A 57,671-nucleotide genomic window follows, 5' to 3' on the forward strand; every position below is an offset into this window, starting at 1 on the left:
CCAGGCAGTTGGCGTTCTTGATGTTGCCGGTGATCTTGCGCAGCGCCTGCGACATCAGACGCGCCTGCAGACCCACGTGCATGTCACCCATTTCGCCTTCGATCTCTGCCTTGGGCACCAGCGCAGCAACGGAGTCGACCACGATCACGTCAATGGCGTTGGAGCGCACCAGCATGTCGGTGATTTCCAGCGCCTGCTCACCGGTGTCCGGCTGCGAAACCAGCAGGTCGTCGACGTTGACGCCCAGCTTGCCGGCGTATTCCGGATCCAGTGCGTGCTCGGCGTCGACAAAGGCGCAGGTAGCACCCATTTTCTGGGCCTGAGCGATGACCGACAGCGTCAGTGTGGTTTTACCGGAAGACTCAGGACCGTAGATTTCCACGATCCGGCCTTTCGGAAGACCACCAATACCGAGTGCGATATCCAGACCCAGCGAACCGGTGGAGATGGCAGGGATCGCCTGGCGATCATGATCGCCCATGCGCATCACGGCGCCTTTACCGAACTGACGCTCGATCTGACCCAAGGCCGCAGCCAAGGCTTTCTTCTTGTTGTCGTCCATTGAAGTCCTCACGTAATCAAATTCAATTAGGGCCTTGATGGCCACAACACCTGTATAAGTAGACAGTATTATTCCACAGCAGTGAGCGCGCGCCTACCCCTGTTTTGGCATTTCTCCGCGCGCAAGCTGTATCAGCCCGTGCAGCGCGGCTTCGACCGTCTGTCGACGGACCTGATCACGGTCGCCATCGAAGTGGCAACGCCGGGCGATCAGCGCATCATCCTTGCCCCAGCACAGCCACACGGTACCGACCGGTTTGTCCGGCGAACCGCCGCCGGGCCCTGCGACACCACTGACCGCTACGGCGAATCGTGCACCACTTTCACGCTGTGCGCCTCGCACCATGGCTTCGACAACCGCCTGGCTGACTGCCCCGACCTGTTCGAACAACACCTCGGGCACCCCTAACTGGCGGGTCTTCTGGGCATTCGAATAGGTCACGTAGCCCGCTTCGAACCACGCCGAGCTGCCGGCAATGCGCGTGATCGCTTCAGCGATTCCGCCCCCCGTACAGGATTCGGCAGTGGTCACTTGCGCGTTCATTGCGCCCAGAAGCTTGCCAAGCATATCGGCAAGCCCGGTTATCTCATTCACGGTGTAATCGTTCATGCTGGAAAGCCTGTAAAGGTGAATCCTGAGGCGGCGCACCTGCCGCGCAACGGGGCTGAGCATGCTGCTTTACTTGTCATTTTTCCTGCGCCCGGGCTTTTTGACCGTTTCCACCGTGGTTTCTCTCGGCCTTTTTCTGGCTTCTTCCAAAGGGATGAAGCGCCCGCTGACAGAATCTCTTGCTCGTTTGTTCTTCATATAAAAGTCCTTTTTTATAAGTTACCGCCCGGTGATCGAGCGGCAGCGATGAAAGTCTATACGGCAAATCGGGATGCATGGCTGTCTGGAAACGCCCGGTCACCAATACGCAGGAAGCCACGCTGTCACTGCACCACCCGGTCGAGCGTGATAACCTTGCCGCCATCGCACATACCCGGCAGACGCCCCTTGCTTCAGACAAGGGCCACCCGTCGCGTCTCAAGGTTGCCTCACTCCTCTCAAGAACTTGCCTAAGCCACTGATGAATAAAGCAATTTCCGACCTCTCCGCACACACTCCGATGATGCAGCAGTACTGGAAACTCAAAAACCAGCACCTGGATCAACTGATGTTTTATCGCATGGGCGATTTCTACGAGATCTTCTACGAAGACGCGAAGAAAGCCGCCAAGCTGCTGGACATAACCCTGACCGCACGCGGCCAGTCGGCAGGTCAGAGCATTCCCATGTGCGGGATTCCCTACCACGCAGCCGAGGGTTATCTGGCCAAGCTGGTGAAACTGGGCGAATCGGTGGTGATCTGCGAGCAGATCGGCGACCCCGCCACCAGCAAGGGGCCGGTGGATCGCCAGGTGGTGCGGATCATCACGCCAGGGACCATCAGCGATGAGGCCCTGCTCGACGAGCGCCGCGATAACCTGATCGCCGCCGTGCTGGGTGACGAACGCCTGTTCGGCCTGGCAGTACTGGACATCACCAGCGGCAACTTCAGCGTGCTGGAGATCAAGGGCTGGGAGAACCTGCTGGCCGAGCTCGAGCGCATCAACCCGGTCGAGTTGCTGATTCCGGATGACTGGCCACAAGGTCTGCCTGCCGAGAAGCGCCGCGGTTCTCGACGTCGCGCGCCCTGGGATTTCGAGCGCGACTCAGCCCATAAAAGTCTGTGTCAGCAGTTTGCAACCCAGGACCTGAAGGGGTTCGGTTGCGAAAACCTGACACTGGCCATCGGTGCTGCCGGCTGCCTGCTCAGCTATGCCAAGGAAACCCAGCGCACCGCCCTGCCTCATTTACGCAGCCTGCGTCACGAACGTCTCGACGATACCGTGATCCTCGATGCAGCCAGTCGCCGTAACCTGGAACTGGACACCAACCTGTCCGGAGGCCGTGACAACACCCTGCAATCGGTCATGGACCGCTGCCAGACCGCGATGGGGACACGCCTGTTGACCCGTTGGCTGAACCGGCCGTTGCGCGACCTGACCATCCTTCAGGCACGCCAGACGTCGATCACCTGCTTTCTGGAACGCTATCGCTTCGAAAACCTGCAGCCACAGCTCAAGGAAATCGGTGACATAGAGCGGATTCTGGCGCGTATCGGCCTGCGTAACGCGCGGCCACGTGACCTCGCCCGCCTGCGCGACGCACTGAGCGCCCTGCCCGAACTGCAACAGGCGATGACCGATCTGGACGCGCCGCACCTGCAGCAACTTGCGCAGACGGCCAGCACCTATCCCGAGCTGGCCGACCTGCTGCAGCGCGCGATCATCGACAATCCGCCTGCCGTCATCCGCGACGGCGGCGTTTTGAAGACTGGCTACGACGCTGAACTGGATGATCTGCAGTCGCTGAGCGAAAACGCCGGTCAGTTCCTGATCGACCTGGAAGCCCGCGAAAAAGCCCGCACCGGTCTTGGCAACCTGAAAGTCGGCTACAACCGCGTGCATGGCTATTTTATCGAGCTGCCAAGCAAGCAGGCCGAGCAGGCGCCGGCAGATTACATACGCCGCCAGACCCTGAAGGGTGCCGAACGCTTTATCACGCCCGAGCTCAAGGAGTTCGAAGACAAGGCGTTGTCGGCCAAGAGCCGCGCGCTGGCTCGGGAAAAGATGCTCTACGAAACACTGCTCGAAGACCTGATCGGCCATCTTGCGCCGCTTCAGGATACCGCTGCGGCGCTGGCCGAACTGGACGTGCTGAGCAACCTTGCGGAGCGCGCGCTGAACCTGGACCTCAATTGCCCACGCTTTGTCGCCGAACCGTGCATGCGCATCGAGCAGGGTCGCCATCCGGTCGTTGAACAGGTCCTGAGTACGCCTTTCGTTGCCAACGACCTGGCGCTGGACGACAGCACGCGCATGCTGGTCATCACCGGCCCGAACATGGGCGGTAAATCGACCTATATGCGTCAGACGGCGCTGATCGTGCTGCTGGCCCATATCGGCAGCTTCGTTCCCGCTGCCAGCTGCGAACTGTCGCTGGTCGACCGGATCTTCACCCGCATCGGCTCCAGCGACGACCTGGCGGGCGGACGCTCGACGTTCATGGTCGAAATGAGCGAAACGGCAAACATCCTGCACAACGCCACCGATAAAAGTCTGGTATTGATGGACGAAGTCGGACGCGGCACCAGTACCTTCGACGGCCTGTCGCTGGCCTGGGCGGCAGCTGAATGCCTCGCGCAACTGCGTGCCTACACACTGTTCGCCACGCACTATTTCGAACTGACGGTGTTGCCGGAAAGCGAACCGCTGGTGACCAATGTGCACCTCAACGCCACCGAGCATAATGAGCGCATCGTGTTCCTGCACCGCGTACTGCCAGGGCCTGCGAGCCAGAGCTACGGACTGGCCGTGGCGCAACTGGCCGGTGTGCCGGGCAAGGTCATCAGCCGCGCCAAGGAGCACTTGCAGCGTCTGGAAACCACCAGCCTGCCGCACGAGCAGCCGCGCGCCAAACCCGGCAAGCCGGCCGTCCCGCAGCAGAGCGATATGTTCGCAAGTCTGCCGCACCCGGTGCTCGACGAGCTGTCGAAGGTCAAGGTCGACGATATGACCCCGCGACAGGCACTGGATTTGCTATACACATTGCAAACTCGCCTGTGACGTGAAGCATTACATACTGTTAGAATCCCGCGCGGTTTGGGACGCTCTCGGCTTTTAGCCTGGTCGAGGCGTTTTTCGAGCCGCGTGAAAATGCAGCGAACCGCCGGTAGGTAGCAGGGACAGGTAGTAGACGACGCAGTCTTACTGCCTCAAGGCCACCCACCAAAAGCACGTGTTTTCATAGGGCCGGGAAACCTCCCGAACCTGGCACCCCTGTCTGGAAGGGCTCTGCCGCAGCCGCCTGAGGAGAAAATTAGAAATGACCTTCGTCGTCACCGACAACTGCATCAAGTGCAAGTACACCGACTGCGTAGAAGTCTGTCCGGTGGACTGCTTTTACGAAGGCCCGAATTTCCTGGTGATCCACCCGGACGAGTGCATCGACTGCGCGCTCTGCGAGCCAGAGTGCCCTGCCGTAGCCATCTATTCGGAAGACGAGATCCCTGCCGGCATGGAAAACTTCATCGAGCTGAATGCCGAGCTTGCCGAAGTCTGGCCCAACATCACCGAAAAGAAAGATGCGATGCCGGATGCGGCAGAGTGGGATGGCAAAACAGGCAAGATCGCTGATCTGGAACGCTAGATTCCATACAGACAAAAGGCCCTCAAGAGGGCCTTTTTTGTTGAAGACGATTTTCTGCAAACAAAAAAAGGGGCGGTATGACCCGCCCACATTTTTCCTTGATCCCTGTATTCCCTTGTCATCGTCCTGATGAATCGCATCCCGCGATATCCCTGACCGTCATCCTTGATGGCCTGTGCCTGTCCGTCGGCACAGCTTCGATATTAGAGATTTAACCCTGGAGAGCAACACCCGAAACGCTCCAGAATATTTCCTGAACAGTCAGCTTTCAAAATTTAAAACTCTTCTAAAACAACACCTTGCGATGAAAAAACCGACGAATTGGCAACAAGCCTCACTCCGCTTACCTGAATGACTTACAGCAAGCGTACGCAATGACTTACAGGCTTTGAAACCTCTGAGTACAAGCACCCCGTTATCGACCAGGCAGAACAGCGTCGGCTGACAGGACGCGCAGCAACATTGAAATTATGGAAGACATATAAAAAGGCCGATATACACACACTGTGTCATATCGGCCCTGGATGGATGCTGCGGAAGGGAATTACTGGAAGAGAGACTCGCTGGACAGACCGTTTTTCTCAAGGATCTCACGCAGGCGCTTGAGTCCTTCGACCTGAATCTGCCTTACACGCTCACGCGTCAGACCGATCTCAAGCCCTACATCTTCAAGCGTGCTGCTTTCATGCCCGCGCAAGCCAAAGCGGCGAATCACCACCTCGCGCTGCTTCTCGGTCAGTTCAGACAGCCATTGATCGATGCTTTGTGAGAGATCGTCGTCCTGCAGCAGCTCGCAGGGGTCTGTCGGACGGTCGTCGGTCAAGGTATCAAGCAGCGTCTTGTCCGAATCCGGCCCCAGCGAAACGTCCACCGAGGAGACACGCTCGTTCAGGCCCAGCATGCGCTTGACCTCGCCTACCGGTTTTTCCAGCAGGTTGGCAATCTCTTCAGGAGAGGGTTCGTGATCCAGCTTCTGAGTCAGCTCTCTGGCCGCACGCAGATAAACGTTCAGCTCCTTGACCACATGAATCGGCAGCCGGATGGTCCGCGTCTGATTCATGATCGCGCGTTCGATGGTTTGACGAATCCACCAGGTAGCGTAGGTCGAAAAACGAAAGCCGCGCTCCGGGTCGAACTTCTCGACCGCCCGGATCAACCCCAGGTTGCCCTCCTCGATCAGATCAAGCAATGACAGCCCACGATTGACATAGCGTCTGGCAATTTTCACTACCAACCGCAGATTGCTTTCAATCATGCGTTTGCGCCCGGCCGGGTCTCCACTTTGCGACAGGCGCGCAAAATGCACTTCTTCTTCCGGGGACAATAGAGGAGAAAAACCGATCTCATTGAGGTACAGCTGGGTAGCATCGAGCGCCCGCGTGTAGTCAATGTACTTGTGTTGTTTGAGCGATGTTGAATGCTTGACCTTGGTACGTCCCGAGACAGCGGCTGGCTGCTTCTCGTTTGACGCTTCCTTCAGGACAATGCCGGCTTCCATAAGGAGCACTTCATCATCGATGTCAAACTCCGGCGCTTCGTTGCCAAGAGCCATTGTTTTAGTCCTTTGGTGAGTTCGACCTCAAGCTCCAGCATCGCCTGGTTCCATGGCAACGCTTGAGCCTGTTCCTATTACGCCAGGAACAGGCTGACAACTATCAACGACGTGGCAAGAATCCTAACGGATCTACAGGTTTCCCTTGGCGGCGAATCTCAAAATGCAGTTTCACCCGGTCAGTTCCTGTTGACCCCATTTCGGCAATCGTCTGCCCTGCCTTGACCTGTTGTCCTTCCCGTACCAAAAGCCTGCGGTTATGACCGTAGGCACTGACGTAGGTATCGCTGTGTTTGATGATGATCAATTCGCCGTAGCCCCGTAATCCACTTCCGGCGTAAACAACTGAACCATCAGACGCTGCCAAAACAGGCTGTCCCAAATCACCAGCGATATCAATTCCTTTATTCAAACTGCCGTTTGAGGAAAATTTTCCTATCAAAATGCCACTCGAAGGCCAGGTCCAACCCGTCGGAGACTTGCCAGCCGGGCCTGTCCCGGTGGTCGCCGACGGAGGTATAACCACGGGTACAACCGCAACGGGTTTGGACATCACCGTGGTTTTGACGGATCCGGAGCTGCTGGTCGTGGTCGATGTGGACGTCACTGGACGCCCGCCGCCCGACGTTGAAACCACGCTCGGCGTTGAAGAGGAGCGTCCGTCAAAGCGAATTGTCTGACCAGGCTTGATGGTAAACGGCTCGGGAATCTGGTTGCGGGCAGCCAGCGCCTTCCAGTCCCAGCCGTAACGAAATGCAATGGAAAAAAGTGTGTCGCCGCGCCTGACCACGTATTGCCCAGTGGTCACCGTCGGGCGCTGGGCCACGGCATTGCCGTTGCGATCAACGACGCGAACGCCGCCTGAAGGCGAGCTGGAGCAGCCGACCAAAAGGACACTGAGAGCAATGCCAATCACCAGACGCTGATAACTTCTTGAAGACCTGAGCTGCTGAATGACTGTGAGACTCACCCGCCACTCCCTTTACTGGTGACTGAATTCAAAAAAGATGCCTATTGTGCCGTAATAGCGACGGGCAGCCAGTGATATCCGCTGAAAAACGCTGTTAAGTATCAATCAGCTGCGTGGGAATGATGCCATCAGGCCATTTAACATTCCGGGCCGCGCGCTGTAGACCGATGACTGACGCCAGAATTCATTGTTACCGCAGACAATCTTCAAGCGATGGGTCCGTTGAGCAGTGGCACGAAGCGCACAGCCCCCAGCACGTGCCGGGAAAAACCGTGTTCTTCACGGATGATCAGCATCAACTGCTGAACTTCCCCCGAGCCCACGGGGATGACCAATCGGCCTCCCGGTGCCAGTTGATCGAGCAATGCCTGCGGTACATCGGTGGCCACCGCCGTGACGATGATGCCGTTATACGGCGCCAGGGCTGGCCAGCCCTCCCAGCCGTCACCCCAGCGGAACACCACGTTGCGCAGGTTGAGTTCGACCAGACGCTCCTTGGCGCGATCCTGAAGCACCTTGATGCGCTCGACGGAAAACACTCGCTCCACCAACTGCGCCAGCACAGCAGTCTGATAGCCGGACCCGGTACCGATCTCCATGACCTTGTCCAGCGGCCCGGCTGCCAACAGCAGCTCACTCATCCGCGCGACCATGTAAGGCTGGGAAATGGTCTGGTTGTGGCCGATGGGCAATGCGGTGTCTTCATAGGCGCGATGCGCCAGCGCTTCATCGACAAACAGATGCCGGGGCGTCTTGCGAATGACGTCCAGTACCCGCTGGTTGGAAATGCCCTCTTCGCAGAGGCGTTGAATCAGACGCTCGCGGGTACGCTGCGACGTCATTCCGATCCCTCGACGCAATAGATCATCCTGCTCGCGTGACATCAACGAAGTCCCTCCAGCCAGGTGTTCAGGCTGCTGAATCCGTCCTGATAGGTTCTATCCAGCTGCAACGGCGTGATCGATACGTAGCCTTGTACGACCGCATGAAAGTCGGTCCCGGTACCGCCGTCCTCGACGTCGCCGGCAGCAGCGATCCAGTAGCCGGCGCGGCCACGCGGGTCGACGACTCTGATCGGTGCTGCAGCGCGGGCACGATGCCCCAATCGGGTCAATTGAATGCCGCGGATATGCTCGAGCGGCAGGTTGGGAATATTCACGTTCAATACCGTGCGGGGTGGCAGGTCGAGTTGCTCATGGGCCTCGACCAGCAAGCGCGCGTAATGCGCCGCCGTCGCCAGATTATCCGGCTGACGTGACAGAAACGAAAAGGCAAACGACGGGCGCTGCAGAAAACGCCCTTCAAGGGCTGCAGCAACCGTTCCGGAATACAGTACATCGTCGCCCAGATTGGCCCCCAGGTTGATGCCTGAAACCACCATGTCCGGTTGACGCTCCAGTAGCCCGTGAATGCCCAGATGCACGCAGTCGGTGGGCGTACCGTTGACACTGATGAAGCCATTTTCCAGGGTGTGCGGATGCAGGGGCCGGTCGAGTGTCAGAGAACTGCTGGCACCACTTTTGTCCTGATCAGGCGCAATCACCACGCAGTCGGCGTAGTTCGCCAACGCCGCATGGAGCGCGACAAGACCGGGCGCATTCACCCCGTCATCATTTGATATCAGAATACGCATGAGCTGTCCGTCTGCCCAACCGGCACCAGATCGATGAGTTCGCGGACCAAAACGGTCGCGAAACATCCGGGCGGAAGGACGAATTCCAGTTGCAGAATGTCAGACTCGGGATAATGCCACGTCAGCCGCCCAATGGGCAGTCGCAGGATGCGCCGTTCGTGCTCCATGCCCGCTCTGACCAGCCAGTCACGCAACACGGATTCGTCATCGGCAACGGTATTTTCCAGCGCTGCCGTCGCACCGCCAGCTGGCGAAGGGCCTTCACCCCATTGAGGTCCGGTGGGGTGCAGATCGAGGATCGCCAGACGAGGATCGCTGCATTCATCCACCCCGGCCGGGAAAAAGCTGCGGCTGTCGGTGAACGCCAGCAAATCACCGACCTGAGCCTTCTGCCAGCTGCCATCGGCAACCCGAGCGGCCAACACTCGGTTAAACAGGTAACTGCGCGCCGTGGACAACAGTCGCGAACGCACCGCGCGTTGCTCAGGCAGCGCCTTGCGGGCGGCGTAATCGCGTGCCTCGCCAAGATTTCCGCCCTGATAGCCGAAACGCTGCGTGCCGAAATAATTGGGAATACCCTGCCGTACAATGGTTTCAAGACGCTGATTCAAGGCGTCCTTGTCTGCATCCAGCTGGGTCAGACGCAACGTGAAGCCATTGGCCGCGTGGGCGCCGCGTTGCAGTTTGCGTTTGTGGCGGCCACTTTTGAGAATCTGCAGCGTGTCGTCCTGCGCAGCGGACAGATCAGGATCGGCCTTGCCAGGCAACTGAATGCTGAACCACTGGCGGGTCAGTGCCTGGCGATCCTTTAGCCCGGCGTAGCTGACTGTGCGCAGCTGGACGCCCGCAGCCCTGGCCAGTCGGCGGGCCGCCTCTTCCGTGTTCAGACCGCGCTTCTCGACCCATAGCCACAAGTGCTCGCCATCCCCGGAAAGCGGAATGTCCAGCACTTCGTCGACCTGAAAGTCTTCGGCAGTCGCCTTGAGGACTGCACGCCCCAGTGCCTCGCCGTAAGCTCGCGGGCCCAGCAGTTCACGTTCATTCATGCGCGCAGCAACAACGCAACGGCATGCACCGCGATGCCTTCTTCACGCCCGGTAAAGCCAAGCTTTTCAGTCGTCGTGGCCTTGACGTTGACCTGATCCGGCTCAACCTGAAGGTCTGCAGCGATCAATGCACGCATGGCATCAATGTGCGGCGCCATTTTCGGTGCCTGAGCGACGATGGTGGCGTCGACATTACCGACCTTCCAGCCTTTGCCATGAATCAACGTAAGGACATGACGCAGCAGTACGCGGCTGTCGGCGCCTTTGAACTGCGGATCCGTGTCGGGAAAGTGCTTGCCGATATCGCCCAGCGCTGCGGCACCCAGAAGCGCATCGCTCAAGGCATGCAGCAGGACATCGCCATCGGAATGGGCCAGCAGGCCGAACCCGTGTGCAATCCGCACGCCGCCCAAGGTAATGAAGTCGCCTTCAGCGAAACGGTGCACATCAAAGCCATGGCCAATACGCATAAAAAAACGCCCTGAAAAAAGTCAGGGCGTGATTCTACCTGCTTTGGCGCGCGTTAGCTGTTCAAGGCTGCAGCGTGATGCCTGAGATGGTCTTCGATGAAGCTGGCGATGAAGAAATAGCTGTGGTCGTAACCTGGCTGCATGCGCAGGGTCAGCGGATAGTCCGCAGCCTTGGCCGCCTGAACCAGCACCTCGGGCTTGAGCTGGTTGACCAGAAAATCATCACGATCGCCCTGATCGACCAGGGTCGGCAGCTTTTCGGACGCCTGCGCAATCAGCACGCTGGCATCCCACTCGCGCCAGCGAGAACGGTCTTCGCCCAGATAACGGGAGAATGCCTTTTGCCCCCAGGGGCAATCGATCGGATTACTGATCGGCGAGAACGCTGATACCGAACGATAGCGACCAGGATTACGCAATGCGCAGACCAGCGCGCCGTGACCGCCCATCGAGTGCCCGCTGATGCTGCGCACCTGTGACGCCGGGAAATGCCCCTCGATCAGCGTCGGCAGTTCCTTGACCACGTAATCATGCATTTGGTAATGCCGCGCGTAAGGCTGCTCGGTGGCGTTGAGGTAGAAGCCCGCGCCTTGACCGAAGTCCCAGGCGCCGTCAGGGTCATCTGCCACGTCAGCACCGCGCGGGCTGGTATCAGGCGCCACGATGATGATGCCCAGCTCGGCCGCCAGTCGATGGGCGGCGGCTTTCTGCATGAAATTTTCATCCGTGCAGGTCAGGCCGGACAGCCAGTACAACACCGGCAGCTTGCCGCCCTGCTCCGCCTGTGGCGGCAGATAGACGGCAAACACCATGTCACAACCGAGCACCTGAGAATGGTGCTTGTAGCGCTTGTGCCAGCCGCCGAAGCTCTTTTGGCAGGAAATATTTTCCAAAGGCATGTGATGTCCTCCAGCTGCAAGCTATAAGCCGCAAGCTACAAGCAGGTAAGAGACCTTCGTGCTTGCCGCTTGGAGCTGACAGCTTGCCGCTGCTCCTTAAAAATGAATGACCGTGCGGATGCTTTTGCCTTCATGCATCAGGTCGAACGCCTTGTTGATGTCTTCCAGGCACATGGTGTGGGTGATGAACGTATCCAGCGGGATTTCACCGGTCTGCGCCATGTCCACATAGCTCGGCAATTCGGTACGGCCACGCACGCCGCCAAACGCCGAACCGCGCCAGACGCGCCCGGTCACCAGCTGGAATGGACGGGTAGCGATTTCCTGACCGGCACCGGCCACGCCGATGATGACCGACTCGCCCCAGCCCTTGTGGCAGGATTCCAGCGCTGCACGCATCAGTTGCACATTACCGATGCACTCAAACGAGAAGTCGACGCCGCCATCGGTCATGTCGACGATGACTTCCTGGATCGGACGGTCGAAATCCTTCGGATTGACGCAATCAGTCGCGCCCAGCTGTTTGGCGATCTCGAACTTGGCCGGATTGATGTCGATGGCGATGATGCGAGCCGCCTTGGCTTTGGCCGCACCGATCAATGCCGAGAGGCCAATACCGCCCAGACCGAAAATGGCCACGGTATCGCCAGGCTTGACCTTGGCGGTGTTGAGCACCGCACCGATACCGGTGGTGACACCGCAACCCAGCAGGCAGACTTTTTCCAGCGGTGCCTGCTTGTCGATTTTGGCCACCGAGATTTCCGGCAGTACGGTGTATTCGGAGAAGGTCGAGGTGCCCATGTAGTGGAAAATCGGCTCGCCCTTGTAGGAAAAGCGCGTGGTGCCATCCGGCATCAGGCCTTTACCCTGAGTGGCACGAATCGCCTGACACAGGTTGGTCTTGCCCGAACGACAGAACTTGCACTGACGGCATTCCGGGGTGTACAGCGGAATCACGTGGTCACCGACCACTACCGAGGTCACGCCCTCACCCACCGCCTCTACAATCGCACCACCTTCGTGGCCGAGGATCGATGGAAAGATCCCTTCAGGGTCAGCCCCGGACAGTGTGTAGGCATCGGTGTGGCAAACGCCGGAGGCCACTACTCTGAGCAGCACTTCTCCCGCCTTGGGCATGGCGACATCGACTTCAACGATCTCCAATGGCTTTTTGGCTTCAAAAGCGACAGCAGCGCGCGACTTGATCATCAATCTTCTCCGACGGGTAAAAACAAGGATTGCAGTGTAGTACAGTGCCAATTGACGAGTAATGCGGCTAAAAGCAAAACATTAATGCTGTACAGGGATAATCGATGTACACCAATCGTTGGGAAGGTCTGGATGAGTTCGTTGCGGTCGCGGAATGCGGGCAGTTCACGGCGGCGGCTCTGCGGCTCGGGGTCTCCTCGTCGCACGTCAGCCGTCAGATCGTGCGCCTTGAAGAACGCCTGCAGACCCGTCTGCTCTACCGCAGTACGCGCAAGGTCGCGCTCACCGAAGCCGGTCAGACCTTTCTGCATCACTGCCAGCGCCTGCAGGACGGCCGCGAGGAAGCTCTGCGCGCGGTGGGCGATCTGGCCAGCGAACCCAAGGGGTTGTTGCGCATGACCTGCGCCGTGGCCTATGGCGAGCGCTTCATCACGCCGCTGGTCACGCGTTTCATGGACCTGTACCCGCACCTGCGGGTCGATATCGAGCTGAGCAACGACACGCTGGACCTGGTTCATGAAGGCATGGACCTGGCGATTCGTCTGGGTCGGCTGCAGGACTCGCGTCTGGTCGCAACCCGCCTCGCGCCACGGCAGATGTACCTGTGTGCTTCGCCGTCCTACATCGAGCGTTACGGCAGACCGCACAGCCTTTCGGAACTCAATCGCCATAATTGCCTGATCGGAGGCAACGATACCTGGCAGCTCCAGCAGAACGGACGTGAGTTTTCCCAGCGCGTGCAAGGCAACTGGCGCTGTAACAGCGGCCAGGCCGTGCTGGATGCCGCGTTGCACGGCGTCGGTTTGTGTCAGTTGCCGGATTACTACGTGCAGAAACATCTCAACGACGGCACGCTGGTTTCATTGCTGGAGGCGCATCAACCGCCCAACACGGCCGTGTGGGGGCTCTATCCGCAGCAAAGGCACCTGTCACCCAAGGTGCGCAAGCTGGTGGATTATCTTAAGGAAGGATTGGCGATGCGCGATGAGTATCGCCAGTAGCGGACGTGTTTAGCGGCCGAACTCGCTACGGCGTTGACGTAGCCATTCCAGGTCCTCGGGGCGAGTGACCTTGATGTTATCGGAGCGCCCCTCGATCAGGCGGGGCGATTGACCCGCCCACTCAATGGCCGATGCCTCATCGGTGATGCTGACGTTAGAGACCAGGCTGTCCGCCAGGGCGCGATGCAGGGCCCCAAGACGAAACATCTGCGGCGTGAAGGCTTGCCAGATGAGGCTGCGATCCACTGTTTCCAACACACGACCGCTGCTGTCGGCACGCTTGAGCGTGTCGCGGGCCGGCACGGCCAGCAGGCCGCCAACAGGATCATCGGCCAGTTCGCCAAGCAGATTATCCAGATCACTGCGCGCCAGGTTCGGACGCGCAGCGTCATGAACCAGCACCCAGTCATTGTCACTGGCGCCCTGCGCATGCAGGTGCAGCAGCGCATTGAGCACCGAGCCTGAGCGCTCGCTGCCGCCGTCCACGCGCTGAATGCGGGTGTCATGCGCGCAGGGCAATGCAGCCCAGTAAGGGTCGTCCACAGCCAGACTGATCACCAGCCCCTTGAGCCGGGGGTGATCGAGAAAGCAAAGCAGGCTGTGTTCCAGAATTGTCAGGCCGCCCAGTGGCAGGTACTGCTTGGGACGGTCGGCTGCCATGCGGGCGCCAATACCCGCTGCAGGTATCACTGCCCAGAAGGCAGGAAGAAAGTCTTTCATCGCACCAACTTGATTATTGCGCGAGCTGGTAAAGGGTTTCGCCGTCCTTGACCATGCCCAATTCATGTCGGGCACGCTCTTCGACGGTTTCCAGACCTTTTTTCAATTCCATGACCTCGGCATCAAGCACGCGGTTGCGCTCCAGCAGCACCTGATTTTCAGCGTGCTGGTCGGCAATCTGCTGAGTCAGGCTGGCCACTTGCGCGAGGCTTCCGTTACCGACCCAAAGGCGGTACTGCAAGCCAGCCAGCAACAGGAGCAGGACGAGGAACAACCAGTTAGGACTGCGCATTGAAATATCAGGTACCCAGTAAAAAAGACAGCAGAGCCAACGTGAACAACAAACGACTGAGGGCATTGAGCCTGACATAAGCCAGGCTCAATCACTCCAGATTACCGCGGAGCGTCAGCATCGGAGCTGCACAGGCGAGTCAGGGAACCCGAATCCGTGCAGCACTCTGCGTCTTTTTACCATCTATGGCTCAGCCGCGAAACTCGGCACGACCACGATACACAGCCTTGGAGCCCAATTGTTCCTCGATGCGCAGCAATTGGTTGTACTTGGACACGCGATCGGAGCGGCACAGCGAACCGGTTTTAATCTGACCGGCAGAGGTGCCCACAGCGAGGTCGGCAATGGTCGAATCTTCGGTCTCGCCGGAACGGTGAGAGATGATCGCCGTGTAACCGGCAGCCTTGGCCATCTGAATGGCTTCCAGGGTTTCGGTCAGCGTACCGATCTGGTTGAACTTGATCAGGATCGAGTTGGCGATCTTCTTGTCGATGCCTTCCTTGAGGATCTTGGTGTTGGTCACGAACAGGTCGTCACCTACCAGCTGGGTTTTCTCGCCGATCTTGTCGGTGAGGATTTTCCAGCCATCCCAGTCGGACTCGTCCAGACCGTCTTCGATGGAAATGATCGGGTGCTTGCGAGTCAGCTCGGCAAGGTATTCGGCGAACTCGGCAGAGCTGTATTCGCCCTCTTCGCTCAGTTTGTACTTGCCGTTCTTGTAGAACTCGCTCGCTGCGCAGTCCAGCGCCAGGGTCACGTCGGTGCCCAGCGTATAACCCGCATTGGAAACAGCCTCGGCGATAGCGTCGAGCGCTTCCTTGTTGGATGCCAGGTTAGGCGCGAAGCCACCTTCGTCACCCACTGCGGTGTTCAGGCCACGCGCCTTGAGGACCGCTTTGAGGTGATGGAAAATCTCGGTGCCCCAGCGCAGGCCTTCAGCGAAGGACTTGGCGCCGACAGGCTGGATCATGAATTCCTGGATGTCGATGTTGTTATCGGCATGCTCGCCACCGTTGATGATGTTCATCATCGGCACCGGCATGGAGTACACGCCCGGTGTGCCATTGAGGTTGGCGATGTGCGCGTACAGCGGCAGGTCCTGATCCTGTGCCGCCGCCTTGGCAGCTGCCAGGGAGACCGCGAGGATGGCATTTGCGCCCAGGCTTGCCTTGTTTTCGGTGCCGTCCAGCTCGATCATCGCGTGATCCAGCGCCTTCTGGTCGACCGGGTCCTTGCCCAGAAGCAGGTCACGGATCGGACCATTGATATTGGCAACAGCCTTCAGAACGCCCTTGCCCATGTAACGGCTCTTGTCGCCATCACGCAGCTCCAGCGCTTCGCGCGAGCCGGTTGAAGCGCCAGACGGCGCGCAGGCGCTACCGATGATGCCGTTATCGAGGAGCACATCTGCTTCAACGGTTGGGTTGCCACGGGAGTCAAGAACTTCACGACCTTTGATGTCAACGATTTTTGCCATTGTTGTAAACACTCCAGGATTGACGAAAACGACGCAGCGGGAAAACGATGTTCACAGTCAGGCGCAAAAACCGGCAGCCCTGAATGCGACAACCCCGTCACGAATGACGGGGGAACGGCACTTTACCGGAGAACCCTGCTCAAGCGGTCTCTACGATCGGAAAACTCTTTACAAGTTCATCCAGGGACTTGAGCTGGGCCAGGAACGGCTCGAGCTTGTCCAGACGCAGGGCACATGGCCCGTCGCATTTGGCGTTGTCAGGATCCGGATGGGCTTCAAGGAACAGACCGGCCAGATTCTGACTGATACCGGCCTTGGCCAGATCCAGTACCTGGGCGCGACGGCCGCCGGCAGAATCGGAACGTCCGCCCGGCATCTGCAGGGCGTGGGTCACGTCGAACAGGATCGGGTATTCGAACTGCTTCATGATGCCGAAGCCAAGCATGTCCACGACCAGATTGTTGTAACCGAAGCTGGAGCCACGCTCACAGAGAATCAACTGATCGTTACCGGCCTCTTCGCACTTGGTCAGGATGTGTTTCATTTCCTGGGGTGCAAGGAACTGGGCTTTCTTGATGTTGATGACTGCGCCGGTTTTCGCCATCGCGACGACCAGATCGGTCTGCCGCGACAGGAAAGCCGGCAGCTGAATGATGTCGCAGACTTCAGCCACCACGGCGGCCTGATGAGGCTCGTGAACATCGGTGATCAGTGGCACGTTGAAGGTGCGCTTGATCTCTTCGAAAATACGCATGCCTTCTTCAAGGCCCGGCCCACGGTAGGAGTTCACCGAAGAGCGGTTGGCCTTGTCGAAGCTGGCCTTGAACACGTAAGGGATACCGAGCTTTTCGGTGACCTTTACGTATTCTTCACAGACCTGCATGGCCATATCCCGGGATTCGAGTACGTTCATGCCGCCGAACAGCACCATTGGCTTGTCGTTGGCGATCTCGATCGAACCTACGCGGATGATTTTCTGAGCCATGTCTGCAGTCCCTGTCAGGAATTTTTCTGATGTTGAGCCAGTGCCGCCTTGACGAAGCCGCTGAACAGCGGATGACCGTCACGGGGCGTGGAGGTGAATTCCGGGTGGAACTGGCAAGCGACGAACCATGGATGATCCGGTGCTTCGACCACTTCAACCAGCGCGCCATCGCCGGAGCGGCCGGAGATCTTCAGGCCGGCCTCGATCAGTTGCGGCAACAGGTTGTTGTTCACTTCATAGCGATGACGATGACGTTCGACAATCACGTCCTTGGTGTAGCAGTCGTGGACCAGCGAACCGGCTTCAAGCTGGCACTCTTGCGCGCCCAGACGCATGGTGCCGCCCAGATCGGAGCTTTCGGTACGGGTTTCGACTGCGCCGGTGGCGTCTTCCCATTCGGTGATCAGACCCACTACAGCGTGCGCGCTGGTGCGATCGAACTCGGTGGAGTTGGCGTCTTTCCAGCCCAGCACGTTACGCGCGAACTCGATGACCGCGACCTGCATGCCCAGGCAGATACCCAGGTACGGAACCTTGTTCTCACGGGCGAACTGAACGGCAGTGATCTTGCCTTCGACGCCGCGCAGACCGAAGCCACCCGGAACCAGGATCGCGTCCACGCCTTCCAGCAGGCCGGTGCCCTGGTTTTCAATGTCTTCAGAGTCGATGTAACGCAGGTTGACCTTGGTGCGATTGGTGATACCGGCGTGGCTCATGGCTTCGATCAACGACTTGTAGGCGTCGAGCAGCTCCATGTACTTGCCGACCATCGCGATGGTCACTTCGTGTTCCGGGTTGAGCTTGGCGTCGACGACCTTGTCCCACTCGGACAGGTCGGCACCACCACATTGCAGGCCGAAGCGCTCGACCACAAAATCGTCCAGGCCTTGCGAATGCAGAATGCCCGGGATCTTGTAGATGGTGTCCGCGTCTTCGAGGGCGATGACCGCACGCTCTTCGACGTTGGTGAACTGAGCGATCTTGCGACGCGAGGAAACGTCGATAGGGTGGTCGGAACGGCAGACCAGCACATCAGGCTGCAGGCCGATGGAGCGCAATTCCTTCACCGAATGCTGGGTCGGCTTGGTCTTGGTCTCGCCGGCAGTGGCGATGTACGGCACCAGCGTCAGGTGCATCAGCATCGCGCGGCGTGCGCCGACTTCGAAGCGCAACTGGCGGATGGCTTCAAGGAACGGTTGCGACTCGATGTCGCCCACTGTGCCGCCGATCTCGACCAGCGCCACGTCGGCATCGCCTGCACCCTTGATGATGCGGCGCTTGATTTCATCGGTGATGTGCGGGATGACCTGAATGGTCGCGCCCAGGTAATCACCACGGCGCTCTTTGCGCAGGACGTGCTCGTACACACGGCCGGTGGTGAAGTTGTTGTTCTGGGTCATGGTGGTGCGGATGAACCGCTCATAGTGACCAAGGTCCAGGTCAGTCTCGGCGCCGTCGTGAGTGACGAACACCTCACCGTGCTGGAACGGGCTCATGGTGCCTGGGTCCACGTTGATGTACGGATCCAGTTTGAGCATGGTGACCTTGAGTCCCCGCGCCTCCAGGATGGCCGCCAATGAAGCCGAGGCAATGCCTTTCCCCAATGAAGAAACAACACCGCCCGTGACGAAGATGTAGCGCGTCATGAAAAACCCTAGAAGTCTGCGTTAAAGCGGTCAGAGCCGCCGGGGATAGCGAAGGAAGGCCGAAGCCCCCGATTACCGACAAAATTCACGGTGCACTCCCGAAACTGCTGCGTTGAAACCGACCGGCCGAAGCCCGTGTGGTGTGCGCTACATTTTAAGAATTACCCAGTAAATACTGGTTGGTAACCGGCAACTCGTGTCGTTTCAAAAGAGCCGACAGAAGCTGTATCAAGAAGGGAGCGTAGTCTACCTGAAAGGGCCTTTCAGCTCAAACTTTGGTCGCCGGTCGGCGCAACCCAGCGCAAACGCCAGTTTTCATTGGGCGAACCGTCCAGTCCAGGCAGGTTGGCGACCGCCAGCAGCACGTTATCGAGGTACAGCAGCGGCAATCTGCCGCGCAGAAACGCCGGCACTGACTGCTCGTTGAGCAGGCGCTTGAGATCACGGCTGCCACGCCCGTCCAGGCGTAACACTTCACCGCCCTGCCGATAGCGGATTTGCAGACACCCCGACGGCGCCTCGCCTTCCAGAACCACGCGGCCATTGCCGGGCAAGTGCAGCGCCGCACCAGGGTCCGTCCAGTCCACTGCCTGATGACAGAGCGGCTGCCAGTCAGCGGGCACCCACCAGATACAATTCTGCGCCCTGTGCAGCGTTCCATCAGCCAGCCGCCATAACGGACCTGCGTCCTGCGCCGCATCGCGCAATGCCTCCCAGCCAGCCCAGTGATCGGTGTCCGGCAGGCGCGTCAGTGGCGCAAGCCAGTGACGCAGTGCATTGCGCTGCCGGGCTGCGGACAATGCGGCAATCGGCCCGAGACTCAACACCGGCAGGCCAACCCAAGCGAACGACGTTGCAGTCTGCGCGCTGGCAATATCCTGCAGCGCGAGCTCGTCGAGCAATTGCTGCGCTTCGCCGAGGTGGCGTGCAGTACGCGCCAGACTGGCCGCTGCCTGCGGCCATCTGGAGGTCAGCAACGGCAGTACCTGACTGCGCAAAAAATTGCGCGAGAACTGCTGATCGTCATTGCTGGGATCTTCGATCCAGTTCAGCCCGTGCCGACGCGCGTAATCTTCCAATTGCATGCGCGACACATCCAGTAGCGGCCTCAGCAGATGCCCACGCCCCAGCACTCGCTGATCGGGCATGGCAGCCAGACCGCGTACACCTGCGCCGCGCAGCAGACGGAACAGCAGGGTCTCGGCCTGATCGTCGCGATGCTGCCCCGTCAGCAGCACCTCGCCCTCACCCAGCCGCTGGCTGAAGGCGCTGTAACGCGCCTGCCGGGCAGCCTGCTCGAGACTTGCAGCGGGCTCGACCTGAACGCGAACAGACTCGAATGCCACCCCGAGCGTCTTGCAGACCTGCTGACAATGCTCTGGCCAGGCATCGGCAGCGGGCTGCAGACCGTGGTGCACATGGATGGCGTTGAGCGCAGGCAGGGTTTCGCGACTGGCGAGTTCAGCCAGAAGATGCAAAAGCACGGTTGAGTCGAGGCCGCCGGAGAAACCGACATGCCAGACAGGCGCATTACGCCACTTGGCCAAGACTTGAAGAAGCCTGGCAGAAAGATCATGACCGGTGCGTGAGGGGGTGGTCATGGATGTTTTTCACCGACCTGGCGGGTTCGCACACTAACGGCTGCAGTGCTCAAACCCGCCCTTTCGCGAACAGGTTCGCTCCCACGCCCCTCGGGCAGACACCCGCAAGACGTGGGAACAATCGGGGCGACGCAGCTTACAGACCGTAGCTCATCAAGCGGTCATAACGGCGGGCCAGCAGCTCGTCGTTATCGAACTCCTTGAGCATCGCCAGCTGACTGCTCAGCTCTGCGCGAATCAAGGCAGCGGCGGCGACCGGATCACGATGCGCGCCACCCAGTGGCTCGGCGATGACCTTGTCGACGATACCCAGACCTTTCAGGCGGTCAGCGGTGATGCCCATCGCTTCTGCAGCATCCGGGGCCTTCTCGGCGGTCTTCCACAGGATCGACGCGCAGCCTTCCGGAGAGATCACCGCGTAGGTCGAGTACTGCAGCATGTTCAACTGGTCACAGACACCAATCGCCAGCGCACCACCGGAACCGCCTTCACCGATGACGGTAGCGATGATCGGCGTCTTGAGACGGGCCATCACGCGCAGGTTCCAGGCAATGGCCTCGCTCTGGTTGCGCTCTTCCGCGTCGATACCCGGATAGGCGCCCGGCGTATCGATAAAGGTCAGGATCGGCATCTTGAAGCGCTCGGCCATTTCCATCAGACGGCAGGCCTTGCGATAGCCTTCGGGGCGCGGCATGCCGAAGTTGCGGCGAACCTTCTCGCGCACTTCCCGGCCTTTCTGATGGCCGATGACCATGACTGGCTGGTTGTCCAGACGGGCAATACCGCCGACGATCGCCGCATCATCGGAGAAATGACGATCGCCGTGCAGCTCATCGAACTCGGTAAAGATGTTTTCGATGTAGTCCAGCGTGTACGGACGACGCGGATGGCGCGCCATGCGCGCGATCTGCCAGCTGGTCAGGTTGCCGAAGATGCTTTCGGTGAGCGTCTTGCTCTTGTCTTGCAGCCGGGAGATCTCGTCGCCGATGTTCAGCGAGTTGTCGTTACCCACCAAGCGCAGTTCTTCGATTTTGGCCTGCAAGTCAGCGATAGGCTGTTCGAAATCAAGAAAATTCGGGTTCATAGGCATCCGTCTTGGGTCGACGGCCAAGAGGCCGGCCGGTTGATCCGTCTGCGCCGTTCCTGTTCGGAACCGGCGCGTTCAGGTCGAAATTAAAATTCAGGGTTGAGCGCAAGTCGAGCCTGCGACGTTCAACGATACTGGAGAAAGACGTTCTCACGTCCGAACTGGTCACGCAGAGCTTGAATCAAGCTGTCCGCAGGATCAATCCGCCATGCTTCTCCCAATTGCAGCAATGCGCGGGCGTCCTGCCCCGTGTAGTCCACCGTGATCGGACAGGCACCGCGATGGCGCTTGCACAGATCGCCCAGCCAGCGCAGCCGATCGCCCTTGAGCGCTTCGGCACGCACCGTCACACGCAGGCTCTCGGCCAGATTGGTGCGGGCATCCTCGATACTCATGACACGCTTGGCCCGCAAGCGCAGCCCACCGGAGAAGTCATCATTACTGACTTCGCCCTCGACCACCACCATAGCATCGGTCTGCAACAGTGACTGAGCCGAATGGAACGCTTCGGCAAACAGCGACGCCTCAATGCGCGCCGAGCGATCGTCCAGGGTAATGAACCCCATCTTGTCGCCCTTCTTGTTCTTCATGACGCGCAGGGCAATGATCAGGCCTGCGACCGTCTGAGTGTCTCTTGCCGGCTTGAGATCGATGATCCGTTGCCGGGCGAACCGGCGGATCTCGCCTTCATATTCATCGATCGGGTGCCCGGTCAGGTACAGCCCCAGGGTTTCCTTCTCGCCACGCAGACGATCCTTGAGGCTCAGCTCGCGGGTCTTGCGATGGTTGGCGTAGACATCGGCATCCGCTTCGACGAACAGACCGCCGAACAGGTCGGCGTGACCACTGTCATGACTGCGCGCCGTCTGCTCTGCCGCCTGAATGGCTTCTTCCAGCGCGGCAAGCAGCACCGAACGGTTACGGTCGATATTGGCCTGATAGGCCTTGGGCTCCAGTTCGAAGTACGGCCCGAGACGATCCAGCGCACCGCTGCGAATCAGGCCATCCAGGGTGCGCTTGTTGACCCGCTTGAGGTCGACGCGAGCGCAGAAGTCGAACAAGTCCTTGAACGGCCCGCTCTGGCGCGCATCGGTAATCGCCTCGACCGGCCCCTCGCCTACGCCCTTGATCGCACCAAGGCCATAAAGAATACGGCCATCGTCGCTTACCGTGAACTTGAACTCCGAGGTGTTCACGTCCGGCGCGTCGAGGCGCAGCTTCATCGTGCGCACTTCTTCGATCAAGGTCACGACCTTGTCGGTGTTGTGCATATCCGCCGACAACACCGCCGCCATGAACGGCGCCGGGTAGTGAGTCTTCAGCCAGGCAGTCTGGTACGACACCAGCCCGTAGGCTGCGGAGTGGGACTTGTTGAAACCGTAACCGGCGAACTTTTCCACCAGGTCGAAGATGTTACCGGCAAGGTCCGGGTCGATGTTATTGGTCTTGCAGCCATCGATGAAACCACCGCGCTGCTTGGCCATTTCCTCGGGCTTTTTCTTACCCATGGCACGACGCAGCATGTCCGCACCGCCAAGGGTGTAGCCGGCCATGACCTGGGCGATCTGCATCACCTGTTCCTGATACAGGATGATGCCGTAGGTCGGTGCCAGTACCGGCTTGAGGCCTTCGTACTGGTAATCGACGTGCGGATAGGACAGCTCGGCGCGACCGTGTTTACGGTTGATGAAGTCGTCGACCATGCCCGATTGCAGCGGGCCGGGACGGAACAGCGCCACCAGTGCGATCAAGTCTTCCAGGCAGTCGGGCTTGAGCTTTTTGATCAGCTCTTTCATGCCACGCGACTCGAGCTGGAACACCGCCGTGGTCTCGGCACGCTGCAGCAACTGATAGGTCGGCATGTCGTCGAGCGGGATGAACGCGATGTCCAGCGGTTCTTCGTTGACCTTGGCGCGGTCGCGGTTGATGGTCTTGAGCGCCCAGTCGATGATGGTCAGGGTACGCAGACCGAGGAAGTCGAACTTCACCAGCCCCGCAGCCTCGACATCGTCCTTGTCGAACTGGGTCACCAGACCGTCACCGGCCTCGTCGCAATAGATCGGCGAGAAGTCGGTCAGCTTGGTCGGGGCAATAACCACACCACCGGCGTGCTTGCCGACGTTACGCACAATGCCTTCGAGCTTGAGCGCCATCTCCCAGATTTCCGCCGCTTCCTCATCGACCTTGAGGAAATCGCGAAGAATCTCTTCCTGCTCGTAGGCTTTTTCGAGGGTCATGCCGACTTCGAACGGGATCATCTTCGACAGACGATCCGCCAGCCCGTAAGACTTGCCCTGCACCCGCGCCACGTCACGCACCACCGCCTTGGCGGCCATGGAGCCGAAGGTGATGATTTGGCTGACAGCGTTGCGACCATACTTCTCGGCCACATATTCGATCACCCGGTCCCGACCATCCATGCAGAAGTCGACGTCGAAGTCGGGCATGGAAACCCGTTCCGGGTTCAGGAAGCGTTCGAACAGCAGGTCGTATTCCAGCGGGTCGAGGTCGGTGATCTTCTGTACATAGGCAACCAGCGATCCGGCACCCGAACCACGACCCGGCCCCACCGGCACGCCGTTGCTCTTGGCCCACTGGATGAAGTCCATCACGATCAGGAAGTAACCGGGGAAGCCCATCTGGATAATGATATCCAGCTCGAAATTCAGCCGGTCGACATACACCTGACGCTTGGCTTCGTAATCTTCGGTCGTGTCCTTGGGCAACAGGACTGCAAGACGCTCTTCCAGACCATCGAAGGAGACCTTGCGGAAATACTCATCGATGGTCATGCCATCGGGAATCGGGAAGTTGGGCAGGAAGTGCGTGCCCAGCTTGACGTCAATGTTGCAGCGCTTGGCAATCTCGACGGTGTTTTCCAGCGCTTCCGGCAGGTCGCTGAACAGCTCGGCCATTTCTTCCGGGCTTTTCAGGTATTGCTGATCGCTGTAATTGTGCGAGCGACGCGGGTCGTCCAGCGCACGGCCTTCACCAATGCATACGCGGGTTTCGTGGGCTTCGAAATCGGCCTGTTTGATGAAGCGCACATCATTGGTCGCCACCAGCGGGGCGCCGTGACGCTCGGCCAGGGCCACCGCAGCGTGCAGATGCTCTTCGTCATTGGCGCGATTGGTACGCTGCACTTCGATGTAGAAGCGGTCAGGAAAGACTTCCAGCCACTCGCGCAACAGTTCATCGGCCTCGCCCGGATTGCCGCCGAGCAAGGCCATGCCGATCTCGCCTTCCTTGGCCGCAGAAAGCGCAATCACGCCTTCGCTGGCCTGCGCGACCCACTGGCGCTGAATGACGATCTGACCGTTACGCTGGCCTTCGATAAAGCCTCGGGAAATCAGCTCGGTCAGGTTGCGGTAACCCTGGGCATTCATGGCCAGCAGGCTGATGCGGCTGAGCGCAGCATCTTCGTCCCTACCCGCCAGCCACAGGTCGACACCGCAGATCGGCTTGATGCCGGAGCCCTGGGCGGCCTTGTAGAACTTGACCAGCGAACACATGTTGTTCTGGTCGGTCACCGCCACGGCGGGCATGTTCATGCCGGTCAGCGCCTTGATCAACGGTTTGACCCGGACCAGGCCGTCAACCAGCGAATATTCGGTGTGCAGGCGTAGATGAACGAAAGAAGCCGGCATGGTGATCCTATAAAACGCGAAAATACAAAAAACGAAGGGCAGGATTGTAGCTGGCCCGGAGTGAAACGTCAGTCCTGCAGCAAACCGACTGACGGCGCAAGCGAGCCGCCCATCATTATCGTTGCACGCGCTTCGTGGGCTGCACGCACCGGTGCAAAGGAACGCCGATGAATGGGCGTAGGCCCGAGCCGGGCCAGTGCTTCCAGATGCACCGGCGTAGGATAACCCTTGTGCCCACCGATGCCATAACCGGGATAGATGAGTTCAAACGCCGCCATTTCCCGATCCCGACTCACCTTGGCGAGAATCGAAGCGGCAGCGATGGCAGGCACCTTGGAGTCACCCTTTACCACCGGCGCCGAGGGCACCGACAACTGCGGACAGCGGTTGCCGTCGATAAGCGCCAGTCTGGGCGTGATACTCAAGCCTTCAACGGCGCGCTGCATGGCCAGCATCGTGGCGTGCAGGATATTCAACTGGTCGATCTCTTCGACTTCAGCCCTGGCGATGAACCAACAAAGGGCTTTCTCCTGAATTTCGACGAAGAGCTTTTCGCGCTTGGCTTCGGTCAGTTTCTTCGAGTCATTGAGACCGAGAATGGGCCTGGTCGGGTCGAGAATGACGGCGGCGGTCACCACTGCACCACACAGCGGGCCGCGACCCACTTCATCAACACCCGCCACCAGGTCCTCGACGAGGGTAAAATCCAGACCTGTTTGCATCATGGGCGACCTCACAGTGAAGGCGACCGTCCGAGCAGGCTCAATACCGCATCGGCGGCCTGATTGGACGCATCGCGGCGCAGGATCCGGTGAATGGCATCAAAACCGGCGGTTTGCTCGCGACCGTCTTCGATCAATGGCAGCAGCGTACGCGCCAGGGCTTCTGGCGTAGCGTCGTCCTGCAGCAGTTCAGGCACCAGCAGACGCTGGGCCAGCAGGTTCGGCAGCGACACGTAAGGGCTTTTGACCATTCGCTTGAGGATCCAGAAGGTCAGCGGCGCCAGGCGGTAGGCAACCACCATGGGGCGCTTGTAAAGCAGGGCTTCCAAGGTCGCGGTGCCGGAGGCGATCAGTACCGCATCACACGCAGCCAGGGCAACGTGCGACTGGCCGTCGAGCAGAGTGACGGGCAGATCACGACCCTGCAGCAATTGCTCCACCTGAGCTCGCCGCTGTGGGCTGGCGCAGGGCAGGACGAAGCGCAGGTCAGGGCGCCGGGCAAGCAGCAGCTCGGCCGTGTCGAAAAACAACCCGCCCAGACGCCCCACCTCACCGCCCCGGCTGCCCGGCATAAGCGCGACAACCGGCGTATCCTGCGCGAATCCCAGGCCAGCACGAGCACCTGCACGATCGGACTCCAGGGGGATGGTATCTGCCAGCGGGTGACCGACAAAACGCACCGGTACGCCCTGCTCTTCGTAGAAACGCGCTTCGAACGGCAACAGGGTCAGCATCAGATCACAGCCTTCACGAATCTTCAGCACACGCTTCTGACGCCAGGCCCAGACTGACGGGCTGACGTAGTGCACGGTCTTGATGCCGGCGCGACGCAGTTGAAGTTCGATGTTGAGCGTGAAGTCAGGGGCGTCGATGCCGATGAAGACATCCGGCTTTTCATTGATCAGGGTCTGGACCAGCAACTTGCGCCGGGCCAGCAGTTCGCGCAGTCGCCCGAGCACTTCAACCAGCCCCATCACCGATAGACGTTCCATCGGGAAGGAGGACTGCATGCCTTCGGCTTCCATCAACGGACCGCCGACACCGATGAAGCGGATATCGGGATGGCGCACCTTGAGGGCACGCATCAGACCGGATCCGAGGATATCGCCGGATGCTTCACCCGCGACCAGAGCGACACAGAGTGGGCTGCTCATGATTAGCGAATGATGCCGCGAGTCGACGTCTGAATGGACTGAAGAAATACCGCCACTTCAGGAAACTGCGCCGCAGGCTCTGCCAGATCGGCCAGCGCCTGACCGATGGTCAGACCCTGACGATAAACCGTCTTGTAGGCTCTGCGCAGCGCATGAATGGCTTCTTCGGAGAAACCCCGACGGCGCATGCCCTCGAAGTTCATGCTGCGCGCCTCGGCCGGATTGCCAAAGACCGTGACGAACGCAGGTACATCCTTGCCGATCGCAGTGCCCATGCCGGAGAAGCTGTGCGCACCGATGTGGCAGAACTGATGCACCAGGGTAAAGCCGGACAGGATAGCCCAGTCATCGACATGAACGTGGCCTGCCAGGGCGGTGTTGTTGACCAGGATCACGTGGTTGCCGATCACGCTGTCATGCCCGATATGGGCATAGGCCATGATCAGATTGTGATCGCCCAGCGTGGTTTCGGCACGGTCCTGAACGGTTCCGCGGTGAATGGTCACGCCTTCGCGGATCACGTTGTGATCACCGATGACAAGGCGGGTTTCCTCGCCCTTGTATTTCAGATCAGGCGTGTCCTCACCCACCGATGAAAACTGGTAGATGCGGTTGTGCTTGCCGATTCTGGTTGGCCCCTTGAGGACAACGTGAGGACCGACGACTGTACCCTCGCCAATTTCCACACCGGGTCCGATGATCGACCAAGGGCCGACCTCAACATTGTCGGCCAGAACGGCCGTCGGATCGATGATTGCGCGAGGGTCAATCAAACTCATAGTTTGCGTTCCGCACAGATGATTTCAGCAGAGCAGACTGCCTTGCCGTCAACTGTAGCCTTGCATTCGAACTTCCAGATCTGACGCTTGCTGCTCAGGAATTTCGCCTCGAGAACCAGTTGGTCGCCTGGCAGAACCGGCTGACGGAAACGCAGTTTGTCCGAACCGACGAAATAATAGAGCGTGCCGTCCGACGGCTTGGAGTCGAGCATCTTGAACGCAAGAATACCGGCAGCCTGTGCCATCGCTTCGATGATCAGCACGCCCGGCATGATGGGATGCTCAGGGAAGTGACCGTTGAAAAAAGGCTCATTGACGCTGACATTCTTGTAGGCGCGAATGTTCTTGTTCTCGATATCCAGCTCGGTTACACGATCCACCAGCAGGAACGGGTAACGATGAGGCAGGTATTCGCGAATTTCTTTGATGTCCATCATTTCGAGGGGAAGCCTGTAGTAAAGATTAGGAGTGCGTCGCGACTGCGCAGCACCCCTCTACATCAAGGAGGCAGTTTATCGACTGAGCACGCTTGATATTAAAAAGGTATCAGCCATCAGATGAGCGATTATCAGCGCAGGTCACCGTCTCTACAGCCTTTTCAAGCTTTTGCAGACGTCGCGCCATATCATCGATCTTGCGCAGACGAGCTGCACTCTTGCGCCACTCGGCGGCCGGCTGCATGGCCGTACCGGACGAGTACGAACCCGGCTCGGTGATGGAATGCGTCACCATCGTCATGCCGGTGATGAAAACGCCATCACATATCTCGATATGCCCCACCAGACCAACACCGCCCGCCAGCATGCAATGCTTGCCGATTTTGGTGCTTCCGGAAATGCCGACGCACGCGGCCATCGCCGTGTGGTCGCCAATCTGAACGTTGTGAGCAATCTGAATCTGGTTATCCAGTTTCACGCCATTGCCGATGCGTGTGTCAGCCAGTGCACCGCGATCGATCGCCGTATTGACACCGATCTCGACGTCATCACCCACGGTGACGCCACCGATTTGTGCGATTTTCTGCCAGACACCCTTCTCACTGGCAAAGCCGAAGCCTTCGCCGCCCAGCACGGCACCCGACTGAATGACCACACGCTTGCCGATGCGCACATCGTGATAAAGCGTCACACGGGGTGCCAGCCAGCCGCCTTCACCGATCTCGCAGCGAGCGCCGATGAAGCAGTGAGCACCGATGGTGACACCTGCAGCAATGCGCACACCGCTCTCGATCACAGCAAAAGCGCCAATGCTGACAGCAGGATCAATCAGTGCATCCTCGGCAATCACCGCCGTCGGATGAACGCCTGCGCTGCTTTTAGGCTTAGGATCGAAAAAATGCGAAATACGTGCATAAGCCAGATAAGGATCCGGGACCAATAGCGCATCTCCGGTGTAGCTGTCGGCATCTGCGGGCTTGAGCAGCACGGCAGCAGCCTTCGCATCGACCAGGAATTGACGGTATTGGGATTTTGCCAGGAAACTGATTTGACCAGGGCCAGCGTCTTGTAAGGAGGCTAGCCCGGTGATGTCCTTGTCCTTGTCACCACGTAACGTGGCACCAAGGAACTCGGCCAACTGGCCGAGCTTGATGGTTATGCTCATGGTTACTTCAGCTGGTTCATGCGCTCGATGACCTGGCGAGTCACGTCATACTGTGGCTTGACGTCGATCACCGCACCGCGCTCGAAAACCAGATCGAAACCACCTTTCTTGATGACTTCTTCTACAGCCTGATCCAGCTTCGGCTTCAACTGCTTGAGCATTTCGCGGTCAGCAACGGCCTTGGCTTCGTTCAGTTCCTTGGACTGGAACTGGAAATCACGGGCCTTTTGCTTGAACTCAAGCTCCAGACGCTCGCGCTCAGGCTGAGCCATCTTGTCGCCACCGCTGACCAGACGATCCTGAATACCCTTGGCGCTGCTTTCCAGGCTTTTCAGCTTGGTCAGTTGCGGGCCGAATTTCTTCTCGGCGTCCACTGCGTAACGCTTGGCAGCGTCCGATTCCAGCAAGGCCATCTGATAGTTCAGTACCGCAATTTTCATGTCGGCGAATGCAGGGCTTGCGACCAGTACGGTTGCCAGCATTACCAGTTGAGTCAACTTACGCACAATACAACTCCTACAAAATTCGTTGCGTTATCAAAGATCAGACGCTTAGAAGGTCTGACCCAGGGAGAATTGGAAAACCTGCGTTTCGGCTTCGTCGTCCGGCTTCTTGATCGGCATCGCCAGAGCGAAGCTCAGCGGGCCGAGTGCGGTGATCCAGGTGACGCCGATACCCACAGAGCTGGCCATGCCGGAAAGGTCGATGTCGTTGCATTCGACTTTCTTGCCTGACGCGCTTGTTCTGGTCGAGTCGCACTTGGTATCGAAGACATTACCCACGTCCCAGAAAACAGACGTCCGCAGCGAGCGCTGATCCTTGACGAATGGCAGCGGGAACATGACTTCTACGCCACCCTGAACCAGAGCGTTGCCACCGAACGGCAGTGGATCCTGGTCCGGGTCCGCCAGTGTGCCCGGCTTGGAACCGTTACTTGGCGTACTGCGCGGACCAAGGGTGCTGTCCTTGAAGCCACGTACCGAGTTGAAACCGCCCGCATAGTAGTTCTCGTAGAACGGCAGACCCGAGGTCGAACCGTATCCGTCACCATAACCCAGCTCGGTGTGCAGACGCAGGGTGTAGTTGTCGGTGATCGGGTGGAAGTACTGAGCACGGTAATCCAGTTTGAAGAACGACAAGTCGCTACCCGGCAAGGTGGATTCGAACACCAGGCTTTGCGAGTGACCACGGGTCGCCAGTACACCCTTGTTCAGGGTCGACTCAGACCAGCCAACCGAGCCCTTGAAGTTCAGGTACTTGTCGCCTTCCTTCTCGACGAAGTCGAAAATCTCGTCAACGGTGTACTTGCCGGTCTTGATTTCGTCCTGCTGCACGGTCAGGCCGTAGGTCAGGCGCGAGGTCTCGCTGATCGGGTAGCCAAGGTTGATACCGGCACCCAGGCTGTCAACCGCATAGCTTGCAACATCAACGTCGAGGTCATCGTAGTTGGTGGTGCGATAGAACGCGCTGTAACCCAGGCTGACACCGTCCGGCGTGTAGTACGGATCGACGTAGCTAAAGTTGTAACGGCTCTGGTATTCGCTGCGGGTCAGGCCGATGCTGACCTTGTTACCGGTACCCAGGAAGTTGTTCTGGCTGATCGAACCACCAAGGATCAGACCGGCACTTTGCGCAAAGCCCACGCTGGCGGTGATCGAACCGGACGCCTGCTCTTCAACGGCGTAGTTCACATCGACCTGATCGTCGGTGCCAGGAACAGGTGGCGTTTCGACGTTGACTTCCTTGAAGAAGCCCAAACGGTCCAGACGGGTTTTCGACTGGTCGATCAGGTAGGTCGATGCCCAGCCGCCTTCCATCTGGCGCATTTCGCGACGCAGCACTTCGTCTTCCGACTTGGTGTTGCCGCGATAGTTGATACGGTTGACGTAGGCACGCTTGCCCGGATCGACGACGAATGTGATATCGACCGTGTGGTCTTCGTTGTTCGGTGTTGGCACGCCGTTGACGTTGGCGAAGGTATAGCCTTCGTTACCCAGACGGCGGGTGATCAGTTCGGACGTCGTGGTCATGACCTTGCGCGAGAAGACCTGGCCCGGCTGCACCAGCAACAGGGATTTGACCTGGTCTTCAGGGACCTTCAGGTCACCGCTGAGCTTGACCGACTTGACGCTGTACTTCTCGCCTTCGTTGATGTTGACCGTGATGTACACGTTCTTCTTGTCAGGCGTGATCGAGACCTGGGTCGAGGCGATATCCATGTTGATATAGCCGCGATCGAGGTAGTACGAACGCAGACGCTCAAGGTCACCCGACAGCTTTTCACGGGCGTACTTGTCGTCATTCTTGAAGAACGACAGCCAGTTGCTGGTCTTGAGCTCGAACAGGTCGGTCAGGTCTTCGTCGGAGAAGACCTTGTTGCCCACCACGTTGATGTGCTGAATGGAGGCTACGGTGCCTTCATTGATGTTGATCTTCAGGCCTACGCGGTTGCGCGGCTGAGGAACAACCTCGGCGTCAACCTCGGCAGAGTAACGGCCCTGGGCAACGTATTGACGTTGCAGCTCGTTACGCACGCCTTCGAGGGTGGCACGCTGGAAAATCTCACCTTCGGCCAGACCGGACTGTTTCAGCCCCTTCATCAGGTCCTCGGTGGAAATGGCCTTGTTACCCTCGATTTCGATACTCGCAACCGAAGGGCGCTCGACGACGTTGATGACGAGCACGTTGCCGTCGCGACCCAGCTGGATATCTTGAAAGAAACCGGTTTTAAACAGCGAACGGGTAGCATCGACCAAACGACCATCGTCCGCCTGCTCGCCTACGTTCAGCGGCAGTGCACCAAAGACACTGCCGGCGGAAACCCGCTGCAGGCCGTTGACACGGATATCGGAGATGGTGAAGGACTCGGCGTGAACTTCAGCGATCATCAGTGCGGAAAGAACCGCAGTTAGCAGCAGACGTTTCATGAAGTCCTTTCTTATTCCAACTGGCAATAAACAAACTGCCGCAAAATGCGGCAGATTCGCAACTCGGCAACGCTTTACAGTCGGCCCAGATCGTTGACCAGCGCGAGCAACATTACGCCCACTACCAGACTGATACCGATCTGCGCCCCCCAACCTTGAACCTTTTCCGAAAGGGGACGACCACGCGCCCACTCGATCAGATAAAACAGCAAATGCCCCCCGTCCAGGACGGGAATGGGCAGCAGATTCAGAACACCCAGGCTAATACTCAGATAAGCGAGGAAGTTCAGAAAATCTCCGATGCCCGACTGGGCCGAAGCGCCCGCCACTTTAGCAATGGTTATCGGTCCACTCAAGTTTTTTACCGAGAGCTCGCCGAACAACATTTTCTTCAGCGAGTCCAGGGTCAGCACACTCATGTTCCAGGTGCGCTTCACGCCCTCGGCCATCGCCGCGAAAGGCCCGTAGCTGACCTCGCGCAGCATTTCCGGTGGCCAATCGACAGCTTTCACACCAGCACCCAGGTAACCCGCGGCAGCCTTGCCCTCGCCTTTGGCCGCCAGGGTCACCGGCACGTCCATTTGCACGCCATCACGCTCGATGCGCAGCGAAATCTTCGCTTCGGGGCGCTCGCGCACCCGATCGACAACCTGTTGCCACTCATCGAGCGGCTGACCGTCCATCGAAACGAGACGATCACCCGATTTAAGTCCTGCGCTCTGCGCCGGACCTTTCGGATCGATTTCTGCCAGCACCGGCAGCAGCGCCGGACGCCACGGGCGAATACCCAGCGATTTTATCGGATCAGGCTCTTCTGCGCCCCTCAGCCAGTCATTGAGTACCAGCTCACGAGATGTGTCGACCGTAGACCCCTGATCCCTGACCTTGAAAGCGATGGTACCGCTTTCACCCAGACGACGGACCAGCTGCAGATTGACCCCGGACCACCCAGAGGTAGGCTCGCCATCGACAGCGACGATTTCCTGTCCGGCCGTCAGGCCAGCCTGTTGAGCGATACTTCCGGACTCGACTGCGCCGATCACCGGGCGCACCTGTTCGCTGCCCATCATCGCCAGCACCCAGAAAAACGCGATAGCGAGGAGGAAATTGGCTGTCGGGCCGGCGATCACGATCGCGATGCGCTGGCCTACTGTCTTGCGGTTGAACGACTGGTCGGCGAGCTCGGGCGGCACATTGCCTTCGCGCTCGTCGAGCATTTTCACATAGCCGCCCAGAGGAATGGCAGCGACGACGTACTCGGTGCCCTGACGATCATGCCAGCGCAGAAGAGGCGTGCCGAAGCCTACTGAAAAACGCAGCACTTTGACGCCACAGCGACGAGCCACCCAAAAGTGGCCGAATTCGTGGAAGGTCACCAGCACGCCCAACGCAATCAGGGTGCCGAGAATCATGTATAAAGCGCTCATCAGCCTTCTCCGGGTACCGACTGGTCGGCCAGTGTGTTAATCATTGCAGACCTCCAGGCCCGCCCTTGACGCACCACATCAACCCTTTCACTCACATCTTGTCGGGTTGTCAGATCGCTATCGCCCGTTTCTTTCAAGCCATTGCCCCGCCAGCAAACGCGCTTTCGCATCAGCGGCGAACACCGCATCGAGTCCTTCGACCGCGGTGACAGGCTCATGATCCAGAACCTCCTCGATAATACCGGCGATTTCCAGGTAGCGGATACGCCCGTCGAGGAATGCCGCAACGGCCACTTCATTGGCCGCGTTGAGCATGGCAGGCGCACTGCCTCCAGCCTCTGCCGCCTGTCGGGCCAGCCGCAGGCAAGGGAATCGTTCCTCGTCCGGCGCCTGAAAATCAAGCTGACCGATACGAAACAGGTCCAGTGGCGCAACGCCAGAGTCTACACGTGCAGGCCATGCCAGCGCATTGGCGATGGGCGTACGCATGTCGGGATTGCCCAATTGAGCCAGCACAGAGCCATCGACGTAATCGACCAGCGAGTGGATCACGCTTTGCGGGTGAATGACCACCTCGACCTGATCCGGGCGCGCATCGAACAGCCAGCAGGCTTCGATCAGCTCAAGCCCCTTGTTCATCATGGTTGCCGAGTCGACGGAGATCTTGCGCCCCATCGACCAGACCGGATGGGCACAGGCCTGCTCAGGCGTGACATTGTGCAACTGCTCCAGCGGCGTTTCGCGAAACGGCCCGCCCGAGGCAGTCAACATGATCCGCCGCACACCGACGGCACCCAGCCCGCGAGCGAAGTCGCCGGGCAGGCACTGGAAGATCGCATTGTGCTCACTGTCGATCGGCAACAGCACAGCGCCACTTTGCCGAACGGCCTGCATGAACAAGGCGCCGGACATGACCAGCGCTTCCTTGTTGGCCAGCAATACCTTCTTGCCCGCCTCCACCGCAGCCAGCGTCGGACGCAACCCGGCAGCTCCGACAATGGCGGCCATGACTGCGTCTACCCGAGGGTCCGCAGCTACTTCGCACAGACCGCCTTCGCCGACCAGTACCCGGGTATCGAGCCCGGCCGCCGCGAGGTCATCCTGCAGCTTGCGGGCGACCACCTGGTCAGGCACTACGGCGTACTGCGGCGTATGCCGGATGCACAGGGCCAGCAATTCGTCCAGACGGCTGAAACCGGTGAGCGCGAACACCTGATAAAGCGCTGGATGACGGGCAACCACATCCAGAGTGCTCAGCCCGATGGAACCGGTTGCACCCAGAATGGTGATTTGTTGCGGCCCACTCACATGACACCCCAGTCAGCGGCCCAGAGCAGAACGGCAAATACCGGAATCGCCGCCGTCAGGCTGTCGATACGGTCCAGCACCCCGCCGTGTCCAGGCAGCAGATTGCTGCTGTCCTTGACCCCGGACTGGCGCTTGAACATGCTTTCGGTCAGGTCGCCAATCACCGAAATGAATACGATCACCGCAGCGCCAAACAGCGCTGCTATGAACTGCGCAACCGTCCAGTCGCGGGAAAAGCCCACTGCTGCCGTGATGCCCAGACTGACCACCAGACCGCCATATACGCCCTCCCAGCTCTTGCCAGGGCTCACCTTGGGCGCCAGCTTGCGCTTGCCAAAAGCCTTGCCGGAGAAATAAGCGCCTATGTCGGCGGCCCAGACCAGCACCATCACCGACAGAATCAGCCAGTTACCCAACGGCCATTGCTTGATCAGGACCAGCCCCTGCCATGCAGGCAGCAGAATCAGAAGACCGATGACCAGCTTGCACGCTGCACTCGCCCAGTGGCTGCTCGAGTCCGGATAGGTAAGGACCAGAAAGGTCGCAACACCCCACCAGATGACGGCGGCAACCAGCACCCAAGGCTCCAGCCCCGGCAGCAGGTACATGAGGAAAAGTAGAACAGCGACCACAGCCGCATAACCGATACGTATCGACTGCGCGGCAAAACCTGCGAGCCGCGCCCATTCCCAGGCACCCAGAACGACGACGACCCCGATGAACAGGGCGAAGTACATGCCGGTCAGCAGGAAAAACCCGCACAAGGCGATCGGCAACAGAATGAGTGCCGTGATGATCCGTTGTTTCAGCATTAAGCCCGGGCTCCAGCTTCTACCTGTTCGCTGGTTTTACCGAAGCGACGTTGGCGAGAAGCGAAATCTGCCAGCGCAGCGCGCATGGCATCGTGTTTGAAGTCCGGCCAGAACAGGTCGGAGAAGTACAGCTCGGCGTAGGCCAGCTGCCAAAGCAGGAAGTTGCTGATGCGGTGCTCACCGCCGGTGCGGATGCACAGATCCGGCAACGGCAGGTCGCCGGTGGCCAGGCAGGTCTGCAACAACTGGGGAGTAATGTCCTCCGGCTGCAGGTGTCCGGCCTGAACCTCACGCGCCAGCCGCTGGGCGGCCTGCGCGATGTCCCACTGCCCACCGTAGTTGGCAGCGATCTGCAGAACGAAGCGGCTGTTGCCAGAGGTGCGCACTTCCGCCTCGCGCATGGCAGCCTGAAGCTCAGGATGAAAGCGCGAGCGGTCGCCGATGATCCGCAGGCTGATCTCGTTCTCGTTCAGGCGCTTGGTTTCACGGCGCAACGCCGTGAAAAACAGCTCCATCAACGCACCAACCTCTTCGGCCGGGCGCTGCCAGTTTTCACTGGAGAACGCGAACAGTGTCAGCACTTCGACCCGGGCTTCGGCGCAGACCTCGATAACGGCCCGCACGGCATCGACACCCGCCTTATGGCCTGCAACGCCTGGCAGCAGGCGTTTCTTCGCCCAGCGATTATTACCATCCATGATAATCGCGACATGGCGCGGCACCGAAGACGGCACGGCCGGTTTTATCTTTTCCATGAAAGCGTCCGAAACCTTAAACAGCCATCAGATCGGCTTCTTTCTGCTTGACCGAAACTTCGATTTCCGCCACGAACTTGTCAGTCAGCTTCTGTACGTCGTCGGCCGCACGGCGCTCTTCGTCTTCGCTGATTTCCTTCTCCTTGACCAGGTCTTTCAACTGGCTCAAGGCGTCACGGCGAATGTTACGGACGGCCACACGGGCATCTTCTGCGGCATCACGCGCCTGCTTGGTGAAGCCCTTGCGGGTTTCTTCGGTCAGCGCCGGCATGGAGATCAGCAGCAACTCACCCAGGTTGGTCGGGTTGAAGCCCAGACCGGAGCTCTGGATGGCCTTGTCGACAGCGGCCAGCATATTGCGCTCGAACGCCACGACCTGAAGGGTACGCGAGTCCTTGACGGTCACGTTGGCAACCTGGCTCAGCGGGGTATCGGCACCGTAGTAAGGAACCATGACACCACCCAGAATGCTTGGATGCGCCTTGCCGGTACGGATACGGGTGAAGGCATGGGTCAGCGACTCCAGGCTCTTCTGCATGCGGGTCTGAGCATCTTTCTTGATTTCGTTGATCATTATTGTGCTTCCTCGATCAGGGTCCCTTCGGCGCCACCATGGACGATATTCAGAAGAGCACCCGGCTTGTTCATGTTGAAGACGCGCAATGGCATCTTGTGATCGCGACACAGGCAGATTGCGGTCAGATCCATCACACCCAGCTTGCGATCCAGCACTTCATCGTAGGTCAGATGATCGAACTTCTCGGCATTCGGGTCCTTGAACGGATCTGCGGTATACACACCATCCACCTTGGTGGCCTTGAGCACTACATCGGCGTCGATCTCGATTGCGCGCAGACAGGCAGCCGAGTCGGTGGTAAAGAACGGATTACCGGTACCAGCAGCAAAAATCACCACTTCCTTGGCGCTGAGATGGCGCATGGCCTTGCGGCGATCATAATGATCGGTCACACCCACCATGGAAATGGCCGACATCACGATGGCGGTGATATTAGCGCGCTCCAGCGCATCGCGCATTGCCAGGGCGTTCATCACAGTGGCCAGCATGCCCATGTGATCGCCTGTCACCCGGTCCATGCCCGCAGCACTCAAGGCCGCGCCACGGAACAGGTTGCCGCCACCGATCACCAGACCGACCTGAACGCCGATACCGACCAGTTGGCCGACTTCCAGCGCCATGCGATCCAGCACCTTGGGATCGATGCCGAACTCTTCCGAGCCCATGAGGGCCTCACCGCTAAGCTTGAGTAGAATGCGTTTATAGCGAGCCTGATAACCACTGCCCTGCTGAGCCATTGCGAATCTCTCCTGCGGCGTTTTCTGAAAAAAATCTGTGCGGGCTATTTCAAGCCTGCGCTTACTTTAGCTTGACGCTTTGCGCGCGTCGGGAGAATGCAGCCTTGTGAGCACAATCTCCAAGGAAAATTTCCTTTCCTCTTTCGACAAAGAGGCCGCACGCGTAAGCGGGCAGCCTCTTTGGGGCGACAGTTGAAAAACCGTCTTACTGCTTGGCGGCAGCCAGTTGAGCAGCCACTTCGTCAGCGAAGTTATCAACTGGCTTCTCGATGCCGTCGCCTACTTTGAAGTAGGTGAAGGAAACGATTTCAGCGCCGGCTTTCTTGGCCAGATCACCGACCTTGACTTCCGGGTTCTTGACGAAGGCTTGCTCGACCAGGCTGGCTTCTGCCAGGAACTTGGTGATACGACCGCCAACCATTTTTTCAACGATTTCAGCAGGCTTGCCTTTGATCTTGTCTTCGTTCAGTTGCAGGAAGACATTCTTCTCGCGCTCGATCGCTTCGGCAGAAACTTCCGAAGGGAACAGGAACTCGGGATTGCTTGCCGCTACGTGCATGGCGATATCTTTGGCCAGCTCGACGTCGCCACCCTTGAGGGTAACAACCACGCCGATCTTGTTGCCGTGCAGGTAAGTACCTACCACGTCACCTTCGATACGCTTCAGGCGACGGATGTTGACGTTTTCGCCAACCTTGCCGACCAGTACCAGACGTGCAGCTTCCTGAGCTTCGATCAACGGAGCGACATCAGTCAGCTTGTCAGCGAAGGCTTTTTCGACGCTTGCAGCAACGAAAGCCTTGAAGTCGTCTTGCAGAGCCAGGAAGTCGGTCTGCGAGTTGACTTCGATGATGACAGCGGCTTTACCGTCGTCCTTGATGGCGATAGCGCCTTCAGCAGCCACGTTACCTGCTTTCTTGGCGGCCTTGATGGCGCCGGAAGCACGCATATCGTCGATTGCTTTTTCGATGTCGCCGCCAGCCTTGGTCAAGGCCTTTTTGCAATCCATCATGCCTTCGCCGGTACGCTCGCGCAGTTCTTTGACCAACGCTGCAGTAATCTCTGCCATTTCAAAATCCTCTTGGATAGGTCTTCAACCATTCCACCCGGCAGGCCGGGCGTGCAATTCTTGAAAAATCAGGGTGGCAGCAACACATGACAGCGAGGTCATGGTTACAGACCGACAAATCATTTCCTAGGTGGCAAAAAGGGGGCTAAGCCCCCTTTTCGCGTACTGAGTAAACGCCAGGCGTTTGTACTCAGCCTTCTACAGCAGCTGCAGCTGGAGCTTCTTCGACGAAAACGTCGGTGCCGCCAGCAACATTGTTACGACCACGGATAACAGCATCAGCCATCGAACCCATGTACAGCTGGATGGCGCGGATTGCGTCATCGTTGCCCGGGATGATGTAGTCAACGCCTTCCGGGCTGCTGTTGGTATCGACGACGCCGATAACCGGGATGCCCAGCTTGTTGGCTTCGGTGATCGCGATGCGCTCGTGATCAACGTCGATGACGAACAGAGCGTCCGGCAGACCGCCCATGTCCTTGATACCACCCAGGCTGCGATCCAGTTTTTCCAGATCGCGGGTGCGCATCAGGGCTTCTTTCTTGGTCAGCTTGGCGAAAGTACCGTCTTCAGCCTGTACTTCCAGCTCGCGCAGACGTTTGATCGACTGACGGATGGTCTTGAAGTTGGTCAGCATGCCGCCCAACCAGCGATGGTCGACGTACGGCGAACCGCAACGTGCTGCTTCTTCAGCAACGATCTTGCCAGCGGAACGCTTGGTGCCGACGAACAGAATCTTGTTTTTGCCCGACGCCAGGCGCTCAACGAAAGTCAGCGCTTCGTTGAACATAGGCAGGGTTTTTTCAAGGTTGATGATGTGAATCTTGTTACGCGCGCCGAAAATGTATTTACCCATTTTCGGATTCCAGTAACGGGTCTGGTGACCGAAGTGGCAACCAGCCTTCAGCATATCGCGCATATTGACTTGGGACATAAATAGTTCCTTGATAAGTCGGGTTAGGCCTCCACGTATCCCAATGACCAACCAATGGCATCTGCCAAGGGCACCCAGGTCATCGTGTCGACACGTGTGTGGGTTTGTGCTTCAAGGACGGACCTTGGAAAGCGGCGCATTTTATATCATAAAAGGGAAGAGAACGGAACTCCCATCAAGTGCTTGTTTTGCGGTGACTTTGCAGCTGCATGGACAGCCTATAGAAGGAAGCGATGATTACCCGGCACCGGCGGTCTGATAGAATTGCGCCTTTGCGCACCAACCGCGTGCCTGCCACGCCGAGAGAATTCGTATGACCATCACCCTCAAAACCCCGGAAGACATCGAAAAGATGCGCATCGCCGGTCGCCTGGCCGCCGATGTTCTGGAAATGATCGCGCCGCACGTCAAGCCTGGTGTGACCACCGAAGAGCTGGACCGCCTCTGCCACGACTATATCGTCAACGAACAGAAGGCGATCCCGGCCCCGCTGAACTACAAGGGCTTCCCCAAGTCGATCTGCACCTCGATCAACCAGGTGGTCTGCCACGGCATCCCGAGCGACAAGAAGCTGAAGGACGGTGACTCGCTGAACATCGACGTTACCGTCATCAAGGACGGCTACCATGGCGACACCAGCCGGATGTTCCATGTCGGCACCGTTCCGGTATGGGCCGAGCGCCTGTCGAAGGTGACTCAGGAGTGCCTGTACAAGGCCATCGAAATCGTCAAACCCGGCACTCGCCTGGGTGACATCGGTGCCGTCATCCAGAAACACGCTGAAAAGAACGGCTTCTCCGTGGTTCGCGAGTTCTGCGGTCATGGCATCGGCAAGGTGTTTCATGAAGAGCCACAGGTCATGCACTTTGGCGAGGCCGGAACCGGTATCGAGCTGCAGGAAGGCATGACCTTCACCATCGAACCGATGATCAACCAGGGCCGCCCTGAAACCAAGATTCTCGGCGATGGCTGGACGGCGATCACCAAGGACCGCAAGCTCTCGGCGCAATGGGAGCACACGCTGCTGGTGACCGCTGACGGTTACGAAATCTTCACCTTGCGCAGCGATGACACCATTGCCCAAAAGGCTCCCTGACCCAATCATGCCCGGCTGAACGCCCGCCCGTCACTTGCACAGCCCGACACGAGGAATACTGTTCAATGCCGCAAGTAGATCCAGACTTGTTCGATCGTGGCCAGTTCCAGGCCGAACTGGCCTTGAAAGCCAGCCCCATCGCTGCGTTCAAGAAGGCCATCCGCCGGGCGAGAGACGTCCTTGATGAGCGCTTCAGGTCGGGCCGTGACATTCGACGACTGATCGAGGACCGGGCATGGTTTGTCGATAACATCCTGCAAAAGGCCTGGGATCAGTTCGAATGGAGTGAAGACGCCGACATCGCGCTTCTGGCAGTGGGTGGCTACGGGCGTGGCGAGCTGCATCCTTACTCGGACATCGATCTGCTGATCCTGCTGGACAGCGACGACCACGAAGTTTTCCGTGAACCCATCGAGCGGTTTCTGACGCTGCTATGGGACATCGGCCTGGAAGTCGGACAGAGCGTACGCTCGGTCAACGAATGCGCACAGGAAGGCCGCGCCGACCTGACCGTGATCACCAATCTGATGGAAAGCCGCACCATCGCCGGCCCCGAACGCCTGCGCCAGCGCATGCTGGAAGTCACCAGCACCGAGCATATGTGGCCGAGCAAGGAGTTCTTCCTCGCCAAGCACGCTGAACAGAAAAAACGCCATCACAAGTACAACGACACCGAATACAACCTGGAACCCAACGTCAAGGGTTCTCCGGGCGGCCTGCGCGATATTCAGACCATCCTCTGGGTTGCGCGGCGTCAGTACGGCACGCTGAACCTGCACGCGCTGGCAGGCGAAGGCTTCCTGCTGGGCAGCGAAAACGCCCTGCTCGCCTCCTCCCAGGAGTTTTTGTGGAAAGTGCGTTATGCGCTGCACATGCTGGCCGGACGCTCCGAGGACCGGCTTCTGTTCGATTATCAGGTGCGCATCGCCGGGTTGCTGGGCTATGAAGACAACGATGCCAAGCTGGCCATAGAGCGCTTCATGCAGAAGTACTACCGAGTGGTCATGAGCATCGCCGAACTCAGCGATCTGATCATCCAGCATTTCGAAGAAGTGATTCTTTCCGACGACAGCGGTACAGCACAGCCGATCAATTCACGCTTTCAACTGCACGACGGCTATATAGAAGCCACCCATCCGCACGTCTTCAAGCGCACCCCGTTTGCCATGATCGAAATCTTCGTGCTCATGGCCCAGCACCCGGAGATAAAGGGAGTGCGCGCCGACACCATTCGCCTGCTGCGTGAACATCGGCATCTGATCAACGACGAGTTCCGCAACGATATTCGCAACACCAGCCTGTTCATCGAGCTGTTCAAGTGCGAAATCGGTATTCATCGCAACCTGCGCCGAATGAACCGCTACGGCATTCTCGGCCTGTACCTGCCGGAGTTCGGCCATATCGTCGGCCAGATGCAGCATGACCTGTTTCACATCTATACGGTCGACGCGCACACGCTGAATCTGATCAAGCACCTGCGCAAGCTGCAGTACACCGAAGTGTCCGAGAAATTCCCGCTGGCCAGCAAGATCATGGGCCGTCTGCCCAAGCCGGAGCTGATCTATCTGGCCGGGCTTTATCACGACATCGGCAAGGGTCGTGGCGGTGATCACTCGGAGCTGGGCGCCATCGACGCGCAGGCGTTCGGTACGCGCCATCATCTGCCTGCCTGGGACACCCGGCTCATCGTCTGGCTGGTGAGCAACCACCTGGTGATGTCGACCACCGCACAGCGCAAGGATCTCTCCGACCCGCAGGTCATTCACGACTTTGCCCAGTTCGTGGGCGACGAAGTGCATCTGGATTACCTGTATGTGCTGACCGTCGCCGACATCAACGCGACCAATCCGACGCTCTGGAACTCATGGCGCGCCAGCCTGCTGCGCCAGCTGTACACCGAGACCAAGCGGGCCTTGCGCCGCGGCCTGGAAAACCCGGTCGACCGCGAAGAACAGATTCGTCGCACACAGACTGCCGCGCTGGATATTCTGGTACGCAACGGCACTGATCCTGATGACGTCGAGCAACTCTGGTCAGCACTGGGCGACGATTACTTCCTGCGTCACACCGCAGGCGACGTGGCTTGGCATAGCGATGCAATCCTGCAGCAACCGGCCGACGGCGGTCCGCTGGTGCTGATCAAGGAGACCACGCAGCGTGAATTCGAGGGCGGGACGCAGATCTTCATTTACGCCCCGGATCAGCATGACTTCTTCGCGGTTACCGTGGCGGCGATGGACCAGTTGAACCTGAACATTCACGACGCGCGCATTATCACTTCCAGCAGCAAATTCACACTCGACACCTACATCGTCCTCGACCATGAGGGTGGTTCGATCGGCAACAATCCGGAGCGCATTCAGGACATCCGCGAAGGCCTGACCGAAGCCCTGCGCAACCCGGATGATTACCCGACAATCATCAAGCGCCGCGTGCCGCGTCAGCTCAAGCACTTTGCCTTCGCCCCGCAAGTCACCATCCACAACGACGCCCAGCGCCCAGTGACGGTACTCGAGTTGCTGGCACCGGATCGCCCTGGCCTGCTGGCGCGCGTCGGCAAGATCTTCCTGGAGTTCGACCTGTCCCTGCAGAACGCCAAGATTGCAACGCTGGGCGAACGCGTGGAAGACGTGTTCTTCATCACCGACGCCAACAATCATCCGCTGTCCGATCCACAATTGTGCCGCCAGTTGCAGGATGCAATCGTCAAGCAACTGAGTGTCAACTCAGAGCAAGGCGGCGATTTGCGGATCAGCATATGAACATTCGCTCCTACGAATCGACTCAACGCAGCTCATTGAGGAACACGTTCCATGAATAACGCCATGCAACTGCTTCAGCCTTACCCTTTCGAGAAGCTGCGCGCCTTGCTGGCCGGCGTAACGCCCAATCCGGAAAAGCGTCCGGTAGCGCTGTCGATTGGCGAGCCTAAGCACCGCTCCCCCGATTTCGTCGCCAAGGCGCTGGCCGACAATCTGGATCAGATGGCGGTTTACCCGACCACGCTGGGTATTCCGGCACTGCGCGAAGCCATTGCCGGCTGGTGCAGCCGTCGATTCGGCGTACCACAGGGCTGGATCGATCCGGCGCGCAATGTACTACCGGTCAACGGCACGCGCGAAGCGCTGTTCGCCTTCACCCAGACCGTGGTCAATCGCAGCGATGACGGCCTGGTGATCAGCCCGAATCCGTTCTACCAGATCTATGAAGGCGCTGCGTTTCTGGCCGGAGCCCAGCCACACTACCTGCCATGCCTGAGCGAGAACGGTTTCAATCCCGATTTCGATGCGGTCAGCCCGGACATCTGGAAGCGTTGTCAGATCCTCTTTCTGTGCTCGCCGGGCAACCCGACCGGGGCACTGATTCCGGTTGAAACCCTGAAAAAGCTCATTGCCCTGGCTGACGAACATGACTTCGTCATTGCTGCGGACGAGTGCTACAGCGAGCTGTACTTCGACGAGCAGAGCCCGCCGCCGGGCCTGCTCAGCGCCTGCGTCGAGCTGGGCCGCAAGGATTTCAAACGCTGCGTGGTCTTCCACAGCCTGTCCAAGCGCTCCAACCTGCCGGGCCTGCGCTCCGGTTTTGTGGCGGGTGACGCGGAGATCCTCAAGGCTTTCCTGCTGTATCGGACTTATCACGGCTGCGCCATGCCGGTTCAGACTCAACTGGCCAGCATCGCGGCCTGGAATGATGAGGAGCACGTACGCGCCAACCGTGATCTGTACCGCGAGAAGTTCGCTGCGGTGCTCGACATCCTGAGTCCGGTGCTCGACGTTCAGCGCCCGGACGGCGGCTTTTACCTGTGGCCGAATGTTGGCACCGATGACGCTGCATTTTGCCGCGATCTGTTCGTCGATCAGCACGTCACCGCAGTACCGGGCTCGTACCTTTCCCGCGAAGTGTATGGCGTCAACCCTGGCGCAGGCCGGGTGCGTCTGGCGCTGGTGGCACCGTTGGCCGAATGCATAGAAGCGGCCGAACGTATCCGCGCCTTCCTGAGCAAGTAAAAGCCAAACCCAAAAAGATCGCCCCGCCGCATGCAATGTGCGGCGGGGTAATTAGTTACCACCTCCCGCCCCGTGCGTGAACGTACTCTCAACCTTCATTTTTCATGCTTCCAGACACGAAGCGAACAACCATGAAGGCCAATCTCATGCCCGCATCCACTGCTCCCAAAGGCTTAAAACTGCCCGCATCCTGCTGCATGCGCAGCGCTGGAAATCACCAGGCTTCGTATGAAGCAGCGATTCGCGAAAACCCCGCTAACGCGGAAACCACCCCTGCTTACCAATCGGAAACCGGCAACAACACCGGCCAGTCAAGGCACCAGGCGCGCCTGCTGGTTTCGTTCAGCAAATACTGGGCTCGCGGGCGAACCCTGAAAGTTCTTTTCCTCAAGAACCCTCCAGCCACCCTCACAGCGCCCATCGTAGAAGCGGCAAGCAAATGGCTGCCGCACATAAACCTGAAATTCGAGTTCGTGACGGACGGAGCGAGCGATATCCGAATTGGCTTCAATGAACATTTGAACTGGAGCGCCATAGGCACCGACACCCTGCTGGCCGAGCCTGATGAGTCGACCATGGAGTTCAACCTCAAAGAACTGTACACGGCGGATCTGAAACCCATGCCGGACCTGACGCGCATCGTGCTGCATGAATTCGGACACGCGCTCGGTGCGGTTCACGAGCATCAGCATCCGCAGGCAAACATCCCCTGGAACGAACCGCTGGTGCGCTCACTGCTTTCGCAAACCGGATTAAGTGAAGAAGAGATCAATACCAATTTTTTCGACAGGTACGAGGCCGCCGACTTCCACCACTCGGCTTACGACCGTGACTCGATCATGCATTTCGATATCCCCAACGGCCTGACCCTCGGCGACTTCGAGATCATCAATGTGGGCAAGACGCTCAGCAGCAATGACATCGCCGTGATGGGCGCTATCTATGCGGACCGTGGCAACTCGAAATTTGAAACGCCCTGACGGAGAGCGTCCGGGCACGTGTTGATCATGCGGCAATCAACAGCGCGCCATACGTTTCCAACGTGTGGCGTGGCCGCCCGAAAAAAGTGCTGACTACTCTCGGGTTCGCAGTTTTTCAGCCACCCAGCCGACCGCCCAACTGACCGGATCATGAGACTGCATGGGCAGCAACGGCTTTCCTTCGCGGGCAGCCAGCCGGCCCTGGGCTTCGGCTTCACCGTGAATCCAGAGGGTACTTTGCTTGAATCCCTCGGCACGTTGACGCTCCCTGTAATAACGCTGCCGGACAAGCGCTTCCTGACGCTTCTTCTCTTGCTCAGACATAACGCACCCAAACTTCAAATGACGGGTAATAATTGCCCGCAGCAGCCAGCGACTCAAGCAGGAGCGGGTGAAGTTTTCTTAATGATGGTTATCCTTATTATCTAATTTCCGTTCAGTAACCGTACTGGCGCTGTCACGACACTGAACGGACTGACGTGGCATAATAGCCGGCTGAATTGCGAGGAGAAGACGTGGGGAGTATCGAGCAAGATCAGCCACCCCACCTTAAACAATGACTTACACTCTATTTGGCATCAAAGCCTGCGACACGATGAAAAAGGCTCGTACCTGGCTCGACGAGCATTCGGCGAGCTACGAATTTCACGACTACAAGACCCAGGGCATCGACCGTGAGCACCTCGAGCAGTGGTGCAATGAACATGGATGGCAGGTTGTGCTGAACCGCGCAGGCACGACCTTTCGCAAGCTCGAAGACGGACAAAAGGCCGATCTCGACCAGGCGAAAGCCATAGAACTGATGCTCGCGCAGCCGTCCATGATCAAGCGTCCAGTGCTTGATCTGGGCGATAAAACCCTGATCGGCTTCAAGCCTGACCTGTATGCAGCGGCTTTACAGTAAGCCAGAGCGCTACTGAAAGCCCCTTGATAAAGCCACGAGGTATTTACATGTCCACCACCCTGTTCAGCCTGGCCTTCGGCGTCGGCACCCAAAATCGTCAAGGCGCATGGCTTGAAGTATTTTATGCTCAGCCTCTGATCAATCCTTCTGCGGAACTGGTCGCGGCTATCGCACCGGTTCTGGGCTACACCGGCGGCAACCAGGCAATCACCTTCAATGTCGACATGGCCTACAAGCTGGCCGAAGCGGCCAAATCCGTGGACGCGACTCAAGCCGCACTGCTGACTCGTCTGGCCGAAAGCCAGAAGCCGCTGGTCGCGACCCTGCTGGCCGAAGACGCCACACTGACGTCGACTCCCGAGGCGTACCTCAAGCTGCATCTGCTGTCGCACCGCCTGGTCAAGCCGCACGGTCTGAACCTGGCAGGCATCTTCCCCCTGCTGCCAAACGTGGCCTGGACCAGCCAGGGCGCGGTCGATCTGGTCGAGCTGGCCGAGCGTCAACTCGAAGCACGCCTCAAGGGCGAGCTGCTGGAAGTATTCTCGGTCGACAAATTCCCGAAAATGACCGATTACGTCGTGCCGAGCGGCGTTCGTATCGCTGACAGCGCTCGCGTGCGTCTGGGCGCCTATATCGGCGAAGGCACGACCGTCATGCACGAAGGCTTCGTCAACTTCAATGGCGGCACCGAAGGCCCGGGCATGATCGAAGGCCGCGTTTCCGCTGGCGTATTCGTCGGCAAGGGCTCGGATCTGGGCGGCGGCTGCTCGACCATGGGCACGCTGTCCGGTGGTGGCAACATCATCATCAAGGTCGGTGAAGGCTGCCTGATCGGTGCCAACGCCGGCATCGGCATCCCGCTGGGTGATCGCAACACCGTGGAGTCGGGCCTGTACGTGACCGCAGGTACCAAGGTCGCGCTGCTCGACGAAAACAATGAGCTGGTCAAGATCGTCAAGGCCCGCGAGCTGGCGGGTCAGACCGACCTGTTGTTCCGTCGCAACTCTCAGACCGGCGCGGTGGAATGCAAAACCCACAAGTCGGCCGTCGAGCTGAACGAAGCACTGCACGCTCATAACTGATGCTGTGTGCGGGTTCAAGGCTGACGGCTTTGAACCCGCCTGCACACGCGGGACGAACAATGCCCCTCTTCTCTCCCTGGCGCGGCGACTTCCCCGCCATCGCCGCTCTGCAACGGCAAGGCCAGACCTATCTGGACAACGCCGCCACGACGCAAAAGCCTCAGGCGCTTATCGACGCCCTGACTCATTACTACGCCAACGGTGCCGCCAATGTGCATCGTGCCCAGCATCTGCCCGGCGCGCACGCCACTCAAGCGTTCGAGGCCAGCCGTGGCAAGGTCGCTCACTGGCTGAATGCCGGCGAGAACGGCCAGATCATCTTCACCCACGGCGCAACGTCTGCGCTGAACCTGCTGGCCTACGGGCTGGAACATGAATTCGCGGCGGGCGACGAAATCGCCATCAGTGCGCTGGAGCATCACGCCAATCTGCTGCCATGGCAGCAACTGGCTCAGCGACGCGGCCTGAAACTGGTGGTTCTGCCGCTGGACATCGATGGCGTGATCGACTGCGACGCGGCAGCCAACCTGATCGGACCGCGCACGCGCCTGCTCGCAGTCACCCAGCTCTCCAACGTGCTCGGCACCTGGCAACCCCTCGCCCGTCTTATCGCACTGGCCAAGACCCAAGGCGCGCTCACCGTCGTGGACGGCTCGCAGGGCGTGGTGCACGGACGCCATGATGTACAGGCGCTGGGCTGCGATTTTTATGTGTTTTCCAGCCACAAACTGTATGGCCCGGAAGGGCTCGGCGTGCTTTACGGACGCAACGAAGCGCTGCCCAGCCTCGCGCATTGGCAGTTCGGCGGCGAGATGGTGCTGACGGCCGATTATCAACACGCGAAATTTCGTCCGGCACCCCTGGGTTTCGAGGCGGGCACCCCGCCCATTGCCAGTGTGATCGGTCTGGGCGCTACCCTGAGTTACCTGGACAGTCTCGATCATCAGGCGGTTGCAGAGCATGAAGCCAGACTGCACCGTCGCCTGCTCGAGGGCCTGCAGCAGCGGGACGGCATTCAGGTCCTGGGCTCGCCGGATCTGGCACTGGTCAGCTTCGTCGTCGATGGCGTTCACAATGCTGATGTGGCCCACCTGCTGACCGAGCAGGGCATTGCCGTGCGCGCCGGCCATCACTGCGCGATGCCGCTGTTCAAGACCCTTGGCCTGCCCGGCGCGATTCGCGTGTCACTGGCGCTGTACAACGATTCGGACGATCTGCTGCAGTTCTTCAGCGCACTGGATCAGGCACTGGAGCTGCTTCGATGAGCCTGCCGCCCTTGGCGCAAACTGCGCTCGACAGTTTTTCCCGGCCGCAAGGCTGGGAACAGCGCGCCCGCCTGCTGATGCAATGGGGTGATCAACTTACGCCGCTGAGTGACGAAGAAAGGACCGACGACAATCTGGTACACGGTTGTGAAAGCAAGGTCTGGCTGACCGGCGCAGTCAGCGACAACGCCTGGCTGTTTCGGGCCGGCAGCGACGCGCGACTGATACGCGGCCTGGTGGCGCTGCTGCTGGCGCGTGTCAACGGCCTTTCGGAACAAGAGCTGGCAGCCGTGGATTTACCTGACTGGTTCAATCAGTTGGGCCTCGCCCGCCAGCTATCACCCTCGCGCAGCAACGGCCTCAATGCCGTACTGCAGAAGATGCGTCAGCTGACTGAAGCCTGATCGGGTGTTACAAGCGCTGGCTTGATCCGCTCCGAAGGCCGTCGCGTGCCCGCTACCAGTTTGTCCACCGCACGGGTGGCGGCAATCATGCCAAAGGTCGCGGTCACCATCATCACGGCACCGAAACCACCGGCGCAATCGAGCTTTACGCCCTCGCCGACGAATTTCTTTTCCAGACAAATACTGCCATCCGGCTTGGGGTAGCGCAGTTGTTCAGTGGAAAACACGCAAGGCACGCTGTAGTGACGGTTCGGCGTGCGTGAAAAACCATAATCCCGACGCAGGGTCGAGCGCACCTTGGAGGCCAACGGGTCATTGAAGGTGCGGTTGAGGTCGGCGATCTGAATCAACGTCGGGTCGATCTGCCCGCCCGCCCCGCCGGTGGTGACCATCTGAATCTTGCGTCGTTTGCACCATGAAATCAGCGCAGCCTTGGCGTTGACGCTGTCGATACAGTCGATCACGAAGTCCATGTCCGGGGTAATGCACTCGGCCATGGTGTCGCGGGTCACGAAATCAGCCACGGCGTGCACGATGCAATCGGGGTTGATCGCGCGGATACGCTCAGCCATCACCTCGACCTTCGGCCGACCGACCGTGCTGCCCAGTGCATGCAACTGGCGGTTGCTGTTACTGACACAGACATCGTCCATGTCGAACAGCGAAATCTCGCCCACGCCACTGCGCGCCATCGCTTCCGCCGCCCAGGAGCCCACGCCGCCGATACCCACCACGGCCACATGAGCCGCGCGCAAGCGTGCCAGCCCCTCGACGCCATATAGACGGGCGATGCCAGCGAACCGTGGATCTTCTGCACTCATGACCAATACCTCAAAAACCGGCGCGCATTATAGGGGTTTGTCGACGACAAGACACCTGACTTGTTCCCGGCAGGCAAGGTCCTTGTCCGTTGACGAGCTGACCCCAGAGATTCAAGGGAAGTAAAAAACAATGATGTTAGAACGCAATCAACGCCCACTGCCTAAACGCCATTCCGTTTTTGGAAACGCCCGGGGAAAAGAGTCTAAGCATTGCAAACGGCAATGAACGAGGACGACTAAGGTTAATCAACGCGAAGGGAACTCGCGGCACCGGCGCACAAGCATGGAGCACATTGCAGACATGGATGACAATCTATCCAAGGGAAACATATGGCCAGCCCATTCATTAACAACAATGGCCAGCGAGGTTCCGGACTGGCCTGAAAATATCCCGGGGGTCTCATACAGCCCTTTTCGTCCTGGGCAGAGTCCGTACACGCACCTCTATCCGACCCGCGAGCAAATCACCGAAGACCTGCTGCTGATCCGGCCTTTTACCCGGCACATAAGAACCTATTCAGTGGAGGGTACGCTGGCCTGTATTCCCGAGATCGCCGAGGCATTGGGCATGAGCGTCACACTGGGCGTATGGATCACCTAGGACGAGAAACATAATGACCGGGACTTGCTGACCGGCGTAGACCTGGCCAATCGATTCTCCAGCGTTCAGCGCTTACTCATCGGGCATGAAGCACTGCTGCGCAACGATGTCACCGTCGATCAACTGACTGCCTATATGAACACTGCACGACGCTATGTCGATGTTCCGGTTTCGACCTCGGAAGGATGGAAGCAATGGCACGAGACGCCTGAACTGGCCGAACATGCAGACTTCATAGCCGCTCATATACTGCCGTTCAAAGAGGCTGTGCCGGTGACCGAAGCAAGCGCACTAGTACTTGCGCGGGCTGACGAACTGAAGCTGATGTTTCCCGACAAACCGCTGATCATTTCCGAAGTTGGCTGGCCCGGCAAAGGCAACTTCAGAAGGCGTATAACAACGTATCGTGCAGAACAGTCGATCTATCTGCGTCATCAGCTCGCTCTGCTCGAACAGCACGGCCACGACTACTTTGTCATGGAAGCGTTCGATCAGCCGTGGAAAACCTCGGAAGGTTTGCCAGGGCCGCACTGGGGCCTGTTTGATGCACAGCGCAAGATGAAGCTGCAACTGAAGGGTCCTGTGAAAACACGCGCCAGTTGGCAGTCGGAAATCCCGAGAGTAATAGCCGGTTTGCGGCCTGACGCCTGGCGAACAACAGCGGTAATGTGCGCCGTGGCGTACGCCGTGCTGGTCTGGGTCGGTATGAGTTACGCGCAGCCGTTATCCGCATGGATAGCCCTGCCCATTGCTCTGGCATGGGCCACCGGCATAATGATCGTCGTGGGCACACAGGGTTACGAGTTTCTGGAGTCGTTCTGGGGAGCGGAAAATCCGCGATCCTTTCCGCCAACACGTGCCTATCCAGGCCCGTGGCCCAAGGTTTCCATACATGTACCCTGCTACAACGAACCTCCGGACATGGTGAAGCTGACTCTCGACGCATTACAAAAACTGGATTATCCGGACTTTGAAGTGCTGGTAATCGATAACAACACCCAAGACCCGAACGTCTGGAAACCCGTCCAGGCGTACTGTCGACAACTGGGAGCTCACTTCCGGTTCTTTCATGTCAATCCGCTAAGCGGCTTCAAGGCCGGCGCACTGAATTACCTGCTGGAATACACGGCCGAGGACGCCGGAATAGTCGCAGCCATCGACGCCGACTATTGCGTGCATCGGCACTGGCTCAAACATATGGTGTCGCACTTTGCGGACCCGGATATAGCCGTCATCCAGGTACCTCAGGATTATCGTGACGGGGACGAGAGTCTGTTCAAACGTTATTGCGAGGCCGAGTATCGCGTTTTCTTCAATATCGGCATGGTGATCCGCAACGACCACGACGCAATCATTCAGCACGGCACCATGACCCTGATTCGCAAATCCGTACTGCAGCGGCTGCGCTGGGCAGAATGGTGTATCTGCGAGGATGCTGAACTGGGATTGAGAATACTGGAGCACGGCTTTTCTACCGGCTATGCCGCCATCAGTTACGGCAAAGGGTTGATGCCCGACACTTTCATGGACTTTAAAAAACAGCGCTACCGCTGGACCTATGGTGCCATGCAGATATTCAAGCGGCATGCAGCAAGTTTGCTGGCGGGAACCGGTACCGCGTTGACGCCTGTCCAGCGTTATTACTTTATCGCCGGGTGGGTGCCGTGGATGGCAGGCGGCGTCAATTACTTCCTGGCACTGGCCGTGCTGTTGTGGTCGATGGCAATGATCGTTGAGCCCGACCTGCTTGAACCGTTACCCTGGTTGTTTTCGGCCTCATTATTGCTGATGTTCGTTTTGGGAATATTCAAGGCGTTTACCCTCTACCAGCGGCTGGCCAATACAGACATCAAAGACGCACTGGCAGCGATGCTGGCGAGCACGGCGCTCTATTCCGTCATAGGCAAAGCCGTGTTGTCAGCACTGTTCACATCAGGATTGCCGTTTTTTCGCACGCCCAAGCAGACTGCACGCACCCGGTTCGGCCAAGCCGTAAGGGAAGCCGCAGAAGATGTGTGCATGATGGTGCTCTGGTGGGCTGCGATCATACTTCTCTGCATCCGAAAAGAGACCATCGATCCAGACCTGGGTTTCTGGATAGCCATGCTTTTCGCACAATCAGTCCCTTATCTGGCAGCCATTACCATGGCAATCCTGTCCACTCGCGCAACCCGCCCGGCCCCATCCACTGCCTGACATATCCAGCGGGCACGATAAACGACGGCCTCAGGTCGTCGTTTTGCTTTAAGATATCCGCCTTTTCGCGCCCAAAGTCTTGCTACCGGAGTTCTGTACATGACGGCCCCAGCCGACCTCTCGCCCACCCTCCAACTCGCCTGCGATCTGATCCGCCGTCCGTCAGTGACGCCGGTCGATGCCGATTGCCAGACCGTGATGATGCAGCGCCTGGGCGATGCCGGCTTCAAGCTGGAGCCGATGCGTATCGAAGACGTCGACAACTTCTGGGCCACCCACGGCACCACCGACGGCCCGGTACTGTGTTTCGCCGGTCATACCGACGTGGTTCCGACCGGTCCGCTGCAGAACTGGCAGAACGATCCATTCGATGCGTTGATCGACGAGCACGGCATGCTTTGCGGGCGTGGCGCGGCAGACATGAAAGGCAGTCTGGCGGCGATGCTGGTGGCGGCCGAGCGCTTTGTCGCCGATCACCCTGATCACAAGGGCTCGGTGGCATTTCTGATCACCAGCGACGAAGAAGGCCCGGCGCATCACGGCACCAAAGCCGTGGTCGAGCGCCTCGCAGCGCGTAATGAGCGTCTGGACTGGTGCATCGTCGGCGAGCCGTCGAGCACCACGCTGGTCGGCGATGTGGTCAAGAATGGTCGACGCGGTTCGCTGGGGGCTACACTGACGGTGCGCGGCAAACAGGGCCATGTGGCTTACCCGCATCTGGCCAAGAACCCGATTCACCTGGCCGCGCCGGCCCTGGCCGAACTGGCCGCCGAGCATTGGGACCACGGCAACGACTTCTTCCCGCCGACCAGCTTCCAGATCTCCAACCTGAACGCCGGAACCGGCGCCACCAACGTCATCCCCGGAGATCTGGTGGCGGTCTTCAACTTCCGTTTTTCCACCGAGTCGACCGTCGAAGGCCTGCAGCAGCGCGTTGCCGATATCCTCGACAGGCATGAACTGGACTGGCACGTGGACTGGGCGTTGTCCGGCCTGCCGTTCCTCACCGAGCCGGGCGCGTTGCTGGACGCCGTGTCTTCCAGCATCAAAAGCGTCACCGGCCGTGAGACTAAAGCCTCGACCAGCGGCGGAACCTCCGACGGTCGTTTCATCGCCACACTCGGCACCCAAGTGGTCGAGCTGGGGCCGGTCAACGCAACGATCCATCAGGTCAACGAACGTATTCTGGCCAGCGACCTCGATGTGCTGACCGAGATCTACTACCAGACTCTGGTCAAGTTGCTCGCCTGATGCTGACCTGCCCGATCTGCTCAGCGCCGCTCAGCACTGCCGACAACGGCGTGGTGTGCCCGGCCAGTCATCGCTTCGACCGAGCCCGTCAGGGCTATCTGAACCTGTTGCCGGTGCAGCACAAGAACAGCCGCGACCCTGGCGACAATCAGGCCATGGTCGAGGCGCGACGCGACTTTCTCAATGCCGGGCACTACGCTCCGGTAGCCCGGCGTCTGGCTGAACTGGCCGCCGAGCGATCCCCCGCGCACTGGCTGGACATCGGCTGTGGCGAAGGCTATTACACCGCGCAGATTGCCGAAGCCTTGCCCCATGCCGATGGCTATGCGCTGGACATCTCCCGCGAAGCGGTCAAGCGTGCCTGCCGTCGTGACCCGACGCTGACCTGGATGGTCGCCAGCATGGCCCGTGTGCCACTTCCGGATGCCAGTTGCCAGTTTCTGGCCAGCGTGTTCAGCCCGCTGGACTGGCAGGAAGCCAAGCGCCTGCTGACCCCAGGCGGCGGACTGATGCGGGTCGGCCCGACCAATGAGCATCTGATGGAACTGCGTCAGCGGCTCTATGATGAAGTGCGCGATTATGCCGACGACAAGCACCTGTCGCTGGTGCCGCAAGGCATGCAGCTGCAACACAGCGAAACCCTGCGCTATACGCTGAAGCTGATCGACGGCCAGTCCCGCGCCGATCTGCTGGCCATGACACCGCACGGCTGGCGCGCCAGCGCTGAACGTCGCGCAGCGGTCATCGAGCAACCAGGACCTTTCAAGGTCACCGTTTCCATGCGCTACGATTATTTCGTGCTGCAATAAGCATTCAACAGAGGCCCCCATGCGCCAACCCGATATCGAGATTTACCTGAAAGACGAAGACGTCGATCACAAGGCAATCGCCCAGTGGCTCGGCGACGCGCTGGGCTCCTGCAGCGAATGGAAGCAGAAAGGCCAGACCTGGAAATGCACAGCGGGCACTGTCGCCGTGACCTGGCTGCCCAGAGCGGTCGGCAAATGGAACAGCCTGCACCTGGACAGCGATCAGACCCCGTGGGAAGACGACATCGCCTGTGCTCGCGCCGCATTCAAGGCCTTGAACGTCGAAGTACGTTGCGCCCCAGGCACCTGGGTTGAAGAAGAAAGCGACGAGACGGCCGACCGCTGGATACGCGTCAGTGCCGACGGCGAGGAAGAGATTACCTGGCGAACCTCGTAGGACTATTCGCCGCGACGTTCCGGATGCGTGACGTCGCGAGGCGAACCCGGCTCGGCAAACGGTCATTCAGACGTGACCCGTTCAGCCGGGCACAGCGGCGCTTTTGCCGATCGCTTCGGGATACGTCACACTGGCGCCCATCCAGGGCAGCCGCCCGCCCCTCACTCAGCAGAAGCCGTATGACCCGCTCTCCATTCCGTCGTCTTGTGTTCGGCACCCTGCGCCGGTTGTTGTATCTCTGGGTTCGCTCGGAAACCATCAATCAATCGTCTTTCACGCTGAATCTGGACCGCAGTCGCCCGGTGTTCTATGCACTGCAATCGCCGTCAATCAGCGATCTGGCAGTGATCGATACAGAATGCCGCAAGGCCGGTCTGCCTCGTCCGGTGCTGTCGGTGGCGGTGGGTAACCTGATTGAGCCCGCCGCATTCTTTTACCTGACACCCTCCCCCGACTGGCTCGGTCGCCAGGACAAGCGTGGTGCGCCCCCGACGCTGGAGCGTGTGGTCGCAGCCGTCAGCCAGAACCCCGGCGAAGACGCGCAGATCATTCCGGTCAGCGTGTTCTGGGGCCAGTCACCTGACCGTGAATCCAGTGCCTGGAAGCTGCTGTTTGCCGACAGCTGGGCGGTGACCGGTCGGTTACGCCGTCTGGTGAGCATTCTGATTCTGGGCCGCAAGACCCGCGTGCAGTTTTCCGCGCCAATTCACATGCGCGAACTGGTGGGTGAAAACAAAGGTTACGAGCTGACGCTGCGCATGACCCAACGTCTGCTGCGCGTGCACTTTCGCAACCTGAAAAGCGCCGTGATCGGCCCGGACGTTTCGCACCGGCGCACGGTGGTCAAAGGTCTGCTGGACGAGCCGCTGGTCAAGCAGGCTATCATCGAAGAAGCCGAGCGTGAACACATCACTCAGGACAAGGCCCGGGAACGGGCGCTGAGCTACGGCAACGAGATCGCCTCGGACTACACCTATTCGGTGATCCGTTTCATGGAGGTGGTGCTCAGCTGGTTCTGGAACAAGATCTACGACGGCATCAAGGTCAGCCACATCGAAGGCGTTCAGGAAGTTGCGCCGGGACATGAGGTCATTTATGTGCCTTGCCACCGCAGCCATATCGATTATCTGCTGCTGTCTTACCTGCTGTTTCGCAACGGCCTCACGCCGCCGCACATCGCCGCCGGCATCAACCTGAATATGCCTGTGGTCGGCGGCCTGCTGCGACGTGGCGGGGCATTTTTCATGCGCCGCACGTTCAAGGGCAACCCGCTGTACACGGCGGTGTTCACCGAGTACCTGCATACGCTGTTCATAAAGGGCTTTCCGGTCGAATACTTTGTCGAAGGCGGCCGTTCACGCACCGGGCGCATGCTGCAACCGAAAACCGGCATGCTCGCCATCACCCTGCGCAGCTTCCTGCGCAACTCGCGGATGCCCATCGTCTTCATCCCGGTGTATATCGGCTACGAGCGTGTGCTGGAAGGCCGTACTTACCTGGGCGAACTGCGCGGGGCAACCAAGAAGAAAGAGTCGATCTTCGATATCTTCAAAGTCATTGGCGCGCTGAAGCAGCGCTTCGGCCAGGTCTCGGTGAACTTCGGTGCGCCGATCAAACTGGCCGAGTTCCTCGATGGCGAACAACCGGACTGGCGCGAACAGCAGCTGGACCCGCAATTTCGCCCCGAATGGCTGAGCGAGACCACGCACCGCCTAGGTGAGCGTGTGGCCCAGCACCTGAACGAAGCCGCTGCCGTCAACCCGATGAACCTGGTTGCCGTGGCGTTATTGTCGACGCAAAGACTGGCGCTGGACGATCAGGCCATGGAGCGGGTTCTCGACCTGTACCTGACCTTGCTACGCGCCGTTCCGTACTCCCCGCACACGACACTGCCGGAAGGTGATGGCCGTTCGCTGATCGAGCACGTAAAAGGCATGGACCTGCTCGCCGAACAAAAAGACGCGCTGGGCAAAATTCTGTACCTGAACGAACAGAATGCGGTGTTGATGACCTACTACCGCAACAA

The 57,671-nt window shown here is 59.1% G+C and carries 51 protein-coding genes and 1 pseudogene (1 of these 52 running past the window's edge); 16 read left to right on the forward strand and 36 right to left on the reverse strand.

The features are described from left to right. From recA to LIX91_RS25575, 3 genes are all read right to left on the reverse strand, one after another. Positions 1–562, reverse strand: a 562-nt coding sequence (recA, locus tag LIX91_RS03790) for a recombinase RecA (RefSeq protein WP_226455914.1), incomplete at its 3' end; no start/stop codon positions are given. Positions 563–655: 93 nt separating this feature from the next. Next, positions 656–1,156, reverse strand: coding sequence for a CinA family protein (locus LIX91_RS03795; protein WP_032702706.1), 501 nt, complete (start codon positions 1,154–1,156; stop codon positions 656–658). 84 nt (positions 1,157–1,240) lie between these two features. Continuing rightward, positions 1,241–1,369 (reverse strand): hypothetical protein, encoded by a 129-nt coding sequence (locus tag LIX91_RS25575; RefSeq protein ID WP_004406207.1) that lies wholly within the window; start codon positions 1,367–1,369, stop codon positions 1,241–1,243. Between the two features lie 274 nt (positions 1,370–1,643). Between LIX91_RS25575 and mutS the strand changes: the two genes are divergently transcribed. Further along, the gene (gene mutS, locus LIX91_RS03800; RefSeq protein ID WP_161420914.1) at positions 1,644–4,211 is read left to right on the forward strand and encodes a DNA mismatch repair protein MutS; all 2,568 of its coding nucleotides are present in this window, start codon (positions 1,644–1,646) and stop codon (positions 4,209–4,211) included. A gap of 259 nt (positions 4,212–4,470) precedes the next feature. Next, positions 4,471–4,794, forward strand: a complete 324-nt coding sequence (gene fdxA / locus LIX91_RS03805; protein WP_002554692.1) for a ferredoxin FdxA — start codon at positions 4,471–4,473, stop codon at positions 4,792–4,794. A gap of 544 nt (positions 4,795–5,338) precedes the next feature. Here fdxA and rpoS read toward each other — a convergent pair. The 8 genes from rpoS to LIX91_RS03845 all read right to left on the reverse strand — a co-directional run bounded on the left by rpoS (position 5,339) and on the right by LIX91_RS03845 (position 12,573). Then, positions 5,339–6,346, reverse strand: coding sequence for an RNA polymerase sigma factor RpoS (rpoS, locus tag LIX91_RS03810; RefSeq protein ID WP_003314325.1), 1,008 nt, complete (start codon positions 6,344–6,346; stop codon positions 5,339–5,341). 103 nt (positions 6,347–6,449) lie between these two features. After that, positions 6,450–7,316, reverse strand: coding sequence for a peptidoglycan DD-metalloendopeptidase family protein (locus LIX91_RS03815; RefSeq protein ID WP_003409336.1), 867 nt, complete (start codon positions 7,314–7,316; stop codon positions 6,450–6,452). A gap of 206 nt (positions 7,317–7,522) precedes the next feature. Next, positions 7,523–8,158, reverse strand: a complete 636-nt coding sequence (locus tag LIX91_RS03820; protein ID WP_003364797.1) for a protein-L-isoaspartate(D-aspartate) O-methyltransferase — start codon at positions 8,156–8,158, stop codon at positions 7,523–7,525. Between the two features lie 41 nt (positions 8,159–8,199). Next, positions 8,200–8,949 carry a 5'/3'-nucleotidase SurE gene (gene surE / locus LIX91_RS03825; protein WP_226487998.1) on the reverse strand — a complete coding sequence of 250 codons (750 nt, stop codon included), beginning with the start codon at positions 8,947–8,949 and terminating at the stop codon, positions 8,200–8,202. Next, the gene (truD, locus tag LIX91_RS03830; protein ID WP_046236728.1) at positions 8,937–9,995 is read right to left on the reverse strand and encodes a tRNA pseudouridine(13) synthase TruD; all 1,059 of its coding nucleotides are present in this window, start codon (positions 9,993–9,995) and stop codon (positions 8,937–8,939) included. Before truD ends, surE begins: the two co-directional genes overlap by 13 nt. Next, positions 9,992–10,465 (reverse strand): 2-C-methyl-D-erythritol 2,4-cyclodiphosphate synthase, encoded by a 474-nt coding sequence (ispF, locus tag LIX91_RS03835; RefSeq protein WP_003409333.1) that lies wholly within the window; start codon positions 10,463–10,465, stop codon positions 9,992–9,994. The genes truD and ispF overlap by 4 nt, the downstream gene beginning before the upstream one ends. Positions 10,466–10,518: 53 nt before the next feature. Then, complete coding sequence (gene fghA, locus LIX91_RS03840) at positions 10,519–11,364, reverse strand: S-formylglutathione hydrolase (protein WP_046236727.1); 846 nt, start codon at positions 11,362–11,364, stop codon at positions 10,519–10,521. Between the two features lie 96 nt (positions 11,365–11,460). After that, the gene (locus LIX91_RS03845) at positions 11,461–12,573 is read right to left on the reverse strand and encodes an S-(hydroxymethyl)glutathione dehydrogenase/class III alcohol dehydrogenase (RefSeq protein ID WP_226487999.1); all 1,113 of its coding nucleotides are present in this window, start codon (positions 12,571–12,573) and stop codon (positions 11,461–11,463) included. Between the two features lie 104 nt (positions 12,574–12,677). Here LIX91_RS03845 and LIX91_RS03850 point away from each other — a divergent pair, with 104 nt between their 5' ends. Then, entirely contained in the window at positions 12,678–13,574 is an 897-nt protein-coding gene (locus LIX91_RS03850; RefSeq protein ID WP_226488000.1) for a LysR family transcriptional regulator, read from the forward strand. Positions 13,575–13,583: 9 nt separating this feature from the next. Here LIX91_RS03850 and ispD read toward each other — a convergent pair whose 3' ends face one another. The 23 genes from ispD to rpsB form a co-directional block, all read right to left on the reverse strand. Continuing rightward, positions 13,584–14,294: a 2-C-methyl-D-erythritol 4-phosphate cytidylyltransferase gene (gene ispD, locus LIX91_RS03855; RefSeq protein ID WP_003314316.1), complete on the reverse strand. Its 711-nt coding sequence runs from the start codon at positions 14,292–14,294 to the stop codon at positions 13,584–13,586. Positions 14,295–14,307: 13 nt separating this feature from the next. Further along, positions 14,308–14,586, reverse strand: coding sequence for a cell division protein FtsB (gene ftsB / locus LIX91_RS03860; RefSeq protein WP_003314315.1), 279 nt, complete (start codon positions 14,584–14,586; stop codon positions 14,308–14,310). 190 nt (positions 14,587–14,776) lie between these two features. After that, entirely contained in the window at positions 14,777–16,063 is a 1,287-nt protein-coding gene (eno, locus tag LIX91_RS03865; RefSeq protein WP_003364816.1) for a phosphopyruvate hydratase, read from the reverse strand. Between the two features lie 139 nt (positions 16,064–16,202). After that, positions 16,203–17,048: a 3-deoxy-8-phosphooctulonate synthase gene (gene kdsA, locus LIX91_RS03870; protein ID WP_003314314.1), complete on the reverse strand. Its 846-nt coding sequence runs from the start codon at positions 17,046–17,048 to the stop codon at positions 16,203–16,205. Between the two features lie 14 nt (positions 17,049–17,062). Further along, on the reverse strand, positions 17,063–18,694 hold the full coding sequence (locus LIX91_RS03875; RefSeq protein ID WP_003364819.1) for a CTP synthase: 1,632 nt from the start codon (positions 18,692–18,694) through the stop codon (positions 17,063–17,065). A gap of 263 nt (positions 18,695–18,957) precedes the next feature. After that, a complete protein-coding gene (tilS, locus tag LIX91_RS03880; protein ID WP_226488001.1) occupies positions 18,958–20,295 on the reverse strand; it encodes a tRNA lysidine(34) synthetase TilS in 1,338 nt (445 codons plus the stop codon). 136 nt (positions 20,296–20,431) lie between these two features. Next, positions 20,432–21,379 (reverse strand): acetyl-CoA carboxylase carboxyl transferase subunit alpha, encoded by a 948-nt coding sequence (gene accA / locus LIX91_RS03885; RefSeq protein WP_003339568.1) that lies wholly within the window; start codon positions 21,377–21,379, stop codon positions 20,432–20,434. Between the two features lie 128 nt (positions 21,380–21,507). Next, positions 21,508–25,029 carry a DNA polymerase III subunit alpha gene (dnaE, locus tag LIX91_RS03890; protein WP_003415548.1) on the reverse strand — a complete coding sequence of 1,174 codons (3,522 nt, stop codon included), beginning with the start codon at positions 25,027–25,029 and terminating at the stop codon, positions 21,508–21,510. Positions 25,030–25,097: 68 nt separating this feature from the next. After that, entirely contained in the window at positions 25,098–25,751 is a 654-nt protein-coding gene (rnhB, locus tag LIX91_RS03895) for a ribonuclease HII (RefSeq protein ID WP_198699603.1), read from the reverse strand. An 11-nt stretch (positions 25,752–25,762) separates the two neighbouring features. Continuing rightward, the gene (lpxB, locus tag LIX91_RS03900) at positions 25,763–26,905 is read right to left on the reverse strand and encodes a lipid-A-disaccharide synthase (protein WP_016567417.1); all 1,143 of its coding nucleotides are present in this window, start codon (positions 26,903–26,905) and stop codon (positions 25,763–25,765) included. Between the two features lie 2 nt (positions 26,906–26,907). Next, entirely contained in the window at positions 26,908–27,684 is a 777-nt protein-coding gene (gene lpxA / locus LIX91_RS03905; protein WP_003314305.1) for an acyl-ACP--UDP-N-acetylglucosamine O-acyltransferase, read from the reverse strand. Continuing rightward, positions 27,681–28,121 carry a 3-hydroxyacyl-ACP dehydratase FabZ gene (gene fabZ / locus LIX91_RS03910; RefSeq protein ID WP_002554719.1) on the reverse strand — a complete coding sequence of 147 codons (441 nt, stop codon included), beginning with the start codon at positions 28,119–28,121 and terminating at the stop codon, positions 27,681–27,683. The genes lpxA and fabZ overlap by 4 nt, the downstream gene beginning before the upstream one ends. A 109-nt stretch (positions 28,122–28,230) precedes the next feature. After that, positions 28,231–29,286, reverse strand: coding sequence for a UDP-3-O-(3-hydroxymyristoyl)glucosamine N-acyltransferase (gene lpxD / locus LIX91_RS03915; protein WP_046270733.1), 1,056 nt, complete (start codon positions 29,284–29,286; stop codon positions 28,231–28,233). Positions 29,287–29,288: 2 nt separating this feature from the next. Continuing rightward, the gene (locus LIX91_RS03920; RefSeq protein WP_003314303.1) at positions 29,289–29,792 is read right to left on the reverse strand and encodes an OmpH family outer membrane protein; all 504 of its coding nucleotides are present in this window, start codon (positions 29,790–29,792) and stop codon (positions 29,289–29,291) included. 45 nt (positions 29,793–29,837) lie between these two features. After that, positions 29,838–32,213: an outer membrane protein assembly factor BamA gene (gene bamA, locus LIX91_RS03925; RefSeq protein ID WP_011266976.1), complete on the reverse strand. Its 2,376-nt coding sequence runs from the start codon at positions 32,211–32,213 to the stop codon at positions 29,838–29,840. A 74-nt stretch (positions 32,214–32,287) separates the two neighbouring features. After that, complete coding sequence (gene rseP / locus LIX91_RS03930) at positions 32,288–33,640, reverse strand: sigma E protease regulator RseP (RefSeq protein WP_032698093.1); 1,353 nt, start codon at positions 33,638–33,640, stop codon at positions 32,288–32,290. A 117-nt stretch (positions 33,641–33,757) separates the two neighbouring features. After that, positions 33,758–34,948: a 1-deoxy-D-xylulose-5-phosphate reductoisomerase gene (gene ispC, locus LIX91_RS03935; protein WP_003422047.1), complete on the reverse strand. Its 1,191-nt coding sequence runs from the start codon at positions 34,946–34,948 to the stop codon at positions 33,758–33,760. Next, a complete protein-coding gene (locus tag LIX91_RS03940; protein WP_226488002.1) occupies positions 34,945–35,760 on the reverse strand; it encodes a phosphatidate cytidylyltransferase in 816 nt (271 codons plus the stop codon). Before LIX91_RS03940 ends, ispC begins: the two co-directional genes overlap by 4 nt. Then, positions 35,760–36,515 (reverse strand): polyprenyl diphosphate synthase, encoded by a 756-nt coding sequence (gene uppS / locus LIX91_RS03945; RefSeq protein ID WP_003314296.1) that lies wholly within the window; start codon positions 36,513–36,515, stop codon positions 35,760–35,762. The genes LIX91_RS03940 and uppS overlap by 1 nt, the downstream gene beginning before the upstream one ends. Positions 36,516–36,531: 16 nt before the next feature. Then, on the reverse strand, positions 36,532–37,089 hold the full coding sequence (frr, locus tag LIX91_RS03950; RefSeq protein WP_046236719.1) for a ribosome recycling factor: 558 nt from the start codon (positions 37,087–37,089) through the stop codon (positions 36,532–36,534). After that, positions 37,089–37,829, reverse strand: a complete 741-nt coding sequence (gene pyrH / locus LIX91_RS03955; RefSeq protein ID WP_003339591.1) for a UMP kinase — start codon at positions 37,827–37,829, stop codon at positions 37,089–37,091. Before pyrH ends, frr begins: the two co-directional genes overlap by 1 nt. 205 nt (positions 37,830–38,034) lie before the next feature. Next, positions 38,035–38,898, reverse strand: coding sequence for a translation elongation factor Ts (tsf, locus tag LIX91_RS03960; protein ID WP_003415531.1), 864 nt, complete (start codon positions 38,896–38,898; stop codon positions 38,035–38,037). A 190-nt stretch (positions 38,899–39,088) separates the two neighbouring features. After that, positions 39,089–39,832 carry a 30S ribosomal protein S2 gene (rpsB, locus tag LIX91_RS03965; protein ID WP_003314293.1) on the reverse strand — a complete coding sequence of 248 codons (744 nt, stop codon included), beginning with the start codon at positions 39,830–39,832 and terminating at the stop codon, positions 39,089–39,091. A 313-nt stretch (positions 39,833–40,145) separates the two neighbouring features. On the opposite strand from rpsB, the gene map reads away from it, so the two are divergent. The 4 genes from map (at position 40,146) to LIX91_RS03985 (ending at position 45,915) form a co-directional block, all read left to right on the forward strand. After that, positions 40,146–40,928 (forward strand): type I methionyl aminopeptidase, encoded by a 783-nt coding sequence (gene map / locus LIX91_RS03970; RefSeq protein ID WP_003391089.1) that lies wholly within the window; start codon positions 40,146–40,148, stop codon positions 40,926–40,928. 65 nt (positions 40,929–40,993) lie between these two features. Beyond that, positions 40,994–43,690, forward strand: a complete 2,697-nt coding sequence (locus LIX91_RS03975; protein ID WP_103688376.1) for a [protein-PII] uridylyltransferase — start codon at positions 40,994–40,996, stop codon at positions 43,688–43,690. A gap of 51 nt (positions 43,691–43,741) precedes the next feature. Continuing rightward, positions 43,742–44,935: a succinyldiaminopimelate transaminase gene (dapC, locus tag LIX91_RS03980; protein WP_003415528.1), complete on the forward strand. Its 1,194-nt coding sequence runs from the start codon at positions 43,742–43,744 to the stop codon at positions 44,933–44,935. 131 nt (positions 44,936–45,066) lie between these two features. Next, positions 45,067–45,915, forward strand: coding sequence for a matrixin family metalloprotease (locus LIX91_RS03985; protein WP_003409303.1), 849 nt, complete (start codon positions 45,067–45,069; stop codon positions 45,913–45,915). Positions 45,916–46,008: 93 nt separating this feature from the next. Here LIX91_RS03985 and LIX91_RS03990 read toward each other — a convergent pair whose 3' ends face one another. Further along, a complete protein-coding gene (locus tag LIX91_RS03990; RefSeq protein WP_003314288.1) occupies positions 46,009–46,239 on the reverse strand; it encodes a hypothetical protein in 231 nt (76 codons plus the stop codon). A 232-nt stretch (positions 46,240–46,471) separates the two neighbouring features. Between LIX91_RS03990 and LIX91_RS03995 the strand changes: the two genes are divergently transcribed. Genes LIX91_RS03995 through LIX91_RS04010 form a run of 4 tightly spaced genes read left to right on the forward strand, consistent with a single transcriptional unit; the run spans position 46,472 to position 49,570 of the window. Beyond that, positions 46,472–46,819: an ArsC family reductase gene (locus tag LIX91_RS03995; protein WP_003314287.1), complete on the forward strand. Its 348-nt coding sequence runs from the start codon at positions 46,472–46,474 to the stop codon at positions 46,817–46,819. Positions 46,820–46,866: 47 nt separating this feature from the next. Beyond that, a complete protein-coding gene (dapD, locus tag LIX91_RS04000) occupies positions 46,867–47,901 on the forward strand; it encodes a 2,3,4,5-tetrahydropyridine-2,6-dicarboxylate N-succinyltransferase (protein WP_003391105.1) in 1,035 nt (344 codons plus the stop codon). 59 nt (positions 47,902–47,960) lie between these two features. Next, the gene (locus LIX91_RS04005) at positions 47,961–49,166 is read left to right on the forward strand and encodes an aminotransferase class V-fold PLP-dependent enzyme (protein ID WP_046236715.1); all 1,206 of its coding nucleotides are present in this window, start codon (positions 47,961–47,963) and stop codon (positions 49,164–49,166) included. Then, the gene (locus tag LIX91_RS04010) at positions 49,163–49,570 is read left to right on the forward strand and encodes a SufE family protein (RefSeq protein WP_226488003.1); all 408 of its coding nucleotides are present in this window, start codon (positions 49,163–49,165) and stop codon (positions 49,568–49,570) included. Before LIX91_RS04005 ends, LIX91_RS04010 begins: the two co-directional genes overlap by 4 nt. Here the strand turns inward: LIX91_RS04010 and tcdA are convergent. Then, the gene (gene tcdA / locus LIX91_RS04015; protein ID WP_226488004.1) at positions 49,552–50,391 is read right to left on the reverse strand and encodes a tRNA cyclic N6-threonylcarbamoyladenosine(37) synthase TcdA; all 840 of its coding nucleotides are present in this window, start codon (positions 50,389–50,391) and stop codon (positions 49,552–49,554) included. The two genes, LIX91_RS04010 and tcdA, sit on opposite strands and share 19 nt — an antisense overlap. Before the next feature lie 283 nt (positions 50,392–50,674). Between tcdA and LIX91_RS04020 the strand changes: the two are divergent. The 5 genes and pseudogenes from LIX91_RS04020 to plsB form a co-directional block, all read left to right on the forward strand. Next, positions 50,675–53,188: pseudogene (locus tag LIX91_RS04020) on the forward strand (glycosyltransferase family 2 protein). A 99-nt stretch (positions 53,189–53,287) separates the two neighbouring features. Further along, positions 53,288–54,439, forward strand: coding sequence for a succinyl-diaminopimelate desuccinylase (dapE, locus tag LIX91_RS04025; RefSeq protein WP_003409292.1), 1,152 nt, complete (start codon positions 53,288–53,290; stop codon positions 54,437–54,439). After that, complete coding sequence (locus tag LIX91_RS04030; protein ID WP_003415515.1) at positions 54,439–55,248, forward strand: putative RNA methyltransferase; 810 nt, start codon at positions 54,439–54,441, stop codon at positions 55,246–55,248. Before dapE ends, LIX91_RS04030 begins: the two co-directional genes overlap by 1 nt. Positions 55,249–55,267: 19 nt before the next feature. Next, entirely contained in the window at positions 55,268–55,645 is a 378-nt protein-coding gene (locus LIX91_RS04035) for a hypothetical protein (RefSeq protein WP_003415513.1), read from the forward strand. 179 nt (positions 55,646–55,824) lie between these two features. After that, positions 55,825–57,671: the 5' portion of a glycerol-3-phosphate 1-O-acyltransferase PlsB gene (gene plsB / locus LIX91_RS04040; RefSeq protein ID WP_046270744.1), read on the forward strand. 655 nt of this gene lie beyond the right edge of the window; 1,847 of the gene's 2,502 nt are visible here — the first part of the coding sequence; its start codon is at positions 55,825–55,827; its stop codon lies off the right edge, out of view.

The sequence above is a fragment of the Pseudomonas sp. B20 genome (genome assembly GCF_020515755.1).
Classification (GTDB): Bacteria; Pseudomonadota; Gammaproteobacteria; order Pseudomonadales; family Pseudomonadaceae; genus Aquipseudomonas; species Aquipseudomonas syringae.

What these genes read in the sequence shown, in the direction of transcription:
- LIX91_RS25575 (WP_004406207.1), bottom strand. Translation starts at nt 1,369, where the DNA reads ATGAAGAACAAACGAGCAAGAGATTCTGTCAGCGGGCGCTTCATCCCT.
- fdxA (WP_002554692.1), top strand. Translation starts at nt 4,471, where the DNA reads ATGACCTTCGTCGTCACCGACAACTGCATCAAGTGCAAGTACACCGAC.
- rpoS (WP_003314325.1), bottom strand. Translation starts at nt 6,346, where the DNA reads ATGGCTCTTGGCAACGAAGCGCCGGAGTTTGACATCGATGATGAAGTG.
- LIX91_RS03820 (WP_003364797.1), bottom strand. Translation starts at nt 8,158, where the DNA reads ATGACGTCGCAGCGTACCCGCGAGCGTCTGATTCAACGCCTCTGCGAA.
- surE (WP_226487998.1), bottom strand. Translation starts at nt 8,949, where the DNA reads ATGCGTATTCTGATATCAAATGATGACGGGGTGAATGCGCCCGGTCTT.
- truD (WP_046236728.1), bottom strand. Translation starts at nt 9,995, where the DNA reads ATGAATGAACGTGAACTGCTGGGCCCGCGAGCTTACGGCGAGGCACTG.
- ispF (WP_003409333.1), bottom strand. Translation starts at nt 10,465, where the DNA reads ATGCGTATTGGCCATGGCTTTGATGTGCACCGTTTCGCTGAAGGCGAC.
- fghA (WP_046236727.1), bottom strand. Translation starts at nt 11,364, where the DNA reads ATGCCTTTGGAAAATATTTCCTGCCAAAAGAGCTTCGGCGGCTGGCAC.
- LIX91_RS03845 (WP_226487999.1), bottom strand. Translation starts at nt 12,573, where the DNA reads ATGATCAAGTCGCGCGCTGCTGTCGCTTTTGAAGCCAAAAAGCCATTG.
- LIX91_RS03850 (WP_226488000.1), top strand. Translation starts at nt 12,678, where the DNA reads ATGTACACCAATCGTTGGGAAGGTCTGGATGAGTTCGTTGCGGTCGCG.
- ispD (WP_003314316.1), bottom strand. Translation starts at nt 14,294, where the DNA reads ATGAAAGACTTTCTTCCTGCCTTCTGGGCAGTGATACCTGCAGCGGGT.
- ftsB (WP_003314315.1), bottom strand. Translation starts at nt 14,586, where the DNA reads ATGCGCAGTCCTAACTGGTTGTTCCTCGTCCTGCTCCTGTTGCTGGCT.
- eno (WP_003364816.1), bottom strand. Translation starts at nt 16,063, where the DNA reads ATGGCAAAAATCGTTGACATCAAAGGTCGTGAAGTTCTTGACTCCCGT.
- kdsA (WP_003314314.1), bottom strand. Translation starts at nt 17,048, where the DNA reads ATGGCTCAGAAAATCATCCGCGTAGGTTCGATCGAGATCGCCAACGAC.
- LIX91_RS03875 (WP_003364819.1), bottom strand. Translation starts at nt 18,694, where the DNA reads ATGACGCGCTACATCTTCGTCACGGGCGGTGTTGTTTCTTCATTGGGG.
- tilS (WP_226488001.1), bottom strand. Translation starts at nt 20,295, where the DNA reads ATGACCACCCCCTCACGCACCGGTCATGATCTTTCTGCCAGGCTTCTT.
- accA (WP_003339568.1), bottom strand. Translation starts at nt 21,379, where the DNA reads ATGAACCCGAATTTTCTTGATTTCGAACAGCCTATCGCTGACTTGCAG.
- dnaE (WP_003415548.1), bottom strand. Translation starts at nt 25,029, where the DNA reads ATGCCGGCTTCTTTCGTTCATCTACGCCTGCACACCGAATATTCGCTG.
- rnhB (WP_198699603.1), bottom strand. Translation starts at nt 25,751, where the DNA reads ATGCAAACAGGTCTGGATTTTACCCTCGTCGAGGACCTGGTGGCGGGT.
- lpxB (WP_016567417.1), bottom strand. Translation starts at nt 26,905, where the DNA reads ATGAGCAGCCCACTCTGTGTCGCTCTGGTCGCGGGTGAAGCATCCGGC.
- lpxA (WP_003314305.1), bottom strand. Translation starts at nt 27,684, where the DNA reads ATGAGTTTGATTGACCCTCGCGCAATCATCGATCCGACGGCCGTTCTG.
- fabZ (WP_002554719.1), bottom strand. Translation starts at nt 28,121, where the DNA reads ATGATGGACATCAAAGAAATTCGCGAATACCTGCCTCATCGTTACCCG.
- lpxD (WP_046270733.1), bottom strand. Translation starts at nt 29,286, where the DNA reads ATGAGCATAACCATCAAGCTCGGCCAGTTGGCCGAGTTCCTTGGTGCC.
- bamA (WP_011266976.1), bottom strand. Translation starts at nt 32,213, where the DNA reads ATGAAACGTCTGCTGCTAACTGCGGTTCTTTCCGCACTGATGATCGCT.
- rseP (WP_032698093.1), bottom strand. Translation starts at nt 33,640, where the DNA reads ATGAGCGCTTTATACATGATTCTCGGCACCCTGATTGCGTTGGGCGTG.
- LIX91_RS03940 (WP_226488002.1), bottom strand. Translation starts at nt 35,760, where the DNA reads ATGCTGAAACAACGGATCATCACGGCACTCATTCTGTTGCCGATCGCC.
- uppS (WP_003314296.1), bottom strand. Translation starts at nt 36,515, where the DNA reads ATGGAAAAGATAAAACCGGCCGTGCCGTCTTCGGTGCCGCGCCATGTC.
- frr (WP_046236719.1), bottom strand. Translation starts at nt 37,089, where the DNA reads ATGATCAACGAAATCAAGAAAGATGCTCAGACCCGCATGCAGAAGAGC.
- pyrH (WP_003339591.1), bottom strand. Translation starts at nt 37,829, where the DNA reads ATGGCTCAGCAGGGCAGTGGTTATCAGGCTCGCTATAAACGCATTCTA.
- tsf (WP_003415531.1), bottom strand. Translation starts at nt 38,898, where the DNA reads ATGGCAGAGATTACTGCAGCGTTGGTCAAAGAACTGCGCGAGCGTACC.
- rpsB (WP_003314293.1), bottom strand. Translation starts at nt 39,832, where the DNA reads ATGTCCCAAGTCAATATGCGCGATATGCTGAAGGCTGGTTGCCACTTC.
- map (WP_003391089.1), top strand. Translation starts at nt 40,146, where the DNA reads ATGACCATCACCCTCAAAACCCCGGAAGACATCGAAAAGATGCGCATC.
- LIX91_RS03975 (WP_103688376.1), top strand. Translation starts at nt 40,994, where the DNA reads ATGCCGCAAGTAGATCCAGACTTGTTCGATCGTGGCCAGTTCCAGGCC.
- dapC (WP_003415528.1), top strand. Translation starts at nt 43,742, where the DNA reads ATGAATAACGCCATGCAACTGCTTCAGCCTTACCCTTTCGAGAAGCTG.
- LIX91_RS03985 (WP_003409303.1), top strand. Translation starts at nt 45,067, where the DNA reads ATGAAGGCCAATCTCATGCCCGCATCCACTGCTCCCAAAGGCTTAAAA.
- LIX91_RS03990 (WP_003314288.1), bottom strand. Translation starts at nt 46,239, where the DNA reads ATGTCTGAGCAAGAGAAGAAGCGTCAGGAAGCGCTTGTCCGGCAGCGT.
- LIX91_RS03995 (WP_003314287.1), top strand. Translation starts at nt 46,472, where the DNA reads ATGACTTACACTCTATTTGGCATCAAAGCCTGCGACACGATGAAAAAG.
- dapD (WP_003391105.1), top strand. Translation starts at nt 46,867, where the DNA reads ATGTCCACCACCCTGTTCAGCCTGGCCTTCGGCGTCGGCACCCAAAAT.
- LIX91_RS04005 (WP_046236715.1), top strand. Translation starts at nt 47,961, where the DNA reads ATGCCCCTCTTCTCTCCCTGGCGCGGCGACTTCCCCGCCATCGCCGCT.
- LIX91_RS04010 (WP_226488003.1), top strand. Translation starts at nt 49,163, where the DNA reads ATGAGCCTGCCGCCCTTGGCGCAAACTGCGCTCGACAGTTTTTCCCGG.
- tcdA (WP_226488004.1), bottom strand. Translation starts at nt 50,391, where the DNA reads ATGAGTGCAGAAGATCCACGGTTCGCTGGCATCGCCCGTCTATATGGC.
- dapE (WP_003409292.1), top strand. Translation starts at nt 53,288, where the DNA reads ATGACGGCCCCAGCCGACCTCTCGCCCACCCTCCAACTCGCCTGCGAT.
- LIX91_RS04030 (WP_003415515.1), top strand. Translation starts at nt 54,439, where the DNA reads ATGCTGACCTGCCCGATCTGCTCAGCGCCGCTCAGCACTGCCGACAAC.
- LIX91_RS04035 (WP_003415513.1), top strand. Translation starts at nt 55,268, where the DNA reads ATGCGCCAACCCGATATCGAGATTTACCTGAAAGACGAAGACGTCGAT.